The organism is Deltaproteobacteria bacterium HGW-Deltaproteobacteria-18 (assembly GCA_002841885.1).
GTDB lineage: Bacteria > Desulfobacterota > Desulfovibrionia > Desulfovibrionales > Desulfomicrobiaceae > Desulfomicrobium.
Genome location: PHBE01000011.1, coordinates 114935 through 161178, shown reverse-complemented (window position 1 = coordinate 161178; position 46244 = coordinate 114935). Strand labels below are relative to the sequence as shown.

Below are 46244 nucleotides of genomic sequence, written 5' to 3'. Positions count from 1 at the left end.
TGCCGAACAGATGCCCCTGGTAAAAATGGCGATGTAAGAATGGCGGAGATTCCACCTAAAAATCAGGCGAATCTGTTCAAATAAACTGAGCCACTTCTAGAGTGACCTGCTGATGACCTGCTGGGAAACTTCAGACCTCTCAATTCTTGAGGGTGACCTGCCGGAAAACTTCGGACCACTCAATTCTTGAGGGTTTCCCCATGGTTCAGGTTTTTTCCATGCTGTCGTCAGAAGTTTTCGAGCATCATGTTGTTCAGGCTTGAGTATGGGCAGATGGATTTGTAATGTCTGCTCCATTCTTCAGTCAAATCTCTTGCTTTGGTTCGACACCGGAATCATCCCATTCACTGGCGCTTATTTCGTATACGGCGATCCTTTGATCCAGCGTGGCAGAATTTTGAAGTCAGGATTCACAATGCTTTTTGTCCGATCATACAGGGGCGTTTTTATCGCTGCGAGATTCAGGATAGTATGGATGAGATTGTCTGTCTGGTAGGGACGCTTAGTATTCAATTCAATAATTCTAGTATCACGCATCCATTGTTCATAATTCTGCGATATTTTCAAGACAAATGGTATTTCGTAAACGTTTCGGCTTGTTGAAGATCCTGCGTGGCCGAACCGCTGTTCAGTGTCAAAAACTTCCTCTCCATGATCAGAAAGGTATAAAATCGCCCATGATTCGTAGCTACGTTCTTCAAGTAGTGCAAATATACTGCTAACAACAAAATCAGTGTATAGCATTGATGAGTCATAGTCGTTTATGATCTGAGAAACCTGATCATGCCCGAGATAATTCTTGAATGACGAAGTTTCAGGGGGAGTCTCTGTGAACCTAAAATTAGTTCTATGGATGGGGATGCGTTCCTTGTATGATGTGTGACTTCCGAGAAGGTTGATCACTATCAATTTTTTTGGTGCAGGATCGTCTATGACATCGAGTACATGTGGAATGATATATTCATCGTAGTGGTGGGCAGGCGTAAGATTTTGTTTGAGTGACCATAACGAATCTGCACGCTGAGCCAGTATCGGTACTATGCCAGACCCTGGCGATTGTTTGGAAAATTGAGCGCTGATCCAGAATGTTTTAAAATCTGCGGCCTTAAAAATATCAAAAATCGTAGTTGTGTATTCTGTATTGTTCAAGTCTGCCATAGTTAGCATCATTCCAATTGACTTTTGCGTAGTCGGAGCTGATGAAATCACATCATTAAAAACATATAGATTTTGTATATGTTCCATGTCTGGAGTTGTTTGTCGCGGATATCCGTACAAATGCATATTTTTTCTAGTTGCTGATTCTCCTATGATTAGAACAATAGTTAGGTTGTCTGAATACATGGATTCTGCTGGATAATTATAACATTTTTTTTAATGTATTCGCAATTCGTAATTCTTTTTCAGCAGTGAGAAACTTTTTTATAATTTTTGTGGGAAAGTAAGGGTCAAATGGTGTTCTAAAATCGCGTAATGCAGAAAATGGAATATATAGTAAGGATATAATAATCATTGAAATTATTTTGTCTTTTCTATTCAATATATAGTTGTCTGATTTTATAATTAATTTTCTTGTAATTATATAATAAATAAAAATATATATTGATAGTATTGATATGACTTCATAGTTTAAAAATGATTTAATGTATTCTATGGATTCGTCTAAGTTTGTTGCTAAAAATGCAGTTGCGCTTTCGGTGTTAAATTCATTTCCGTATAATATGACGTGTCCTGTATGTATTGTGCCAAATAAAATACAAATGAAATAAACAGCATAGAAAATATATTTTCTATGCGATCCAAATAGTATTAACAATATTGTTATTATGCAAAAAGCTGGAATTAAGTGAACTGTTAATGTTAATTCTATTTTATTTTTTATATATATTAAATTTATTATGTATATATAAATTGTAAATGAATACAGGTAGGCGAAGGTGTAAAATATTTGATAAAAAACATTACATATTTTAATATTTAATTTTATTTCAGTGATTTTGTTTTCGTAACTATTTTTCATGCCGTATCTCGCAATATTATAATACAATAAATTTTTTTCATTAATACAATTGTGCATGTTTTTTATAAATAATTATTTTGTTTATTATTCATATAAATTAAATAAATAATTTTTCTCAGTTTTTTTCTATAATATAGTTAATTATACCTATAATTATTATTAACTATATGTATGTTATCTAGTATTTGTTTCGTTTTTTTTGATTGAAGGTGCATTTATTGATTTTAATATAGCTAAAAAATTGTCGCAGATTGTGTGGCAGATGTGTTTTTGCGCAGCATAGTTAAGTGCTTCAAAAATTATTAGACGTGGGCTGTGGAGGCTTTGTTTTGAAAAAAATGTTTTTTTTCGGCGCAGCATTCCATTGATCCATGCTCAGTAATCTTGGAATAAAAGCATAGAATTTGATGGAAATTTGAGATGAGGCAATGGATTTGATCGGCGTTGATTACTTTCGATTGAAATATTGCAATAGATAGAATCTTAAAAATCGGCTTTCGACGCCGTTACGCAGGAGAGTTGGGTATTCATATCAAATTTACAATTATCGCCACCGGGAATAAAGGGTAGAAAATTCTGGATTCACAGTTCGGACATGTTCACAAATACGGAGGATGCATGGACGTTGGCATCAAGAAAAGACATGGGGTCAAGTCTCGTTTTGACTTTTCTTAATGCCCATCGAATAGACATATTCTCCTTCAAATCGGAATCTGGGCCAAATCTTAAAATTGAACCATCATATAAAGGCAATGACACTAGATCTTCCCTTGAAAAAAGCGACTTTCATTGACCAGCAATCGTAGTCACAATTTTTTCCGTACCGTCGCTATAATATAAGTTGCGCTCACGGCAACTACCTCTTTTGTAACACATAATCCACGTTAGAACTGCCAAACAACACGTACATAATGCCAATAAAAAAGCCACCCGCAACCGGATGGCTTCTCCTCGATTCGTCAGACACAACGCGCAAACCCACACCAGAACCCACAGAAAGAAAAAAGGGTCCCAGTCTTTCGACTGGAACCCTTGTTCTCTAATGGCAGGGCCGATGGGACTCGAACCCACGGCCTCCGGCGTGACAGGGCGGCGATCTGCTCCAGGGCCTGGGACGCGGACTGCGTCGTGCCGACGATATCCACGCCGCCGAGGTCGGACAGCAGAGAGGACAGTGCGTCCAGGGGGGGCAGGCGGATCGTCGTCCACGAGAAGGCCGCGGATGGAAGGCGTGTCGTGTGTTGTCCGGAAACCCGGGTGGAACGTGCCACAGGCAAGGCGCCTTTACGGTCGAAATCTTCAGCCGGCGACCAGACCGCGCATGGACACGGAACCCAAGGTGACCCGTTCGTTGAAGAAGGTCACGGGCTCGCCGGGGTCCATGGCCCCGAGCACGGACAAAAGTGGAAGATAATGCTCCTCCGTGGGGATGGCCTGGCGCGCGTGGGGCAGGTCGCCGTAATCGACCAGCGCCTGGTGGTTCCCCTCCCCGATCAGCCGGGCCATGGCCGCGTCGGACTCCACGGCCCAATCGAACCCTTCATCCTGCCAGGCCATGGTTCCCAGATTGTGGACCATGTTTCCGCTGCCAACGAGGAGCACGCCGTCCTGGCGCAGGGAGGCCAGCTCACGGCCCAGCTCGTAGTGGAAATCCGGCGGGGCCCCGGCATCCAGGCTCAGCTGCACCACGGGGACGTCGGCCCGGGGGTACATGCGGCACAGCACGGACCAGGCGCCGTGGTCCAGGCCCCAGGAGCGGTCGTGGCGGATGCGGGCGTAGCGCGTGGAGTCCATGACGCGCCGCGCCAGGGCCGGGGAGCCGGGGGCCGGGTATTCCACGTGGTTCAGTTCGGCCGGGAAGCCCGAAAAGTCGTGGAGGGTCTCGGGTCGCTGGGCGGCCGTCACGCACGTCCCGTCCGTCTCCCAATGGGCTGAGATGCAGACGATGCCGCGCGGCCGGGGCAGCGTCCTGCCAAGCTGGGCCCAGGTGCGGCTGAATTCGTTGTCCTCGATGGCGTTCATGGGGTTTCCGTGACCGACGAAGAGGAGGGGCATTTTCAGGCGTGACATGTTCGAACCTTTCTATGTTTTGATGTTGGTGAAGACGCGGGTCCAGGCCAGGGTCAGGGCGATGGAGAAGAGGGCGGCGACGATGCCGAGCGCCACGTCGTACATGGGCGGAGCGGCCAGGGCCAGGCGGATGAACAGCGTTGACAGGGCGTAGCCGGAGTTGCGGAAGACCGCATGGAAGGAGGGCCTGAAGCATTGAGAGATGAGCACCACAAGGATGTCGGTGAATATGAGCAGGTTGTAGAAGACCGGAAAGAAATCGATGTGGGGGAGGCCCGCGATCTTGTTGTACAGGTTGCCAAGACCCAGAACGAAGAAGGTGATGAGGATCAAAAGGGCGATGCCTTTTTTCGCGGCCACGAACCGAAACAGGTCGTGGGGCAGGCCCATGTCCTGTTTTTTTCCAGGCTGGATGCGATAATAGACGCCAAGCAGGGCGAAAATGGCCAATGCGCCGAATCCATAGCCAAGAATGTGGAAGACGGGAGTCAGTTCCGTGCCGACGGTGATGGGCTCTGCAAAGTAGGACAATTCCTTGAAGGCGTCGCGCAGCAGAATGAGCGACAGAATCTCGAACTGTTTGCCCACGGATTTGGAAAAGGAGCAAGGCAGGGTGAAGATGAGGCTGATGACTTCAAGGATCAGTACCAATGTGAACGCCAGGTTCACCGCGTGGAAATGGTTGGTGGGCGTGTGCGCGGCCAAGGAGGCAGGGAGCAGGCCCTGCCGGTTCAGTTCTATGCTGACGAGCGCGCCCAGGAATACGACGATCAATCCCAGTGCAAAACGTCGGTGCATGCGCTCATGCTCCCAGAAATGGTGCAGGGGGTCGAACATGTAGGTCAAGCGCTCGAACAGAAAATCCATGGGCGGTCTCCGGTTTTTTTTCTATAAATATCTGGATGTTATTGAAACAGCTTCGCCAAGATAAGATTTGCGTACTTCATCGCTGACCACTTCCAGGCTGCCGAAGAAAGCATGGTGCAGGACTTCCATCCCGCAAAGCTCGAAGATGCCAGTGTCCGTGGTCAGAGACATGGCTTCGTGCATTCCCTGGGACGTGTAGAACGGGCTGGGCAGCCCTGTCGTGTTGAAAATGAGGACCTTTTTTCCGTTCAAAAGTCCTTTCACGGTGTCCCCTTGCGGGCAATAGGCAAACCCCTGGCAAAAGACCCGGTCGACATAACCTTTGAGCATGGCCGGCATTCCGGTCCACCATATCGGGTAGACAAAGGTGAGCAAGTCGGCCCATTCGATGAATTCCTGTTCCTGTCTGACGTCCGGTGGGGCCATCGCCGCCGGGTTGTCCACATCCATTTTGGACAACACTGGATTGAATGCTAATCCGTATAAATCCCGGCAACATGTATCGTGCCCCAGCGCTTCGGAAACAGCCTGCACCGAATCGGCAATGGCGCGGTTGAAGCTTGTGGCACTGGGGTGGCAGAAAATGATCAGGTGGTTCATGGCATCCCCTTGTTGGTGCGTGCATTACGTGAAATCGGTCCGGACTGCCTTCCCGGGATTCCCGGAAAAGGAATGCGGGATTATGGCGCACCATACGACAAGGGTGAAAATCTTGAAAGCGATATTTGTCCAGCAAGGAGTATTCGACACAAAAATAATTGCAGGTCAGGTTTGCCGCAAAAGGTCCAGAACCTGATCGGGGTTTGGGATACGTCGTGTTTGCTGTTTGGAATATATAAGCGTGTCGCCGAGCAGGACTTCGAAGTCGCCTCTGCTCCCGCGCGTGAGGGATACGGTGGCTCCTGCATCGGCGCGCAATCTGTCCGCAAGACTTGCGGCGCGTTTTTCATAGCCCAGTCATAGGGCGCAGTAGACGATTTGTATCTGCATTGTGTTGTGCCCCTGCATTATTGCGTTCATTTTTGAAAGAATTCCGTTTCCTTGAGTTCGCCGCCTTCAAATGTCAGGACGAAATAGCCTCCGCCTGCCTCATAGGTCAGCTGTGTGATGTAAAGCAGACGTTCTCCGCCGCTGCGGCTTGTCCTTGTGACCTCACCGATGCGGTCTTCCCACCGAGGATCGCCGCATTTTTGGCGTACCTTGGTGATGATGGTCCCGGGCGTCATGAGGTCGCCCTGGCAACGCATGTCTGCGGACTGGACCGGATTGGCGAGAAATAAAAGCAGGGCAAGAAAAAAAAAGTGCTTTCTCATTGGGCTGTCTCCGATTAATTGAGTACGTAGGTCTTCTAGGCCTCAATAGAATCACGAGTAAAGAGGATATTATGAACCATCGAGTCGAGAAAGACTCTCTTGGAGAACGCAAAGTTCCGGTGAATGCCTATTATGGTGTGCAGACCGTGCGTGCCATGGAGAATTTTCAGGTTACGGGAATTCCCATCTCCCACTATCCGTTGCACATTGAGGCTCTGGCGTGCATCAAACAGGCTGCGGCCCTGGCCAATCTGGAGCTCGGCCTGCTCGATGCGGACATTGCTGATGCCATCCTGGGCGCCTGCCGGGAAGTGCGCGAAGGGAAGCTGAACGATCATTTTGTGGTCGACGTCATCCAGGGCGGGGCCGGAACTTCGGTCAACATGAACATGAACGAGGTTGTCGCCAACCGGGCGCTGGAGCTGATGGGACGCGCCAAGGGTGAATACGGGTTCTGTCATCCCAACAACCACGTCAATCTGTCCCAGTCCACCAACGACGTATACCCCACGTCTCTTCGGATCACGGCCATTTGGAAGATCCGGGAGCTGGTGAGCGCAATGAAGGATTTGGTCGATGCCCTGACCTGCAAGGGCGAGGAGTTCGCTGACGTGCTCAAAATGGGCCGAACCCAGCTGCAGGACGCCGTGCCCATGACTCTTGGGCAGGAGTTCACGGCCTGGGCCGTGACCGTGGGCGAGGACATCGATCGCGTTCAGGAGTGCCGCAAGCTCCTCATGGAGATCAACATGGGCGCGACGGCCATCGGTACGGGCATCAACACCGTTCCGGCCTACGCGGCCTTCGTATGCGAGAAGCTGGCCCACATCACGGGTCTGCCCCTGACGAAGTCGCCCAATCTGGTGGAGGCTACGTCGGACACGGGGGCATTTGTGCAGCTGTCGGGCGTCTTCAAGCGGGTGGCAGTGAAACTTTCAAAGATATGCAACGATCTTCGCCTGCTTTCCTCCGGGCCTTACGCAGGGCTCGGCGAGATCAACCTGCCGCCTCGTCAGCCGGGTTCGTCCATCATGCCCGGCAAGGTCAATCCGGTCATCCCGGAAATGGTCAACCAGGTCTGCTTCCAGGCCATCGGCAACGACCTGACCGTGACCATTGCCGCAGAACATGGACAACTCGAACTCAATGTCTTCGAGCCCATAATTGCTTTCAACCTGTTCCAAACCATGGACATGCTTTTGCGGGCCATGCGGATCCTGAAGGACCGCTGCATTGTCGGGATCACCGCCAATCGGGAGCGATGCGCTCAGTTGGTCCGCGCTTCGGCCGGGATCGTGACGGTCCTGGTGCCCTATCTTGGCTACGATGAGGCGGCCTCAATCGCCAAGGAGGCCGCGACCAGCGGGAAAGCGGTGTATGACCTCGTGCTGGAAAAGGGCCTTATGTCCAAGGACGAACTCGAGGACGCCTTGGATCCGATGAAGATGACCCACCCGCGCATGGTGCGCTCCAAGAGGGGTTAGGCTTCCTCCTGCCAGATTGCGCCGATGAGCCTGACCGCATTTGTGATGAGGCGGTCATCGTCGCGTCTGGCGAGCCAAGCCAGGCTCAGGGGCACCTGAATTTCGCCCGGCTCCCATATCACCCCTGCCCCCTGCCTCGCCACATCCTCCGCGTCGTTCCTGCGCAGGAGCGTCACGCCTATCCCGCCAAGAGCCAGCTCCTTGACGATGTTCTCGTCAACCGCCTCGGTCACTGTGTTGGGCCGCACCCCTGCCTCATTCATGCGTTCTTGGCAGAGGAGATGGAAGGGGCACTGGCAGGTGGTCCAGACCCAGGGCATGGCCGCGATGCGCTTCCAGTCCAGTGTGGCCGGATCGTCGGCCATATGCTTTGGTACGACTATGCTGACCGGGGTGGTCGCCAGCTGACGCATGCCAATATCTGGTCCGAGCCTGGAGCCGAAGGCGAACCCCATGTCCATCTCGCCACGCTTGAGCATTGCTTCGGTGGTCAGGGTCTGGCTGATGCAGAAGGTCAGGGTTACCTGCGGCATGGCTGAGGTGACGGTACGGATGACGCGGTTCAGGCGCAGGAAGGTCGGGTCGGTGTTGAGGCCGATATTCAGGTTGCCGCAGACCTCTGCCCGCAGACCGATGGCCGCGCGTCCCATTTCCCTGGCTTTGTCGAGCACCTCTTCGGCGTGGGGCAGCAGCGCCTCGCCGGCGCGGGTCAGGCGCATGCCCTTGGCCTGGCGGGTGAAGAGGCCCACGCCCAGCTCCTCCTCCAGATTTCTGATCTGGGTGGAGAGGGCGGACTGGCTTAGGTGCAGCCCTTCCGACGCGCGCGTAAGGTTGCCGGTGCGGGCCACGGCTTGAAAGGCAGTGAGTTGGTGAAATTCCATTCTTGCTCCGTTCGAAAATATCGAATGCTGCCTTCGCAAATCACTATTGGATTTGTCAAACTCCGCCCGGTAGTCCAACGGGCACACAAGGAGTACCTATGCGCTCGCGAAAACTCGGTCCAGTTCTACTGACTGGCTTCATCATCGGACCCATCCTGGGATCAGGCATCATTATTCTCCCCCCCCTGGTTTTCGGGCTGCTTGGGAACTGGGCCCTGCCTGCTTGGGTAGTCATTACCCTTGTTGGAGCGCTATTTGCGTCGGTATTCGGGAGCCTCAGCATCATTTTTCCCGGCGACAACGGTGTAAGCCAATGTGTGGCCAGTGCTTTCGGAACAAGGGCCAAGACTCTGACATCGTTTTTTCTTATGGGCGCGGTCTGCGTCGGGCCTGTGGCCGTGGCGCTGACTGCGGCCAGTTATCTTGGCCTCGGCGACCATGTGCCTGACGGGTTGGTGGCATCGGGGTTGGTAGGAGTCATCTGGCTGCTGCTTCTGCGCCGTATCAGTGCTCTTGGCAGCGCGGCCTTCGTCCTTTCCTCCGGCGCGGCCCTGCTGCTGCTGGTGGGCGGCGTGGGCTGTCTGCTTTCGGTGCCGACGGTGCCTATGCCGTCGGAACCCTTGGAGCCGGTACGATTCGGTTATGGTCTTTTATTGCTGTTTTGGACCGTAGTGGGATGGGAAATTATCGGAAACTATTCCGCAGAGATACGAAATCCGGAGCGCACCATCCCGCAGTCCGTGGCCATGAGCGTTTCGGTCATCGCCGCTGTGACGCTGATCGTAGCTGCCGCCATGCAGAGCGTGGGCGGCAGGAGTATGACAGACATCCTTGAACCGATATTCGGCACGGGTAGCGTCGTGCTCCTGTCCGTGCTGGCCGTGGCGCTGTGCCTTGTCACGGAACTGGCCTTCACCGGTGCCGTGTCGCGGCTCGTGTCGGCCCTGGCCGTCGAGGGAACGCTGCCCGCTTTTCTGGGTCGCCGAAATGGAGGGGGTGCACCAGCTGCCGCCGCCACGGTCCTCTCGACGATCCATCTCGGCGTTCTGGCGCTGAACCTGGCCGGAGTGCTCAGCGTTGAAAAGCTGGTGGCTGTGGCCAACGCCTTTTTTCTAGCCAACGCCATCATGGCCCTGTTGGCCGGGGCGCGTATTCTCCCCTCCAGGCTCATGCGGGTCCTGTCCGCGATTCTGGCCATGGTTTTGGGGGGGATGCTGGCCATGTCCTCCTGGCCGATCCTGCTTGTCTTGGGTGCCATGACCGCTTGGGGGTTGGGCCGGCGCGCTACGATCGCACCTCGCGGAGACAGGGTGCTCGACGCACCCTGAACCACGTATCCTGCCGGGAGGATTGGCCGATTTGCCGGCCTTGACGAACGAGGCGGAAACGGCCAGTTTGCGCCAATGTTCCGGATCTTTTTGCGCGAGCTGCCGCAATATCTGCAGGCAGCGCCCTTCCCCCATCTGACGACGGTCAAGGTTTCCATTCTTGCCGTGGTTTCAGGCTGCGAAGCCTGGTTCATCCTGAACCAGGCCGAGGCGTCCAAAACCGCCTGGATCTGGTTGGTACTGACAGCCCTTTTTGCCTGGGGTGTGGTCTTGTGCCAAGCTGACGCCTTTTCGCGTTACCGCGAGTTCAAGCGTCTGCGCAGGCTTCTGGTCCGTTACGGTTTCCGGCCCCGCGTTTTTCAGCTTGTTGCCTCCTCACGCTGCCAGCGTGACGCCGCGCTGCTGGCAGCCCGTCAGGCTGGTTGTCGGGCCCAGGCGCGCCGCGTCTTCCGCGAGTTGGGCTACCGCTGGTACCACATCCTGCCAGATGCCATCGTCGCCAACCCCCTGTATTTTTTTCATCCCAGATTTCTGCGCTCCACCTTTGTGCCGGGCAAACGCGGCTAGCTCTTCCTCGAAAATTATAAAGGAGCCGCGGGGCTCCTTCATGATCTGACGACTACCAGTTTTCGGCCAGCACCTCGAAGTGGGCCTGTGGATGGTCACAGGCCGGACAGTGCTCGGCGGCCTTCTTGCCTTCATGCGTGTAACCGCAGTTGCGGCAGCGCCAGGTGATTTTCTCGTCCTTGGCAAAGACCCGTCCGTCCTCGATGTTTCTGGCCAGAGCACGGTAGCGTCGCTCGTGTTCTTTTTCGGCCACGGAGATGGCCTGCATGACCTGGGCGACCTCCGGGAAGCCCTCTTCCCTGGCGACCTTGGCGAAATCGGGATACATGTGCCCCCACTCGTGCTTCTCACCTTCTGCGGCATCCAGGAGGTTTTCGAGGGTCGTCCCGATGCGTCCGGCAGGGAAGGTCGCGGTGATCTCGGTTTCGCCGCCTTCAAGGAGCTTGAAGAGGGATTTGGCGTGAGCCTTCTCCTGGTCCGCCGTCTCGGTGAAAATGTCCGAGATCTGGACATACCCGTCCTTGCGGGCCTGCTTGGCGAAGAACGTGTAGCGGTTGCGGGCCTGGGATTCGCCGGCAAAGGCAGTCAGGATATTTTTCTCGGTCTGAGTGCCTTTCAGAGATTTCGACATAAATCCTCCATGGTTGAAATGTGTCCTGCGTCTAGCAGGTAAAAAATTGCCTGTCGATTCAATAGTAATAATTATTGATAATCTACAATCAGAGAATTTTCATTGGTCTTTGACCTCCCTTGTCGGACTGGCTCTGGTCTTGACGCTGGTGCGATCGTGTTTATTTAGTTGCCATCGTAACGATTGGAGGTATGCCGTATGGTTATCGATTTCAGTACATATTATGATTTACCGCGCAACATGGATAGTTTTTTCGAAGAATTGTGGCGGCCGAGTACATTGAGCCAGAGGCGCATTTCCTATCCGCCTGTCAACATCAGCGAGGGCGAGGAAGAAATAGTCGTCTCGTCGGAAATCCCTGGAATGGATACGGACGATATTGAGCTGACCTTGAACGAAAAGAGCCTGGTCATCCGGGGCACAAAAAAGAACGAGGTCGGTAATTACTACAGGCAGGAGCGTCCGACCGGAAGTTTCCAGCGGATCATCAATCTCAATGTTCCCGTGCGTGCGGAGGCGATCAAGGCTTCCATGAAAGACGGTGTGCTTCGAGTGGTTCTGCCCAAGGCCAAGGAAAGCCATCCGCTGACCATCGCCATCGATGCCCAGTAAGTGTTGCCAGGAGGAGATGAACCCATGACTAACGATATGGAAAAAAAGACGGCCCCGACCCTGCCCAGGTTCCGCCCCAACACCGACGTGCTGGAGCGTGAGGACGGATTCCACATCTTCGTGGACATGCCCGGTGTGGGCAAGGAAGGTCTGTCCATTGACTTGCGGGATAACGAACTGGAGATCCGCGGAAAGGCGGTCTACCCGCGAGAGGAAAACGCCAAGGCCCTGCATGTGGAATTCGGGGACGGAGAATACGTACGCACTTTCACCATTTCAGATGGTGTGGACCGGGAAGGTATCCGTGCCAGCCTGAAGAAGGGTCTGCTTGAACTCTACTTGCCCAAGGCGGCCCGCTTCAAGCCTCGCCGCATTGAGATCCAGGCCGGATAAGACTCACTGGGGCCGAACGCCTGGTGCTTTGGGCGTTTTTAAGGCCGCATGAAACAGATAAAAGCGCGTCCGGACATCTTGAGTCAGGGCGCGCTTTTTCATGGCCCGAATTGCCTCAATTCCTGGTGGGCAGTTCACACCCTGCATCCCTCGTCGAACCGGGGCCGACCAGGGGACGGAAGCATCTTTTCGTGCCTCCGCATATGGGGCAGCGCCATTCTTCCGGCAGGTCTTCAAACTTCACCCCTGCCGGGATCTTTCCCTTCCTGTCACCCTTGTCCGGATTGTACATGTAGCCGCAATTGACTGTCTGGCACTGGTAAATCTCTTCAGGGGCCGCCATTGTCCGCTCCTGGTTTGATTGTTGATAAGACAAGTATGATAAGGCCGCAGGAGTGGACGTCAAATTCGAGGGAGAGGTTCTGTGCGACGGCTTGACGGTTCGGCCCGCAGGCAGTCTCTCGAAACTCCATCGCTGACCTCGTAGAGGTGAATCATTGCTTCTTCGAACACAGCTTGGCGCTCCGTACGGTGGGCAATGATTCACCAAACGATGCCAAAGCTCAGTCAGGCAGTCGAGAGCCTGCCTGCGGGCCGAACCGCCAAGCCTCGTGTGGTTTGTTGATATCAGAGGTCCGTGTTGGCCTTGGTCTGGGACACGTCATGGCCAGCGCTCCAGCCCAGTTGGCTGAAAAGATCGAGGAGTTCCTGGGCAGGGGGGCAGGTCAGGGTCATGGGATTGTTGTCTTGGGGGTGGCGGAAGGTGAGTTCCACGCTGGCCAGCAAGAGGCGGTGCACTCCGAAATGTTCGCGGAAGAAGCGGTTCTGGCGACCGTCGCCGCGCAGTACGTCGCCGATGAGAGGGTGACGGATGTGGGCGAAGTGGCGGCGGATCTGGTGGGTGCGGCCGGTTTTGGGGCAGACCCGGACCAGACTGTAGCGGGCGGTTGGGTTGGGGCCGATCGGGTGCGGGATTTCCGCCGTGGCTAGGCGCGTGAATTCGGTCTGGGCCTCTTGCAGGTTGCCGGAATCGGATTTGATCGGATCGTCGATGAGACCTTGAAGAGGCGTGAAGCCTCTCGTCACGGCAAGATAGGCCTTGCCCACTTCCTGCCCCGCAAACTGGAGGGCCAGGAGATGGGCGGTCTGTGACGAGAAGGCCATGATCATGACGCCCGAGGTGGGGCGATCCAGACGGTGCACCGGGTACAGACGCTGTCCGAGCTGGTCGCGCAGCGTCTGGAGCAGGACGGGTTCGCGTCCGGCATGAGAGTTGCGGTGCACCAGCAATCCTGCGGGTTTGTGCACGGCGACGAGATGCTCATCCCGATAAAGAACTGGAATTTCGGCGAGTTCAGCGCCTGGCATTGTTTTCGGTCAGTTCGCCGCGCAGGTTTCTGGGCATGCGCTCCCGGATTTCCTCCGGGGTCAGGCCCAGGCTGAAGAGATAGATCATCTTGGTCAGGGCCGCTTCGGCCGTCATGTCCGCACCCGAGACCACGCCTGCGCGGGCAAGAGCCGAGCCGGCCTGGTAGCCGCTCTGATCCACGGTGCCGCGCAGGCATTGCGTACAGTTGACGATGACCACGCCGCGCGCACAGGCCTCGGCCAGAACGTCCATCAACTCGGCGTCGTTGGAGGGGCCGTTGCCCAGCCCGTAGGTCTCAAGCACGAGACCCTGCAACGGCGAGCGCAGCACATTGGCCACAAGTTCGGCCGAGATGCCCGGGAAAAGCCTGAGCGCTCCGACCTTGGCATCGGACAGCGGGTGCACGGTCAGTCCGTTCACGGGACGTTTCGGGAGAATCAGCTCGGGATGGGGGCGGATGGTCACGCCGATATGTCCAAGGTCAGGGTAGTTGGGGGAATCGAAGGCCTGGAAGCCGGCGGCGTCGACCTTGGTCGAGCGGCAGCCGCGCAGAAGGCGGTTGCCAAAGCACAGGCAGACCTCGGGCACCGGGGCCAGGGCGATGACCATGAGCGCCGTGACCAGGTTGTCGCGGCCGTCGCTTCTGACCTTGCACAGCGGAATCTGGGATCCGGTCAGGACCACGGGCTTGGCCAGGCCTTCAAGCATGAACGGCAGGGCGGAAGCCGTATAGGCCATGGTGTCCGTGCCGTGAATGACGATGAACCCGTCAAATTCATGGTATTTTTCGGCGATGTCGCGGGCGATGGCCAGCCAGTGCCTGGGGCCCATGTTGGAAGAATCGAGCAGGGGTGCGTACTCGCAAATGACGTAGGCGGGCATTTCCGGGCTCGAAAAATCGGGCATGGACGCCATGACTCGCGCCAGGTACCCCGCTTCCGGCGCGTATCCCTGGGGAGTCGGCTTCATGCCGATGGTTCCCCCCGTGTAGAGGATGCAGACCTTTTTCTTCACGTGGCACTCCAGGCGGTGAGTTTCCAATGTATGAATTCCATGATCTCCTCGTGCTCGTTCCTGCCCGCACCCCGGATCGTCATGGGGTCGCCAAAGCAGAAGCGGGCCGGTATCTCCGGCCGGATGCAGCCATAGTCCTTGCTCAGCTTGCCAAGACCCCAGGCATCGGTCTTGAGGGCCAGGGGCACGACCGGCACCCCCGCCTTCTTGGCCAGCTTGATGCCGATGGAATTGAAGGCCTTGCGGTCAAGATTCAAGGTGCGCGTCGTCTGGGGAAAGACGATGACGGAAATGCCGCGCGCGAGACGTTCCTGTCCCTGCTCCATGACGGTCTTGAAGTCGTCCCTGGCATTGACGCGATCGACGGCGACGGGCTCGACGGCGTTCACTATCCGCTGGAAGATTGGATAGGTCGTCAGGCTGCGTTTGATCACAAAGGCGATGGGCCGGTGGGTGGCCAGAATGCCCGGCATGCAGAAGGTCTCCAGGGTGGACATGTGGTTGGCCACGACCACGCAGGGGCCGGGCAGATCCGTTACGGCGGAGGCGTTTTCGATGTGAAAGCGCAGGCCGCTGGCTTCGGCCCTGCGGATGACGGTCAGGCTGTCCGCGGCCCATTTTTCCATGGAATAGCCGCCTCCCCTGGTTCGCCAAGCAGCTTCGCAGACGATGGACAATATCCGCGCGTAAAAGGCCGCACTGGGAAAAAGCCGTGAGAACGGGTCGATCTGAATTTCGGGGGTATGATACGGATCGCTGAGAGGTTCGATGTTCATGCAAAATCTACCGGGCTGGGGTTTTAGGGGCCGCCGCACGCCTGCCCCCTTCGTGTTTCGTGCCCGCGCACATTAGCTCAAGAGGTCCCCGGCTTCCAGATGTTTTTCAAAGGCTCTCTCCCGGCGGTCGGGATTTTACAAGGCCTGGGTCAGTTTGTTCAGGATGGATGCGAGCTGCTCCGTTTCCTCCGGGGTCAGGGCGGCCTGGATCTCACGGGTCAGGTGCAGGTGATGGGCATGGTGCTCAAGGTAGAGCTCCTGTCCGGTCTCGGTCAGGGCCACGAGGATCGAGCGGCGGTCCGTATCGTGGGGGATGCGGGTCACCAGTCCCTGCTTTTCCAGACGGTCGATGCCTACGGTCAGGGTCCCGGTGGTCACGCCCATCTTGGCCGCCAGCTCCTTCATGCGCAGCGGGGACTGCTGCCCCAGGATTTCAAGTGTGTGCATCTGCGGCAAGGTGATGGGCGTGTCCCGGACCACGGCCTGCTCCCATGAAGAGAGTTTTTCGTAGAATTCGATGATAAGATCGCTGATTTGCTCAAGATCATGCATGGTCGGCCTCCGCACAGACTTGCTTCCCGCTTTCCGCCGGACACGGGCAGGAGTGGACTTCCACGGTGATGTGGTCCAGATGTTCAACCTCGGCCAGGAGATTCTTGTAGAATTCGGGCGGACGCGGAGCCGCGTCTTCGACGGTGATCTGGGCCGCCAGCCGGCGCGGTCCCACGTTCCAGACATAGAGGTCGCGGACCCGGATGTTTCCTTCCTGCTCGATGCGGCGCAGGATGTCCGCATGCAGATCCTTGTCCGCGCGATGATCGAGGAGTATCCGGGCGGTTTCGCGCAACAGGCCGATGGCCCAGCGCCCGATGACCAACGCCCCGACAATGCCCATGACCGGATCGAGCCAGTTCAGGCCGTAATATTTCCCGCCCAAGAGGGCGAAAATGGCCAGGATCGAGGTCAGGGCGTCGGCCAGAACATGCATGTAGGCGGCTTTGAGGTTGTGATCGTGGCTGTGGACATGATTCTCGTCGCGAAGCCACCATGCGCTGACCAGGTTGATGGCCAAACCCAGGAGCGCCACCAGCGTTGCCGGTCCAAAGGAGATGGGTACGGGTGAGAGCAACCGCGTGAAGGATTCTCCCGCCATGTAAAGGGCCACGAGAATGAGGCCAACCGCCGAGGCGAATCCGGCCAGGGCGTTGACCTTGCCCGCGCCAAAGACCAAGTCGGGATTGTCGGCGTTTCTGCGGGCCCAGACATAGGCGAACCAGGCCACGGCCATGGCCCCGGCATGGCTGGCCATGTGCCAGCCGTCGGCCAGGAGCGCCATGGAGCCAAAAATCCAGCCGGAAAAGATTTCCACGGCCATTGTGACCACGGTCAGCCAGAAGACGAACCGGGTCCCGCGTTCGCCGTGATCGGAGTCGTGGTGATGGTCATGGCCGTAGGAACAGGAATGGTTGTGCATGAGAGGGCTCGTTGTTGTTTGTTTGTCAAGTTGTTTGATGCACGAGCAATTATGGCAATATTATTTGAGAGTCAAACTTAAATTTCAGGTTTTTCAAAACCACCGGCAGAGGGCTTTACATGCTTGATACGCATGCCAGACGGCTTTTTCAGCCGATTTTTGACCTACTGGCAAAGGCTTTGGCCCGCAGGGGCATCGGCCCGCTGGCAGTGACCCTTGCGGCTGCGCTTCTGGGCGGATTGGCCGCCGGAGTCTTGACTTTGGGCTGGACAGTCCTGTTTCTGCTCTTGCTGTGGCTTTCGGGGCTTCTGGATGCGGTGGACGGAACCCTGGCCCGGCAGAACGGCCTTGCGAGCAGGGCCGGGGCCATGCTGGACATTGTCTGCGACCGGGTCGTGGAGGTGCTGGTCATCCTGGCTTTCGGGTTGCGATTTCCCGAGGCCCGGCTTGAACTTCTGGTGCTTTGCGCGGCCATCATCCTGTCTCTTACGGTGTTCCTGACGGCGGCAGCGGCCCTGCCCACGTCAGCCAGCAAGAGTTTTCACTATCAGGCCGGATTGGCCGAACGCAGCGAGGGATTCCTGTTTTTTTCCCTCATGGCCGTGTGGCCGTCAGGAGTCCGTGGAGTGGCGATGGCCTTTGCCTTGGTGGTATTGTTTACGGCAGGCCAGCGCCTGCGGGCGGCGCTTGGGTTTTTCAGGGATTGACAATTGTCCCGGGCTTTGAAAGTCCCGGAAACAAACAATTTTGGAGGCAACAGTGCAGGACAAAGACGGAATCTTCTATTACCCATACCCCGAAAACAAGCGCATACGCATGTTCGTGCGGGAGCAGGACGGCAATATCGAGTTCCGGCTCAGCAATGTCGATCATCCGGAGATATGGGAACGGCACGGCTGGCTGGACCTGGACCTCATCCGTCGCGGTGCCAAGATGTTCGAGGAACGCGGGGTCAAGGCCGACCCGACGAAAATCTACGACCTGGAAACCGCGCGTTTCCTGCTCAAGGAAGCCAGGAAAAAATAACGCAGGCCCGGGGGATGCATGACCATGAAAGGTTTGGTGCAGGTCGCGGGGATCGGCAATTTGGACGAAGGGCGCATGCTGCTGGAGTGCGGTGTGGACCTGCTCGGCTTTCCCCTGCGTCTGCCGGTGCATGCGACGGATACCTCGGAGGACGAGGCCCGGGCCATCATCGAAAAGCTTGGGGCGTCCCGTTGCGTACTCATCACGTATGAAGTGGACCCGGACCGCCTGGTGGAGTTTTGCCGATTTTTGAACGTGACCACTGTCCAACTCCATGCCGACGTTTCCGCGGATGTTCTGGCACGGATCAAGGCACTTCTGCCCCTGCGCATCTTCAAGAGCTATGTCGTGGGTCGTGAGTCCATGGGGCCAGGGCGGTTCGCTCAGGTCTACTCACCTGTTTGCGATGCCTTCATCACCGATACTTTCGATCCTTCAACCGGTGCCAGCGGAGCTACGGGCCTGGTCCACGACTGGGGCGTGAGCGCAACGCTGGTCCGTCACAGTCCGCGCCCGGTCATTCTGGCCGGCGGCCTGAATCCGGTCAATGTGCGTGAGGCCATAAGGGCCGTGCGTCCGGCCGCAGTCGATGTGCACACGGGCGTTGAGGCGCGGGACGGCTCCAAGGACCCGGAACTGGTCCGGACCTTCGTGCGCGAAGCCCGCGCCGGATTTTCCGAAGTGGCAGATTCCTGACCGCATTCTGCCGAATGTTGTCAGATCAAGGCCCAGGCCCGGCGGGACTCCCGCCGGGCCTGGGCCTGTTTGCGTGGGGATTCAGGGCAGGGGTTCGGTGGTGTAGGCGACGTTTGCCGCTTCGGATGAATAAAGGGGCAATTCCTTGCCCTGGCGGACATCCTCCACGAAGTCCGGATTGAGCAGGATGGACTTGCCGGACAGGACAATGTCCGCCTCGGTGAGCGCCTCCTGCGCTGTCCCGCGGTCGTGGATCTTGCCGCAGATCATGAGCGGCTTGGTGGTCCGGGAGCGTGTCAGGCCGGACATGGTCTGCTCCGTGCCAAAAGCTTTGGCCTTGAAGTCGTAGGTCGAGAGAGACAGGGAGTCTATGGGTTCGGAGTCGATGAGGTCGATGAGCTCTTCCCATTCACGGGCGTCCCTGAACAGGGACACTTCCATGTCCGCAATGCCCCAGTTGGAGACGCGAAATGTGAGCAGCGTGTCCTTGGGCAGAACTTCGTGCACGGCGCGGATGATCTCCCGGGCAAAGCGAAAACGGTTGGCCATTGTGCCGCCGTATTCGTCAGTGCGGTGGTTTGAATAGCTGGAGAGGAACTGGTTGATCAGGTATCCGTGGGCGCCATGGATCTCCACCCCGTCAAATCCGGCGGCAACGGCTCCTCGGGCTGTCTCAACGAATCCGTTTACGACATGCGCGATGTCAAAACGGCTCATGGCGTCGGGTACGGGGTAGGGCTCGCCGGTGAGCGGATTGACCTGTCTGGGCGTGACGGGGCTGGGCGCGATGGAACGGGCGGCGGGGTTGATTTCCGGCCAGGCCATGCGTCCGCAGTGAAACATCTGCATGATGGAGACGGCCCCATGTGCGCGTATGGCCTCGGTCACGGGTTTCCAGGCTTCGATCTGGGGCTGGGTCAGTATTCTGGCCTGGCCTGGATAGCCCTGGGCGCTCTCATAGTCCGTGACGATGGCCTCGGTGAAAACCAGTGCCGCGCCGTTCTGGGCCCGGCGCACCAGAAAATCCAGAACATCCCGGCGCGGAATGGCTTCCTTGCCTGCGGACATGCGGGTCATGGGAGCCACGCCAAGACGGTTCCTCAATGTGTACGCGCCGAGAGTGAAGGGTGCGAAGAGATCGGCAGTCATAGGCAACTCCTGTTCGTTAAAGGTATTCATGCCGGTGGCTTGGCGGTTGACAGCCTGTCTTGACAAGGACGGCAGAGGCTTACTTCAGGTCGAAAAGAATGCCGCCTGTTCCGTCCGGCACAGGCACCGGCGGCTCCGGTGCATGGTAGATCTTGCGGATTTTCTCGCCCAGCACGCGCAGGTCCTCCAGGGAACGCTTGGAATCGCCCACCTTGCCCAGCAGGCGCGCGAGGAGCTGATCCTTGCGCGGGCCATCCTCGATGGATTTTAAGGCCTCGATATAATCAGACATCAGTCCGTACTGCATGGCCTGGGCCTGCACGATGTTGTTCAGTCGGTCCGAGAGGCCGCCCATGGTGCGGCGATAGGTCTCCAGTTCCGTGCGTTCGATGACGGCCCGCATGTCATGCAGGATGATCTGGTAGCTTTCCAGCAGGCCCGAGTTGCGGTTTTTCCTGCATCCTCCTGTCACGACAACCTCCACGGTTTCTCCCGACAGCGTTTTCAGCCTGGTCGGGTGGTCGGTTATGCTGCCAGCCTGGATAATCGTGGTCATGATGGTCTTTCGCTCGGCTTCGTCCGTGAAATGGTCCACGACGTTGCCCTTCAGCGCGTGTTCGCGGCTTTCGTATCCAAAAAGCGAGATGGCGGCCTGATTTATGTCCACGAAGCTGCCGTCCGGCATGGCCACGAAGATCGGGTCGGTGGAATACTGGAAGATGCGCCGGTATTTCTGTTCGTTGACGCGCAGCTTTTCCTCGTCGTTCTTGCGGTCAGTGATGTCCTTGATGAAATGATAGATTTGCTGAATCCTGCCCAGACCCTGCTCCTTGTAGATCACTTCACCCTCGTCGCGGACCCAGCGGATGTCGCCGTTGGCGTGCACGATGCGATATTCGATGCGGTCGATCTCCTTTTCGATCAGACCTGCATAGAAGGCTTGAACCTTTGCGCTGTCTTCAGGGAAAACCAGATCGATGGGATGAAAGATGTTCCCGACAAACTGGTCGGCAGGAAGTCCGTAGAGCCCCTCCGTTGCGCTGTTGGCCGACTCTATGCGTGAATGTTCGCGGTCGAAGGCCATTATCACTTCAGGAATGGAATCAAGGATACGTTTGAGCTTCTGGCTGGTCTTTGTCTTCTGGGTGATGTCGGTCAGGGAGCAGAGCAGCGCCGGCTGGCCCTGATAGCTGATCTTCCTGGCCTGCATTTCCACAAACGACTCGGCCCCGTTTGCATCCAGCAGGGTGAATTCCATCGCTTTCTGGGAACAGCTCGGTTCGTTCGGAATCCCGTTCAGGTATTTCTCGACCCGATCGTGATGTTTGGGAATGACGAAGTCGCAAAAGGGCCGGTCACGCAGAGTCTCGCGGCCGGCGTTGCAGATCGCGGCAAAGCAGAGGTTGGCATGGGAAATCCTGCCGTTCCGCAATATTACAGCTCCCTGGCTCAGGGCGTCGAGCAGCTGGATATGTTCAGGGTTCATGAGGTGCATATGTTCATTCCTGGCCGGGGAATTCCCCGGCCGATTACTTGGAGGTGATGTCGATCATGTCCAGCCTGGTCAGGCTGGTCCGGGCGCGCGTGCCGGGCGCGTTCAGCAGATGCCAGGCCGTGTATTGCTCGGCGTAGAGTGTTCCTGCCGACATTCCGTCCACTGGTACGATGACGTTCAAGCCGCGCATGGAAGCGCCAGTGGCAGTATGCAGGACCGCGCCTTCGGCAGTTGTGCCGACGATGATGACGTTCTCCACACCCAGATTTTCCAGGATCGCTTCCAATTCGGTCTTGAAGAACTTGTCCACAGAGGACTGAACTATGGGCTCTTCCGGCAGGGGCCTGGCCTCGGGAAGAATGGTTTCAGGCGTGCCTTTGCTGGTCAGGCTGTGCACTACAGGCATTCCTGCGGCCCTGGCCTTGGCCAGGAAGGCCCCGATGCGGGGTGCGGACTCCACACAGCGAGGCCGTGCCTGTGTGTTGCAGGTCCGTTCTTCAATATCGAGTACAAGAAAAGCCGTATTCGCCGGGTTGACAGTCACTGCCTTGAGTTCCACGGGCGGTGGAGGCGTTACCGTGTTCCAGTCTTCAACAATGGTCTCCGCCCGGGCGGGCGTTATGCATATGAAGACAAGCGCTGTCAAAACGAAAACAAGTCTTGAGTTTTTCATGACTGCCTCCTCGCGGGATTTCATGGATTGCTGATCGGGATGCACATGTTGTCCGGTGTCTTTGCCCCTGCCTTTCGAATATTATACACGGCCCGGCCTTCGGCAATGACCACGTCCGGATTATTCGCGGAGAAAATCTGCACGGTGGCGTTGCCGACCCGGTTGCCAAGCAGCTTGACCTCGCCGATGGCGATGAGATCCGCCGGATCGGCCGGGCGCAGGTAGTCCACGCGCATGTCGATGGTCGCCACCCGGTCGCGCACCGAGCAGGCCGCCCACACAGCCGAGCCGCCGCAGGTGTCCACGAGCATGGAGATGAGACCGCCGTGCAGTGCCGGTCGTCTTGGGTCGCCAATGAATTCAGGGCGATAGGGCAAACGCAGACGGGCGTAGCCGGGGCGGATTTCCTCTACCAGGAGGCCCAGAAAACGGTCGTAGGGAATTTCCTGCTCGATGACGTGACGAATATCCATGTCGCACCCCGGGTTTGATTTGATGTGATGCATTTTCATGGGCAAGACCGGGGGGCTCGTCAAGGGGCGGCTCCAAATATGGGGATTTGGCAGGCTTGTGTTCAGGTTCAGGCCAAGGTAAAGCCGCCGTTCATCCTCGGGGCATTCCCCGAGTTCAACGCATAACTCCACAAGGACATTGATGTGTCGTCCTTTGAAATAAAGGGTAAAGTCGCACCTTGCACGCTTTTCAGACCGCTGACGGTCGATTTGGCGGCGTTGGGCACCGACGTTGAAGCGCGTCTGGGGCAGACTCCCGAGTTTTTCCGCAACATGGCGGTCATAGTGGACCTTTCCGCCCTGGGCGAGATGCGCAACGGGCTTGATTTGAACGGTCTGGTACGCCTGCTGCGGGATCAGGGCATGATGCCCGTGGGCATCCAGGGTGGTAACGAGTATCATGAGCGGCTGGCTCCCAACCTGCATCTGGGTGTCTTTCCGGAGAGCAGGCCCGCCCTGGAGCGGGCTTCCACTGGCGGGGCAAGCGCTCCCTTTGCCGATACTGCGGCCATGGTCGTGGACAAGCCCGTTCGTTCCGGACAGCAGGTCTATGCCAAGGGCCGAGATCTTGTGGTGCTCGCTCCCGTGGGGCAGGGCGCCGAAGTCATTGCCGACGGCAATATCCACATCTATGCGCCGTTGCGCGGACGGGCCCTGGCCGGGGTCATGGGTTTCGAGGGGGCGCGGATCTTTTGCAAGGAGCTGCGGGCAGAACTGATCTCTGTCGCCGGGCTGTACCGGGTCAGCGAGGATTTGCCAGAAAACCTGCATGGCGTTTCGGCTCAGATCCGTCTGAGCGGACGCCAGCTTTTGATTGAATCTCTTTGACAGGACCAGGAGGGACTGTGGGTAAAATTATCGTTGTTACTTCGGGCAAGGGCGGGGTCGGCAAGACCACTTCCAGCGCTTCCCTGGCCACGGGCCTGGCCCGGCGAGGCATGCAGGTCGCTGTGCTTGATTTTGACGTGGGCCTGCGCAACCTTGATCTGATAATGGGCTGCGAGCGCCGGGTGGTCTACGATTTCGTCAACGTCATCCAGGGCGATGCCACGTTGCACCAGGCCATGATCCGCGACAAGCGGGTCGAAAATCTTTTCATACTCCCCGCGTCACAGACCAAGGACAAGGACGCCCTGCGCATGGAAGGCGTGGAGAAGGTGCTGGACGAGCTCTCGGCCCGTTTCGACTTCGTCATCTGCGACTCGCCGGCGGGCATAGAACACGGGGCGCTCATGGCCATGCATTTCGCCGACGAAGCAGTGGTCGTGACCAATCCGGAGGTGTCTTCGGTGCGTGACTCCGACCGGGTGCTGGGCCTGCTGCAGAGCAAGACCAGAAAGGCCAAGAATGGCGGGAATATACGGGAGCATCTGTTGCTTACCCGTTATGATCCCGAGCGGGTCGAACGGGGCGAGATGCTCAGCGTGGCTGACGTTGAGGAGATTCTGGCCATCCCGCTGCTGGGGGTGATCCCGGAGTCCAAGTCCGTGCTGGCCGCCTCCAATTCCGGCGAGCCGGTCATTCTCGACGACGGAAGCGACGCGGGCCAGGCCTATGAGGATGCGGTGTCACGTTTGATGGGAGAGGATCTGCCGCACCGTTTTCTGACTTCTCGCAAGAAGGGTTTTTTCGCCCGGATTTTTGGAGGCTGACATGGGTATCTTCAGTTATTTCCGCACCAAGAAAAACACGGCAGAGGTGGCCAAGAACCGGCTGCAGATCATCGTGGCCCATGAGCGGGCCCAAAACGGGGGGTACGAGTTCCTGCCCCGGCTGCGCCAGGAGCTCATGCAGGTGGTGCAGAAATATGTTCATGTGGAACTTGAAGACATCCGGGTGGACGTGAACCGGGACGGCGACTGTGAAGTCCTGGAATTCAACGTGACCCTCCCGGACAACAAACGCTGATCAGACATTTGTCCAGTGCCGGGGCCGCGTCACGCCGCCCCGGCTTTTTTAGGGGAACAGCGACTCCCGACCGGACATTCCGCATCGCGTTGACAGCTGCACGGCGGGCGTTCTAAGCGTTTCTCATCAAATCACCCCAACCCACCTGCATCATGACATCCGAACGAACCTCAAGGCCCGACATCTGCATCCGAGAAATGGAACTCGACGATCTCGCGCCGGTATATCATCTCGGCGAGCGCCTGTTCACCTGTGATCTCTACCCCTTTCTGTACCGCACCTGGGACGAGTGGGAGGTGGTCGGTCATTACAATACGGACCCTGAGTTCAGTCTGGTGGCCGAGGTGGATGACGCTCTGGCCGGATTCATCATCGGCACGCTCATCAGCAAGGCGTCCTGGACCTACGGCTATATCGTCTGGCTGGGGGTGGACAGGGCCTTTCATTCCACGGGCGTGGCCCATAAGCTTTACGATAAGCTGGTGGAGCGTATGGTCGAGGCCGGTGCGCGCTATCTCATCGCCGACACCGACCCAAGCAATGCCGCGGCGCTCAAGTTTTTCAGCCGGAAGGGATTCAAGAGCGAGCGAGCGCATGTGGTGTTGTCTCTGAATTTGAGTCGCACCGAGCGCTACCGGGCCATCCTCGACAAGCACGGCAACGGCCATGGCGAAGGTGAGCTCAAAAAGTCCAAACGCCCCATTGTGAAGATCAAGAAGGGAAAAGAAAAACCCCTCTGCGGCACCACGGCCCTGGCTCCCGAAGCCTGAGCAGGAAACCGCCTGGGAGTGTCCGTGACGGCCGTGTCAGTCCGAGTAAGTCCATTCCAGTCTAGCCCGGCCCGCTTCTAGTACAGCTTTTGGCACCGTGGGCAATGCGTCGAAGTTCTTCCCGCGATCTGCGCTGCTTTTAGCGCCATGCCGCAGGCCGGGCAGGGCTTGCCTTTCTTGCCGTAGACCGCAAAACTGTCCTGGAAGATGCCGCTTTTGCCGTAGGCGTTGCGGTAGTCGCTGATGGTGCTGCCTCCGGCGGCGATGGCCTCAAGCAGGATGCGGCGCAGTTCGGTGCAGAGCAGGACCAGCTTTGCGCGCGGTATGTGCGCGGCAACGCTGGCCGGATGGATGCGGGCCGCAAAAAGGGATTCATCGGCGTAGATGTTGCCGATTCCGGCCAGGACGGTCTGATTGAGAAGCAGGCTCTTCACTCCGGCACGGCGCACACCAAGGCGCACCGCCAGTTCCTCGGCGGAACTCTCCAGGGGTTCGGGGCCGAGGCTGCTGTAAAAGCTCCAGGCCTCAAAATCCTGCGGGCCAAATATCCCGAAAAATCCGAAGCGCCGCGTATCCTCGAAGATCAGGCGGTCATGACCTTCAAGGCCGCAGACAAGATGTGTGTGTTTGGGCAGTTCCCGATCCGGGTGCGCGACCCAGACCCGTCCGGTCATTTTGAGGTGAAAGGCCAGGCACTCGTCATTGTCCAGATGGGCGAGAAGAAGCTTGGCCCGGCGCGAGACATGGGTGATGGTTCTGCCCGGCAGGGAATCGGGGTTCCCGGCCCGCAGCACGCTTGGCGTCAGAAGATGGACCTTGCAGATGCGACGCCCCTGGACCAGAGCGTGCAGTCCGCGGGCGATGGTTTCGACTTCGGGCAGTTCAGGCATCAGTCTTGAGGGGCGGTCAGGGGGATGGTCAGGTTTACGGTCTGTCCGGCACGCTTGACGGTGAGTTCCAGCGGTTTGTTTTGACGGGAGGCGGCCATGGCCGCGAAGTGCAGGTCCATGGCCTCGGTCAGGGGGCGCCCTGCGGCCGCGATCAGTACATCGCCGACCATCAGCCCGGCCGAATCGGCCTTTGAGCCGGGTTCCACACTCTCAATGCGCATGGCTTTTTCTTCGAAAAGGATGTTCATGCCGAGGCGGCTTTTGTGCTGGGCCGCGCAGTGGAAATAGACCTGCTCCGCGGGCATGGGGCGCTGGGACGCATCGGTTTGGGCCCTGAAATCCTCCCCGTCGCGCACGGGCATGACAGAGAGACATGTCGCATTGGGGTCCAGGGTTCGCAGCCGGTACTCAATGCCCCAGCTGTGCTCCACATGTCCGCTTCCGGCCAGGATCAGCATGGGCCGGGCCAGCCGTTCCTTCCAGGCCAGGGCCTGCTCGGCCATCATGGAATCCCACAACGCCTGCACGAGGTAGAATTTTTCGGCCATGCTCCTCATGGAGGGAGCCTGGCGGGGCATGGCTTTGGATGCCTTGGTTCCCTCGGCTTGCGCGTCCTTGGGCGCGGCGTCCGGCGTGCTGGCCGTACGCATGCTCTGATGCAGTCCTACCTGCATCTCAAGGGCCGCCTTCTGAGCCGGGCTGGCAGGGATGATCCTGCGCGGCAGGGCGTTCCTGTCGGTCTCGCTCAAGGCCTCGTTGCCTTTGTCCCGGAATGTGACCAGCGTTTGTCTCGGGACGTTCAGGCCGATTACGGGGAGGTCGAATTTCTCGGCCAATTCGAAAATGGGTTTATAGAGAGCGTAGGAGTAGCCCCAGGTTTTATCCCAGTCCACCTTTTCGCCCAGATCGGCGGCAGTGATGCGCCGGGAGTTGAATTCGTCCAGCACAGTCTGCTTCGTGACCGGCAGCATTTCAAGACCGATGGAAAAGCGTTGTCCGCTTTGCGCCAGAGTTTCGATGAGGCGCGCCTGGACGGTGTGGTCGCAGGGATTGGTGTGGCTTTCTCCAATGAGAATGAAGTCGGCGTGGCTGGTCCGTCTCACGACTTCGGCGTCGGTCAGGGGCTCGGCTTCGGCCGAGAGAAAAGATCCCGGCGGCGGGGATACCCATGGGGGAGTCACCGCCGCCGGCTTTGCGCATCCGGCAAGCATTGCCAGAAGCACGGGGAGGATGAGGCGGCTCATCAATCCCAATTGCGCTTGTCCTCGATGAACCGGATCTGCGGAGGCAGGGTGCCGGGGGTGAGGATCTTCAGGGCCGGCCGGATCTTGATCTTCTCGCGGAACATGTGCAGCAGCTCCTCTTCCCGCTTGAAGCCGGAGGTCTCGATCAGCAGCGTCATCTCGTCGATGCCGCCTGGGTTGGTGACCTCGATCTGCCATCTCTTGATCTCCTCGAAGCTCGAGATGACCTGTTCGACCTGGTGCGGGTACACGAACATGCCCTTGATGCGGGCGGTCGTGTCCACGCGGCCGACAATGGTGCCGAGGCGCGGGGAAGTGCGGCCGCAGGGGCAGGACGCGCGGTCGATGTAGGAAAGATCGCCCGTGGCCAGACGGATCAGCGGGTAGGTCTTGTTGAAGGCCGTGACCACGATCTCGCCCACTTCGCCGTCCTTGAGCGGAATGCCCGTGTCGGGGTGGCAGATCTCCACGTAGGCGCGGTTGGCGATGTGCAGGCCGTTCTTGTGGAAGCATTCGTAGCCGATGCAGCCCACGTCGGCGGTGCCGTAGCCCTGACGCATGATCAGGTCGAACTTCTTTTCAAGGGTGGAACGCAGCTTCTCGGAGAATTTTTCGCCTGTGACGAAGGCCACTTCCAGGTACAGGTCCTTGCGCAGGTTGAGCCCCTTTTCCTCGCCCTTCTGGGCCAGGTGCATGAGGTAGCTCGGCGTGCCTACGTAGCCGGTGACGCGCAGCTTTTTCATGATGTCGAGCTGGCTTCCGGTGTTGCCGGGGCCCGTGGGCACCACGGCGCAGCTCAGCTGCCTGAGGGGTTCCTCAAACATGAGGCCGGCCGGGGTCATGTGATAGTTGAAGGTGTTCTGGACCAGATCGCCGGAGCGAAAGCCCGCGGCGTAGAAGCTCTCGGTCCAGCCCCAGTAGTCGTCCCCTCTGTCCTCGGGGTCGAAGATGGGACCGGGGGACAGGAAGACGCGGCGCAGCTCGCCAAGGTCCTTGGTCAAGAGGCCACCCAGGCGCGGGCCCATGGACTGCAGGAAGATGAGTTCCTTTTTCTTGAGGATCGGGACATGTTTGAGGTCGATGAGGTCGCGGAATTTTTCCACGGAAAACTGTGCGCGGTCAAAACGCTTTTTCACGTCCTCGGAATATCTATACGCATAAGAGAGCAGCTCTTTGAGCTGGATCTGGTAGTATTTCTGGCGTTCCGTGGCATCCAGAACTTCGCGTCGGCTGAAAATGCCTTCAGTGCGATCCTTGCGGGTCATCAGCACTCCTCCTTGCGGTGGCAGGGTCCGGCCGTGGGGTCGGGGTTAAAGGATGAAAAAAAGTCTTATACAGGAACAAAAAAAGGATTTGCAAGTGGGTACCTGCAAATCCTTGAAATAGAAGACGAATTAATGAATGATCAATCTTCGGTCAAAGGCTCCTGCGGCATGTCTTCCGGCTGTGACCCTTGTGGTTCAACGGTTTCGGCCGTGTCAAGCTGGGCAAAGGTGCGGGCGAAGACCAAAAAGCCGGTATGGGCAACCATGCGGTCTTCGGGGCGCAGGCGTTCGGGTACGGGCTTGTAGTGGCGCAGAAAGATCTCCACCACCTCGATCTGTCGGAAGGGCCCTTCCTGCAGGGATTTCAGGAGATCCTGGACCTGATTTGTGGTCGGCAGCAGGAAGCCGACAGGCGCGCCGGGAACGACCGCGTTTGGAATATGATGGATATAGTCGCAGGGTTCGCGCACATCCAGAAAGAGGGCGTCGGCGGCGTGAGGCTGGAAGCCCTCGGCGATGTCGTGATGAAACTGTTCCACGCGGTGAGAGAGGCCGATGCGTTCCAGGTTCTGGCGGCAAAGGGTGTAGAATTCTTCGCGGCGTTCGTAGGTGTAGACCTTGCCCGTGTCGCCGACCAGCCAGGCCAGAGCCGTGGTCAGACCGCCGGAACCGCAGCCGGCCTCGACGATGCGGCAACCGGGGCCAATGCCCAGCTTCATGACGATGTAGCCGATTTCCTTGGGGTAAATGATCTGGGTGCGGCGTTTTACCGACTTGACCAGATCGTAGAGGGTGGGGCGCATGACGGTGAAGGGATAGCCCTTGTGCGTCATGACCTGCTGTCCCCAGCCTGCGGCACGGACTTCGTCAAGGTGCAGAAGTCCTTCATTTGTATGCATTACCTGCCCTTCCTGGGCAGTAACAAAATATCGCTTGTCGTTTGCGTTGAGCAGCATTACCAGCTGTCCCGGTTCGAGCATGTGGCCTCCTGTAAAGTGCGTAGGCGGGAGTAGCCATGGCATAATGGTATGTCAAGCAGCGCGCCTGGTTCTGAATATGGTTTTTCTTGCTATAGCGCCGTTGGCCGGGTAGAGAACATCCTTGATACTCGGCGTGCTGTGCATCCGGCAAAGTCCGGTCATTGTCCTGTTTCCATCGCCACGCGCATCGGGTTCACAAATTTTTTCCGGTTTTCTGATACGCAAATTTTTCATTTTTTCCCGGCTCGGCCGGAAACTTTTTTCATTTGAGGATACGTATGGGCGAGAAGCAAAAGCGCAAGATGTTCATCAGCGTGCTGCCTGGTGAACAGGTGGAAGTGGCCATCATGGAAGATGGCGTGGTGTGCGAATATTATGTCGAGATGCTCCATCAGAGCAAGACCAAGGGCAACATCTACAAGGGCAAGATCCACAACGTCGATCAGGCCCTGCAGGCCGCCTTCATCAATTACGGGTCGGAAAAGAACGGATTCCTGCAGGTCGACGAAGTTCATCCCGAATACTATCAGGGCGACGTACCCAGCCGTGGCAAGTATCCGCCCCTGCAGAAGGTGTTGAAGCCCGGCCAGGAAGTGCTGGTGCAGGTGGTCAAGGAACCTACCGGCTCCAAGGGTGCATTTCTGACCACATATCTGTCCATCCCCGGCCGCTATTTTGTGCTCACCCCCGGCCGCGAGCAGCTCGGCATTTCCCGCAAGATCGAAGACGAGAAGGAACGCGATCGTCTCAAAGAGGTCGTCGAGGAGCTCAAGCTCGACGAAGGCCTCGGAGTCATCGTGCGCACGGTCAGCGAAGCTCAGAGCAAGAGCAGCCTGTCCCGCGACCTGCAGTTTCTGAAGCGCTTGTGGAAGGACATCCGCAAGAAAGGCATCTCCTCCGAGTCCCCGGCAGTTATCTATGAGGAAAAGGATCTGGCCTTTCGGGCCATCCGCGACTACCTCACCCCCGACATCGCCGAGTGTTGGGTGGATGACGAAGAGACCGCAAGGCAGATCACGGATTTCGCCGCCCTTATCTTTCCCCGCCGCAAGACGTTCATCAAGGTCCATTCCGAGACCGAGCGGACCCTTTACGAGCGTTTTCGCATCGAGGCGCAGCTGCAGAAGATTTTCAGCCGCAACGTCAATCTGCCCAGCGGCGGACAGCTGGTCATCGATCACACCGAGGCCCTGACCGCCATCGACATCAACTCCGGAAAGATCGGCGGAGAAAAGAATTTCAAGGAGATGGCCCTGCGGACCAACATCGAGGCCGCGCAGGAGATCCCCAACCAGCTCATGCTGCGCGACATAGGCGGCCAGATAGTGGTCGACTTCATCGAGATGAAGGACGGAAAGCACATCCGCGAGGTGGAAAAGGTTCTGCGCCAGGCCCTCAAGGTCGATCGTGCGCGCACGGACATAGGCCGTATCTCCAAATTCGGTCTGCTCGAGATCGTCCGCCAGCGTCTTGGCACCTCGGCCCTCTCGGGGAGTCTGGAACCTTGTCCGCACTGCTCCGGAGCCGGCACCCGCCGCAACCTGGAATGGCGCTCCATGCAGGCCCTCAAGGATATCTACCGTGAACTGCGCAAGGACAAGAGCTCCGAGCCGTTCACCTACATGACGGACGCGGATCTCATGCAGTACCTTGTCAACCGCAAGCGGGAAAAGCTCATGGAGTTTGAGCAGACATTTGGTCGCAAGATCTTCGTCATGCCCACGGAAACGCCCAACTGCGCATTTTGCTAGGTCCCTTCATGAAGATTCTGGTTCACATCTGCTGTGGGCCTTGCGCCATCACGCCTGTCCGGGCCTTGCTTGAGGCCGGGATGGGTGTGACGGGTTTATATTACAATCCAAATATTCACCCTCTGCAGGAATACCTGCGTCGCCGGGAAGGCGTGGTCCAGATGGCCGAACGTCTGGAGATCCCGGTCATCTTCAAGGATGATGAGTACGACCCCAAAGACTATTTCAGAGCCGTGACCTATCGCGAGCCGAACCGCTGTCTGCCCTGCTATTCCCTGCGGCTGGAGCGGACCCTGTCCATCGCCCGGCGCGGCGGCTTCGATGCGTTTACCTCCACGCTTCTTTACAGCAAGTTCCAGAAGCACGAACAGATCCGGTCCCTGGGCCATGATCTGGCCGAGGGGTCGGGAGTGGAATTTCATTATCAGGACTTTCGTTCCGGATGGTCGGAGGGCATTGCCCTGTCGAAGGACTGGGGGATGTACCGGCAGCAGTACTGCGGGTGTCTTTACAGCGAATTCGAGCGTTACTCCTCGGAACTGGGCAAGCGCGTCTAGCTCATGCTGCTTTACGTCCACGTGCCCTTTTGCGTGCGCAAATGCAGTTACTGCGCTTTCCATTCCGGTCCGTTTTCCAGGGAGGCCGCAGAGCTTTACCTGCGTCAGGTACTGCAGGAAATGGAGGGCTGGGGGCGTAGCCTCGGCCGGGTCAGGCTTGAGTCGGTGTATTTCGGAGGCGGGACTCCGTCGCTTCTGGAGCCCGGCCAGATCGAGGCCCTGCTGCTGGCGGCCGATACCTGTTTTGACCTTGATGGCGACGCCGAAATTACGCTGGAGGCCAACCCGGATTCGGTGCTTCGGCCCGGATTTCTGGGCAGTGTGCGCAGTCTCGGAGTGAACAGGATCAGCCTCGGGGTGCAGAGCCTGCAGGATGACCTGCTGGCGATGCTCGGGCGTCCCCACGACAGCGCGCAGGCGCGTCTGGCCGTGCACGCCGCGAGGGCCGCCGGCTTCTCGAATCTGAGCATTGACCTGATCTGGGGGGTGCCTGGCCAGACCCTTGATCGCTGGATGGATGATCTGGTCGGGGCCGTGGAGTTGGCGCCTGAACATCTTTCCTGCTATGGGCTGAGTCTGGAAGAGGGTACGGCTCTGACCCGAAAGGTCGAGCAGGGGGCGTTGGTCCTGCCGGACGAAGAGGCTGGAGCCCGGATGTACCTGGAAGGGTCGGAATTTCTGGAATCGAGCGGATATGCTCATTACGAAATTTCAAACCATGCCCGTCCGGGCCGTGAGAGCCGCCACAATCAGGGCTATTGGGCGGGAATGGAGTATCTGGGACTTGGCCCGGCCGCGGTTTCTACCATCAAGGGCCGCAGGTGGTCGAATCCCTCAGCTCTCGACGAGTACGCCAAGGTTGTGGCCAAGGGCGAAGCGCGAGAAGAGATGGAGGTTTTGTCGGCGCAGACGCGCTGGCAGGAAATGGTCATGCTGACTCTGCGCACGGGCGACGGGCTTGACCTGGAAAAATTTAAGGCAACGACCGGAACGGAATTTCCGTGGCGCCACCCGGCTGTCGAGCAATTGCGCTCCAGCGGGTTGGTTCGCCTCCGGGCCGGTCATCTTCAACTGACACGTAAGGGCATGCTGGTCAGCAATTCCGTCATCGAAATGGTGCTTGGAATTCTGGATCGCATGCACGCAGAAACTGTGTAGGACACTTATGACAGACACCACTGATTTTGGTGATGCCCCACGCGAGGGCTCCCAAACCGAGAATTTCGAAGTAAAGGCATTTTCCATGGCCGACCTGCCGCAGACCCTGCAGGCTGCCGCGACCCGCCTGAAGTGGGCCGAACTCATGCCGGTGCAGGTGCAAACCATTCCGCACATGCTTGGCGGACAGGACGTCATGGTCCAGTCCCAGACCGGCAGCGGGAAGACAGGGGCCTTTTTGCTGCCCATTCTGGACCGCATCGACACGGGCATTGGCGCGCCGCAGGCCCTGGTTCTGGTTCCCACCCGTGAATTGGCCGTGCAGGTCACCCGCGATGCCGAGGAACTGGGCCGGGAGATAGGCATTAAGCCCCTCTCCATCTACGGAGGCGTGGGCTACAAGGGCCAGATCCAGGGGCTCGAAGACGGGGCGCAGCTCATTATCGGCACGCCCGGCCGCATCCTCGATCACCTGCTCAAGGGAAACCTCAATCTGGACCGGCTGAAGATTCTGGTCTTCGATGAAGCCGACCGCATGCTGTCCATGGGTTTTTATCCGGACATGAAGCAGCTCCAGCGTTACCTGCCGCGCGGGCTGCAGTCGACCATGTTTTCGGCAACCTATCCGGGGCACGTGAAGCGTCTGGCCCAGCAGTTCCTGAAGGATCCGCTCTTCGTATCCCTGAGCCAGTCCCAAGTGCACGTTAGCGATGTCCTGCATGTGGTCTACAAGGTTCCGGCCATGCAGAAGAGCCGCATCCTGGTCAAGATCATCGAGCAGGAGAATCCGGCCTCGGCCATAATCTTCTGTAACACCAAGGCGGACGTGCATTTCGTCTCCACGGTGCTCAGGCGGTTCGGGTACGATGTGGGCGAAATCAGCGCCGACTTGACCCAGGCTGCGCGGGAAGAGGTGCTCGAGAAGCTGCGCCTGAACAAGCTCAAGTTCCTGGTGGCCACGGACGTGGCCGCGCGAGGCATCGACATCCACGAACTCTCCCACGTCTTCCAGTACCAGCCGCCCCAGGACCACGAGGCCTATGTGCACCGCACCGGACGCACGGGGCGGGCCGGGGCCGCAGGGGTCGCCATTTCCTTTGTGTCGGGCATGGAAGAGATCGAGCTTGAGCAGATCGCCAAGAAATTCTCCATCCCGATGATCGAACAGCCCCTACCCGCCGACGAGGAACTCGAAGCGCTCATCTCTCAGCGTGCCGTGTTCCTGCTTGAAGCCCGTCTGCGCAAGGCTGACAATATTCAAAAGGAACGCATGCAGCGCTTCATGCGTACCGTGGGCGAGCTTGCAGCCAATGAGGAATCCCGGGCGCTTCTGGCCATGCTGGTGGACGAATTCTACCAGGATACCTTTCACGCCCCGCTGGAACAGCCCTCGGAAAAGCTGGTCGACATGGTGCGTCCCGCCAGACCCCAATCCCGGCCTGTCCAGCCTGCAGCGCCCAGAGCACCGAGATTGCCTGCTCCCCGGCCGGAATTCCGGGACGAAAACATTCAGGCCGAGCCGCTCGGGGATGAAGCCGCCTTGCCGGCCGAAGCCGTAAGGCCCGAAGGCGAGAAGCGCCGGCGCAAACGTTCCCGCAAAAAGCCGGCTGGTGCGCCTGAAGCAGCCTTGCGTGATCAGGTCCGTACCGAAAAATCATTGGAGGCGTCCGGCGCTGGGCAGACTTCAACCAAGCCTGTGGCGGCATCTGAACCTGCAGAGTCCAGCGCACCGGCAGCGGCCCCCGCTCCTGAAGCAGTCCCTGCACCGACGGCTGCTCCCGAGCCTGTCGCCGCGCCCGTGGTCTCCTCGCCGGAGGTTCGCCCGGAAAGGAGCCCGGCTCCCCGGACTCCCCGGCCGCCGAAGCCCGTCGAGCAGGCTGCGCCCGCTCGGGTCGAGCCCAGGGATGAGGTCCCGGAAGGCGAGTCCCGGACGCCTGCAGCGCCCGCTGAGGGTGTGGCCGGAGAGGAGCAGCCGACGGCCGCGCCCAAGAAGCGTCGTCGCCGTCGTCCCCGCAAGTCCACAGGGGCAAAGCCCGAGGGCGGCAATGAAGCCGTGGCAGACGCGGGCACGTCCGCCGGGACTTCCGCTGCTGCGCCAAGCGCGGCTCCCGCTCCGGCAGCCCCCGCGCAGGCGCAACGTCAGCCGCGTGCAGAGTCCAGGCCCAAACCTGCGGAGGCTCCCGCTGAAGGTAGCGCATCGGGAAGCAGGGAGCCTCGTCCCCGCAAGAAACCGTCCGAGACCAAGGCCGAGCCGCCAAGGCCCAAGAAAAAGATATTCCTTGAATGAACGAAGCCCCGGCCAAGTGCCGGGGCTTTCTTTTGTCGGAGTGCACGGTCGGCGTGACAGGATGCCTGCGAGCGGCCGCCCCGCGAGGCTTTGGGTTGGGTGTCGACGAGAATCTCAAATTCGCGTAATTGACTTATGATGTTGTCTGCGATGACCAAGCGGACATTGCCGCATTTGCGGCCGAAGAATCCGGATTATTAGAGATGGTTCATGCATGGGCGGGAGGGATCATGTCAGAAGAGCGACGCAAACGATGCCGGGTCAGCCTTGAATTTCCGCTGACAATAGCCTTTGAGGGCAAGAGGGTTCGGGGCAAGGTTCACGATTTAAGCCTGAAGGGCCTCGCCTGTTCAACGGAGGAGTGGATTCTGCCGGGCAAGGAATGCGACATCACTCTGGAGCTTGAGTCCGGATTGCGCATGCACATCCATGGGCGGATCATCCGTGCCGGACAGGACGGGGCCATTGACTTCATCCGCATGGATGAGGCGAGCTTTGGCCATCTGCGCAATCTGGTCCGGCTTTACGCAGAAGACGCGGATGTGGTCGACGAGGAGTTGCGACGTCCTGCGTTCAAACCGGAAGAGGAGCCTTTTCCAGAGTGAGCAGGGTCTTTTTCAGTTCGATTCCGGGACCGAATCCGCCAAGTCCCAGATTTCCCGCCAGCACACGATGGCAGGGATAAAGCAGGGGCCACGGGTTTCTGGCCATGACCCCGCCAACGGCTCGCGCCGCCCGGGGTGAGCCGCAGCGGGCGGCCAACTGCCCGTAGGTAGTGAAGCTTCCCCGGGGCGTATGCAGGCGCAGGTTGTCCAGGACCTTCAGGGTGAACGGGCTCAGGTTGCGCCTGTCCAGGGGCAATTCCGGCCATTCATCGGCGTCGAGGCTCGCGAATTTGGCCACTATCCGTTCCAATGCACGTCCATGAGGTGATCTGGGCGGGGTGGCGACCTTGAGTTCCGCACTCAGGTCTGTTTGGGCCAGAAGGCCGTTCTTCCAGACGAAAGTGACTGAGAACCACTGGTTTACAAAGGTCTCTGAAAAATCATCCATGTTTTTTCCGCTTCTTTAGGGGTTCATCCATTCCGGGCGTTTTAGCCCCAGAGCCTTGCCTTGCCATGTGTCCGTATCATGCAGGAGCTGGCTGACCGCGTTCAGGTACGCGGTTTTTTTGTCAGCCCATGACGGGGCTATCAGTTCGTCTTGCTCGGGATCGCTGTTGATGCGGTGCACGACGATATCCTGCCGCAGCAGGGCGATTCCGCGCACGAGCCAGGTCTGGGATTCTTCCTGCGAGAGCAGCTCGATCTTTCCGGCCCGCCAGGCTGATTCCAGCGGCGTGTCCCGGCAGATGTACAGATTATGTATTTTAATGCCGGACACGGGCAGGCTGTTGACAAAGAGAATGGTTTGTTCGAAGTCCGCCAAATTCTCGCCCGGCAAACCGGTGATGACATGGGCGCAGACCTTGATCCCCCGCTCGGCGGCTTTTCGGGTCCAGGTTGCAAAGCACGCTGCGTCATGCCTGCGGTTGATGCGAATCAGAGTGCTGTCTTGGGCAGACTGAAGCCCCAGGTCCAGCCAGATTTCCTCGAAGGGCGCATTCTGCAGGATGTCCAGTTTTTCCTCGTCGAGGCAGTCCGGCCGGGTGCCGATGGCCAAACCGACGAGATCCGGCACCTCCGCCAGTTCCTGCAGCAGCGTTCGCAATCGCGCGACGGGGCCGTGGGTGTTGGAGAATGACTGGAGATATCCCAGAAATCGGGTGCCCGTGTCGCGGTCCCTGGACAACTCCCGGTACGCGAAATACTGGTCGCGCAGGGACATGCCGGTTTCGGCAAGGCCGGTTCCGGTCCCTTTCTGATTGCAGAACGCGCAGCCGCTCCAGGCCAGGGTGCCATCCCGGTTTGGGCACGAACTGCCGGCGTCCAGCGGTATTTTGCGGATTCGCTGCCCGAAGCGTTGTTTGAAATAGAGCGAGAGGCGATAGAATCTGTAAGGTGACATGCTTGGTATGATTGAGGTTTGTGCATGGCCGCAGCGCGGGTTGCCTGCGCGTTGAAATTCGGATAGACAGTGCGGCTCATTACACATCTTTTTTGGGATCGTTCCATCCGTGTCCCGCTGTGGTCCGTGCTCTGGAACGGGCGACGCTTTTCCAGCCTACCGCGCTGAACATGATAAAAGAGGAACTATATGTCCAGGATTTTGGATAAGATTTTGGGGTTCTTTTCGAACGATCTGGCGATCGATCTCGGCACCGCGAACACCTGCGTTTACGTCAAGGGCAAGGGGATCGTCCTGCGGGAGCCTTCCGTGGTCGCCGTCAAGCGCGACAATAGGGGCAACAACAAGGTTTTGGCCGTTGGCAGCGAAGCCAAGCGGATGCTCGGCCGCACCCCCGGCAACATCGTGGCCATTCGTCCCATGAAGGACGGGGTCATCGCCGATTTCGAAGTCACGGAAGCTATGCTGCGCCACTTCATATCCAAGGTGCACAACAGCCGTCGGCTGGTCCGGCCACGCATTGTCATCTGCGTGCCCACCGGAATCACCCAGGTCGAAAAGCGTGCCGTCCGCGAATCCGCCCAGAGCGCCGGGGCGCGTGAGGTCTTTCTGATCGAGGAGCCCATGGCTGCGGCCATCGGAGCGGATCTGCCCATCACCGAGCCGACCTCGAACATGGTCGTCGATATCGGCCATTTCCCTGGCGGGCATCGTCTATTCCAAGTCCGTGCGCATCGGCGGCGACAAGATGGACGAGGCGATTCTTCAGCACGTCAAGCGCAAATACAACATGCTCATCGGCGAGAGTTCCGCCGAGGATATCAAGATGACCATTGGCTCCGCGTACCCCCTGGATCCGGAGTTGGTCATGGACGTCAAGGGCCGCGACCTGGTTTCCGGCATTCCCCAGAACATTACCATCACCTCGGAAGAGGTCCGCAAGGCCATTTCCGAACCCGTCGACTCCATCGTGCAGGCGGTGCGCATAGCTCTGGAGCAGACTCCGCCGGAACTGGCGGCGGACATCGTCGACCGGGGCATCGTGCTGACCGGCGGCGGCGCTCTCTTGAAGGGTCTCGACAGCCTGCTCCGCGAGGAAACCTCACTGCCCATCACCGTGGTCGATGATCCGCTGTCCACCGTGGCACTGGGCTCCGGCAAGGTCTTGGACAATCTGGACGTCCTGCGCGAGGTAACCATCGAGTAGAGTGATGTCCCCTCGCTTCAAACGTCTGGTCCTGTTTTTCTTCCTTCCCCTGTTCCTCTATTTTTCCATGTACACATGGAACTGGAAGACGGGTTACCTCGATCGCCTGGCCGCTTTGACCGGGCTGGAGTTGACCGGATGGGTCCTGGCCCCGGGGAGATGGCTGCAGAACAACGTCGATGAATTCTGGTCGCGCTACGTCTATCTGGTCGGCGTTCGCCAGGAGAACGAGGACCTGGTCCTGCGGGTGCGGGAGCTCGAACAGGAGCTGACCCGCGTTTCCGAAAAGGCCAAGTCCGCAGATCGCCTGACTTCCCTTTTGCGTTTCAGCCCCGAGGCCTCCTGGGAAATGCGGGGGGGGCGGGTCATCGGACAAAAACTCGGTCCCAACGCCATTCTGGAAACCATACTTGTCGATGTGGGCATGCGTCACGGCGTGGGAGTCAATGATCCGGTCATCTCGCCCAAGGGCGTTGTCGGAAGAATCGCCAAGCCGGGACTTCATTTTTCTTCCGTGGTGCTGCTGTCCGATCCTTCCAGCCGGATTCCGGTCATCACCAGCGAGGGGCGTGTCCCGGCCATCGTGCAGGGACAGGGGGCCGGTGCGTTTCTTGAAGTGAAGTTCATCCCCCGCAACGATCCGGTCAGCCCCGGCGAGATATTGCTCAGTTCCGGGCTGGGCGGTGTTTTTCCCAAGGGCATCCCCGTGGCCCGGGTGGTGGAAGTGACTCCGGCGGATGTATCCCTTTTTCAGCGGGTTTACGCTGAGCCCCTTCTTGCCCTGCGCTATTACGAGGAACTGCTGGTCCTGAGCCGGACGGATGGATTCGACGCAGGCCAGCCCTTCATGGCGCCAGAGACCAATGCGTCCTCTCACGAAGCTCCCAAGGCGAAAGAAAAGAGTTCTGAAGAAAAGCCCGTTGCAAAGCCCTCTGCAGCCGCCCCGTCTGTGACACCTCCTCCCGTTTCGGAGCCCTCCACCGTAACACGGCACCCGGTGCGCAAGAAGCCGTGAGACTCTCAGCCGCGCATTCCCCGACTTCACGAAAGGGTCAAATTCCCGCAGTCATCTGGTGGACAGACTTTCTGATCATCGCCCTTTGGGCGCAGGAACTGTCCGGCGGACTCGACTTTCTCTCTCCAGGCGTGCTTATCTGCCTGCAGTCCGGGCAGTGGTGGACCGCGCTCTGGATGGGTGCGCTGTGGGTCCTTGTCCAGGAAGGGGGCGGGAATCTGGTTTTTGGCGTCAGCATTCTTTTTTATGCCGGAATGTTGGTGTTTTTCATGCTTTCGAAATGGCTCCTTGAGCCGGAGAATCCTCTTTTCATCATTCTGTTTTCCCTTTTGCTGGCCTGCTGGTCATGGGTGGTGCTGAGCGGGGCAATCAGTTTTCAGGAATTGCCCCCCCGGATCTATTCGCCCTGGTCCTGGGTTGCCAGGCAGTGGGTCGCGTATGTGTTTTTCTGGGGTGCAGCCCTGTTCATTTACAGATGCGGAGGCAGAAGTGGGCGCGTTTAATTCACCGGAACGGCCTCAGATATTTTCCGGTCCACCGCTGCTGCTCGTGCTCCTGGTGATCCTTTTTTGCATTTTCGGTATCCGGCTTTGGTATCTGCAAATCTACAAGAGCGAGTTCTATCAGGGGCGCGCCCAGGAGAACAGAACCAGGCAGAGCACCATGTTTTCCCCAAGAGGCATTATTCGGGACCGCACCGGAGTGCTGCTGGCGGAAAACAATCCCGCCTACGCCCTGGCGCTGGTGCGCGAGGACTGCCCGGACATTCCCAAGACTCTGGACCAGATCAGTCGCTGGACCGGGCAGCCCCGGGACGAACTGCAAAAGGCCTTTGAGATCGGCCGCAAGCGGGTCAAGCATTTCGATGAGCAGGTCATCGTGCCCAACATACCGTTCGAGCTGGTGGCCTTGGTCGAGGCACATCGGGAGGACTGGCCCGGGCTTGTCATCGCGGTGCGACCCAAGCGTTCGTATGCTCACGGGGAAACCCTGGCTCATGTGCTGGGATATGTGGCCCGGGCCAATGAAGAAGAGCTCAACAACGACCCGGATCTGCAGTTGGGTGACAACGTGGGCAAGCAGGGCGTGGAGTTGATGCTCGAACGCCGGTTGCGCGGGACCAAGGGGCTGCAGGAATTTGAAGTCGATGCCTCCGGGCGGGTGCTGTCCTCAAGGATTGTTTCCTCTCCGGTCATGGGCGAAGATCTGAACTTGAGCATCTCCCTGCCCTTGCAGGAGGTCGCGATCAAGGCTCTGGACGGCCGGGCCGGTTCGGTCGTGGCCATGGATGCCGACACGGGTGAGGTGCTGGCATTGGTCAGCCTGCCCAGCTACGACCCCAACGAGTTTGTCGTGGGCATCAGCCACGCCAAATGGAAGGAGCTGCTCGAAGATCCGTTGCATCCTCTGCAGAACCGTCCGGTACAAAGCGCCTATCCGCCAGGCTCGATATTCAAGCTCGCGGTGGGGGGGCTAGGGCTTGAGAGCAGAACGTTCAAGCCTTCCACGACCGTGTTTTGTCCCGGCAGCTACAAGCTCGGCCAACGCGTCTTTCGATGCTGGAACAAAGGCGGCCATGGGACTGTCGATTTCAAGAAGTCGCTGCGCGAGTCCTGCGATGTCTATTATTATCATCTGGGTGAAAAACTTGGTGTGGAAGCGATAAGCGACTTTGCGACCCAGTGCGGATTTGGCGTCAAGACAGGCATTGAACTCCCTCATGAGCGAACGGGCAACATGCCCACACCGGAATGGAAGCTGAACCGCTTCGGTGAGAAATGGCAGGGCGGCGAGACCTTGAACTTCGCCATTGGTCAGGGATACACGCTGACCACCCCGTTGCAGATTGCCCGGTTTGTCGCGGCGTTGGCCGGCGACGGGAAAATTCTGCGGCCGACGCTCCTTCTGTCAAAGGAGCCTGAGGTTACGGGAGACCTGCCCATGAGTCCCGCGACCAGGAAACTGGTTCTCGATGCTATGGTGGCCACGGTGGAGGAGGACAGGGGCACTGCCCGGGTTCTTCGTCGCCCCGGTCTGAGGATCGGTGGCAAGACCGGCACGGCCCAAGTTGTGAAACTGCAGGAAAAATACGAAAAGAAAACGACCCAGGAGATTCCTTACAAATACAGGGATCACGCTTGGATGGCCTGTTTTGGTGAAAAGGACGGGAAGCGTTTTGTGGTCGTATCCATGGTGGAACATGGCGGACATGGGGGCTCCGATGCGGGGCCAGTGGCCGGGGCAGTGCTCGATGTGCTTCTGGACGTGCAGCCAGGCGACTGACCAGGAAGGGTAATGTTCGACAGACGACTCATATTTCATATCAACTGGGGCCTCTTGATCCTGACCGCGATACTTTTTTTCGTCGGGGTCATGAACCTGTATTCTGCCAGCACCCTGCGCCTTGCTTCCGGCCTTGAAATCGATACGTATTTCAACAAACAGCTCATTTGGGGCGGGGCCGGGCTGAGTGTGATGACTGCGCTGGTGCTGGTTGACTATCGGCATCTTAAATCCATTTCGTGGCCGTATTTCATTCTCTGTCTGATTCTTCTGCTGGGGGTCAGCGTTGCCGGAAAAACCATTTACGGAGCCAAGAGATGGCTTGATCTCGGTTTTTTCAATCTCCAGCCCACGGAACTGACAAAGATCGCGGTTTTGATTCTTGGCGCCAGGCTGATGGCCCGCATGGAGGGCAAACTGGGCTGGATCAACCTGGGCAAGGCGCTCCTGGTCGGGCTGGTGCCGGCAGTCCTGGTTGTCAAGCAGCCGGACCTCGGATCGGCTTTGAACATCCTGCTCATTCTGGGCGGCATGATCCTTTTCAAAGGCGTCACCAGCGCGGTTTTCAAGGTGCTGATTGTCGTTTTGCCGATCATGGTCCCGTTTGGCTGGTTTTTTCTGCATGACTATCAGAAGCAGCGCATCATGACTTTTCTTGACCCAGGAAACGATCCGCTCGGGGCCGGCTACCACATCATTCAGTCCCAGATCGCAATTGGATCCGGAGGGTTCTGGGGTAAGGGCTTCCTGGAAGGCACTCAGAGTCAGCTGCGTTTTCTCCCGGAAAAGCATACGGATTTTGCTTTTGCCGTTTACGGCGAAGAATGGGGCTTCTTTGGGTCCATTATCTTGCTCATTCTCTTCTGCTCCTTTCTCTATCAGATTTACATTGTCACCATGGAAGCCAAGGATGACTTCGGGAGCTATCTCGCGGCCGGGGTCTTTTTTTACTTCTTTTGGCAAATTCTCATCAATATCGGCATGGTGCTCGGAATCATGCCCGTCGTCGGGATTCCGCTGCCTTTCATCAGCTACGGGGGCAGTGCGTCCGTGGTCAATTTTTGCATGGTCGGGCTCGTTCTTAATGTGGCCATGCGTCGTTTCGTTTTTAAAAAGGGCTGACCTCCGGTTTTTTCATTTCGAGTGGCCGGAATTTTTATGGCCGTGGATCCGAAATAAGGTGTGTACGCAGATTGCGCGGCACTTTTTTTTCCGAAAAGAAATGCGCGAGCTAGACACGTGAAATTCCGAACAAACTCCGAAAACCCATGCCATGCCAATCATTTTACTGATGCTTTGTCCAAAAAGATTTTGACACGAAAATGGGAATCAGATAGAGGCCCTGTGACTTTGAACAAAAATTCACATACTTTTTAGGGGGCGGCATGATTGATCTAGATTACACTTTTTTTGTTCAGCTCGTGAACTTTATGGTCATCCTGACGGTCTTGAATTTGATCTTGTATCGACCCATCCGGGGGATCATCAAGAAGCGGGCCGAGGTCATGAGTCAAAAGCTGGGTTCCATCGAGGATTTCGCCGCCAAGGCGGAGGCCAAGCTTGAGAGCTACAAGGTTGCTTTGAGCGGAGCCCGGGTCGAAGCTCAGCAGCTGCGCGTAGCTCTGAAAGCTGAAGGCCTTGCAGTTGAGTCTTCCGTTTTGGCCGAGGCCGGAGCCAAAGCCGCCGAAAAGGTCGCCGCCGCCCGAAAGGAGATCGACGGTCAGAAGCAGACAGCCCTCAAGGCTCTGCGCCAAGAAGTCGCCGCCTATGCCAAGAACGTCGCCAGCAAGGTGCTGAGCAAGGCTTGATAGGTACGGGATTTTCTTATGTGTCATAGATTTACTTTTTCATATAAGGAGGGCGGAATTTTGAAAAAGTTCAAGACTGTCGGATTGGTGACGGCAGCACTGGTTCTCTGCGCGGCGATAGCTTTCGCCAGCGAGGGAGAAGGCGGAGGGGCCAACAAGCTGCTCGACCTTCTCTATCGCGTAATCAATTTCGGCATTGTCGCGTTCTTGATCTATAAGTTCGCGGGCAAGCGTATCGCGGACATGTTGTCCGGGCGCACCAAGCAGATCGAGACGGACCTTGCCGATCTCGACGAGCGTAAGGAAGATGCCGAAAAGCGTTTGCTCGAAGTTGAGGCGAGTATCGCGAATCTTGAAGCGGAAAAAGCCAAGATTCTGGATGATGCAAAGGCTCAGGGTGAAGCCATGCGTCAGGCGATTATCGACAAAGCGGAGGCCCAGGCTGTTCAGATCAGGGCTCAGGCTGAAGTTTCGGCGGCCCAGGAAGCCAAGTTGGCTATCGACGCCATCCGTGAAGAACTGGCCGAAAAGATTACCATTGCCGCTGAAGATCTTGTCAAGAAGCAGCTCAAGAAGAAAGATCACGAAGATTTGGTCAACGAATATCTTAAAAAGGTGGTGCTCAATTGACTGGGAATATCGTAGCAAGACGGTACGCCAAGGCTTTGTTCGCCGTTGCGCAGACGCAGTCCGAAAAGGGTGCGATGGCGCAATATGGCGACGACCTGGCCAAGCTGGCTGGACTCCTGGAGAATGCGCCTGAGCTCACGAAGATCTTCCGCAACCCAATTTTTGGTGTGGAAGAAAAGAGAGGGGTAATCACCAAAATTCTGGACAAGGTCGCACCCTGCGCCATGGTCCGGAATTTTTGTCTGCTGCTCGCGGACAAGAACAGATTGTCTTTTCTCCCCGAGATCAACGCATCCTATGGAACGCTTTTGGATTCAGCCCAGGGTGTTCTTCGCGGCAAGCTGGTGACGGCTGTAAAGCTTTCCGATGTTGTGCAGAAGAACGTTGTCGATAAATTGCAACGCGAGTCGGGCCAGAAAGTGGTCCTTGATTACGAAGTGGATCAGGAGATTATTGGCGGGCTTATGCTCAAGATCGGTGACAAGATCCTTGACGCCAGTATTCGCGCTCAGCTGCAAATTTTGAAAGAAAATATCAAAAGGGGTGAGTAGAGGCTATGCAGATTAAAGCAGAAGAAATTAGCCAGATCATCGAAGGCCAGATCAAGAATTACGAGAAAAAGGTTGAGATGAGCGAAACTGGCGTGGTCTTGTCAGTGGGTGACGGTATCGCCCGCGTTTACGGTTGCGAAAACGCGATGGCAATGGAACTCCTCGAGTTCCCAGGTAACGTCATGGGAATGGTCCTTAACCTTGAAGAAGATTCCGTTGGTGTCGCCCTTCTCGGCGAAACGGAACACATCAAGGAAGGCGACATCGTTAAACGTACGGGCCGCATTTTCCAGGTTCCCGTCGGCGATGCGGTCATGGGCCGTGTCATCGACCCCCTGGGCAATCCCATCGACGGTTTGGGACCGATCCAGACGGATATGTTCCGTAACGTTGAAATCAAGGCCCCCGGCATCATCGCCCGTAAGTCCGTACATGAGCCCATGTACACCGGTCTGAAGGCCATCGACGCCATGACTCCGATCGGCCGCGGCCAGCGCGAACTGATCATTGGCGACCGTCAGGTCGGTAAGACCGCAGTCGGCGTTGATGCCATCATTGCCCAGAAGAACAGTGACATTCACTGTTTCTATGTCGCCATCGGCCAGAAACGTTCCACTGTCGCCCAGGTGGTTGAAGCCCTTCGCCAGAACGGCGCTTTGGAATACACCACCGTCATTTCCTCCACCGCTTCCGAGCCTGCTCCGCTGCAGTTCATCGCTGCCTACTGCGGTTGCACCATGGCGGAATTCTACCGTGACAACGGCAAGCACGCACTGATCGTATATGACGATCTTTCCAAGCAGGCTGTCGCCTACCGGCAGATGTCGCTGCTTCTGCGCCGCCCTCCGGGACGCGAAGCCTTCCCCGGCGACGTTTTCTATCTCCACTCCAGACTTCTGGAGCGTTCCTGCAAGGTCAACGACAAGCTGGGTGCCGGTTCCCTGACCGCCCTGCCTGTTATTGAAACCCAGGCCGGCGACGTTTCGGCATACATTCCGACCAACGTTATCTCCATCACCGACGGCCAGGTCTATCTTGAGCCCAACCTGTTCATGGCCGGCATCCGTCCCGCCATCAACGTCGGTCTGTCCGTATCCCGAGTCGGCGGCGCCGCTCAGATCAAGGCCATGAAGAAGGTTGCAGGCACACTGCGTCTCGATCTCGCCCAGTATCGCGAACTTGCCGCTTTCGCGCAGTTCGGTTCCGATTTGGACAAGGCCACCAAGACCAAGCTGACTCGAGGCGAGCGTCTGGTCGAGCTGCTCAAGCAGCCCCAGTACAAGCCTATGGTCGTCGAAGAGCAGGTTGCCGTTCTTTACGCCGGCACCCGTGGCTTCCTTGATGACGTAGCCGTTACAGACGCCATCCGCTTCGGTGAAGAACTGGTTGAGTTCATGCGCAACCAGAAATCCGACATCCTGGCTGAAATTGTTCAGACCAAGGATCTTGGCAGTGAAACCGAAAAGAAGCTGGCTGATGCGATCAATGAGTTCAAAGCCGGTTTTAAAGCCTAGGATCGTTTAAGGAGTCGTAAATGGCATCACTCAGGGACATTCAGAATAAAATCGTCGGTGTAAAGAAGA

Annotated in this window: 50 protein-coding genes and 1 pseudogene (1 of these 51 cut by a window edge); 27 read left to right on the top strand and 24 right to left on the bottom strand. The window is 57.6% G+C overall.

Going from position 1 to position 46244, the window contains the following annotated elements:
* Positions 1-354: 354 nt before the first annotated feature.
* The 6 genes from CVU60_11860 to CVU60_11835 all read right to left on the bottom strand — a co-directional run bounded on the left by CVU60_11860 (position 355) and on the right by CVU60_11835 (position 6270).
* A complete protein-coding gene (locus CVU60_11860; protein ID PKN41422.1) occupies positions 355-1344 on the bottom strand; it encodes a hypothetical protein in 990 nt (329 codons plus the stop codon).
* Between the two features lie 1975 nt (positions 1345-3319).
* Positions 3320-4081 carry a 4,5-DOPA dioxygenase extradiol gene (locus CVU60_11855; GenBank protein ID PKN41427.1) on the bottom strand — a complete coding sequence of 254 codons (762 nt, stop codon included), beginning with the start codon at positions 4079-4081 and terminating at the stop codon, positions 3320-3322.
* Between the two features lie 21 nt (positions 4082-4102).
* The gene (locus CVU60_11850; GenBank protein PKN41421.1) at positions 4103-4957 is read right to left on the bottom strand and encodes a hypothetical protein; all 855 of its coding nucleotides are present in this window, start codon (positions 4955-4957) and stop codon (positions 4103-4105) included.
* Positions 4958-4978: 21 nt separating this feature from the next.
* Entirely contained in the window at positions 4979-5557 is a 579-nt protein-coding gene (locus tag CVU60_11845; GenBank protein ID PKN41420.1) for an NAD(P)H dehydrogenase, read from the bottom strand.
* A 165-nt stretch (positions 5558-5722) separates the two neighbouring features.
* Positions 5723-5914, bottom strand: a complete 192-nt coding sequence (locus CVU60_11840) for a hypothetical protein (GenBank protein ID PKN41419.1) — start codon at positions 5912-5914, stop codon at positions 5723-5725.
* A gap of 59 nt (positions 5915-5973) precedes the next feature.
* Positions 5974-6270: a hypothetical protein gene (locus CVU60_11835; GenBank protein PKN41418.1), complete on the bottom strand. Its 297-nt coding sequence runs from the start codon at positions 6268-6270 to the stop codon at positions 5974-5976.
* A 71-nt stretch (positions 6271-6341) separates the two neighbouring features.
* Here CVU60_11835 and aspA point away from each other — a divergent pair, with 71 nt between their 5' ends.
* Positions 6342-7754, top strand: coding sequence for an aspartate ammonia-lyase (aspA, locus tag CVU60_11830; protein PKN41417.1), 1413 nt, complete (start codon positions 6342-6344; stop codon positions 7752-7754).
* Here the strand turns inward: aspA and CVU60_11825 are convergent.
* The gene (locus tag CVU60_11825; GenBank protein PKN41416.1) at positions 7751-8635 is read right to left on the bottom strand and encodes a LysR family transcriptional regulator; all 885 of its coding nucleotides are present in this window, start codon (positions 8633-8635) and stop codon (positions 7751-7753) included. The genes aspA and CVU60_11825 overlap by 4 nt on opposite strands.
* 98 nt (positions 8636-8733) lie before the next feature.
* Here CVU60_11825 and CVU60_11820 point away from each other — a divergent pair, with 98 nt between their 5' ends.
* Positions 8734-9963, top strand: coding sequence for an amino acid permease (locus CVU60_11820; protein PKN41415.1), 1230 nt, complete (start codon positions 8734-8736; stop codon positions 9961-9963).
* A gap of 75 nt (positions 9964-10038) precedes the next feature.
* A complete protein-coding gene (locus CVU60_11815) occupies positions 10039-10530 on the top strand; it encodes a hypothetical protein (GenBank protein PKN41414.1) in 492 nt (163 codons plus the stop codon).
* A gap of 52 nt (positions 10531-10582) precedes the next feature.
* On the opposite strand, the gene CVU60_11810 is transcribed toward CVU60_11815, so the two are convergent.
* On the bottom strand, positions 10583-11161 hold the full coding sequence (locus CVU60_11810; protein ID PKN41413.1) for a rubrerythrin family protein: 579 nt from the start codon (positions 11159-11161) through the stop codon (positions 10583-10585).
* Between the two features lie 198 nt (positions 11162-11359).
* Here CVU60_11810 and CVU60_11805 point away from each other — a divergent pair, with 198 nt between their 5' ends.
* Together CVU60_11805 and CVU60_11800 are read left to right on the top strand one after the other, a co-directional pair.
* Positions 11360-11773, top strand: coding sequence for a molecular chaperone Hsp20 (locus tag CVU60_11805; protein PKN41412.1), 414 nt, complete (start codon positions 11360-11362; stop codon positions 11771-11773).
* 24 nt (positions 11774-11797) lie between these two features.
* Positions 11798-12166, top strand: coding sequence for a molecular chaperone Hsp20 (locus CVU60_11800; protein PKN41411.1), 369 nt, complete (start codon positions 11798-11800; stop codon positions 12164-12166).
* 115 nt (positions 12167-12281) lie between these two features.
* On the opposite strand, the gene CVU60_11795 is transcribed toward CVU60_11800, so the two are convergent.
* The 6 genes from CVU60_11795 to CVU60_11770 form a co-directional block, all read right to left on the bottom strand.
* Positions 12282-12509 carry a rubredoxin gene (locus CVU60_11795; protein ID PKN41410.1) on the bottom strand — a complete coding sequence of 76 codons (228 nt, stop codon included), beginning with the start codon at positions 12507-12509 and terminating at the stop codon, positions 12282-12284.
* Positions 12510-12793: 284 nt separating this feature from the next.
* On the bottom strand, positions 12794-13534 hold the full coding sequence (locus CVU60_11790) for a pseudouridylate synthase (GenBank protein ID PKN41409.1): 741 nt from the start codon (positions 13532-13534) through the stop codon (positions 12794-12796).
* On the bottom strand, positions 13521-14576 hold the full coding sequence (locus CVU60_11785; protein ID PKN41408.1) for an L-asparaginase 1: 1056 nt from the start codon (positions 14574-14576) through the stop codon (positions 13521-13523). Before CVU60_11785 ends, CVU60_11790 begins: the two co-directional genes overlap by 14 nt.
* Positions 14546-15325: a 1-acyl-sn-glycerol-3-phosphate acyltransferase gene (locus CVU60_11780; protein PKN41407.1), complete on the bottom strand. Its 780-nt coding sequence runs from the start codon at positions 15323-15325 to the stop codon at positions 14546-14548. Before CVU60_11780 ends, CVU60_11785 begins: the two co-directional genes overlap by 31 nt.
* A 135-nt stretch (positions 15326-15460) precedes the next feature.
* The gene (locus CVU60_11775) at positions 15461-15877 is read right to left on the bottom strand and encodes a MarR family transcriptional regulator (protein PKN41406.1); all 417 of its coding nucleotides are present in this window, start codon (positions 15875-15877) and stop codon (positions 15461-15463) included.
* Positions 15870-16799: a cation transporter gene (locus CVU60_11770; protein ID PKN41405.1), complete on the bottom strand. Its 930-nt coding sequence runs from the start codon at positions 16797-16799 to the stop codon at positions 15870-15872. Before CVU60_11770 ends, CVU60_11775 begins: the two co-directional genes overlap by 8 nt.
* Positions 16800-16918: 119 nt before the next feature.
* On the opposite strand from CVU60_11770, the gene CVU60_11765 reads away from it, so the two are divergent.
* The 3 genes from CVU60_11765 to CVU60_11755 are packed head-to-tail and all read left to right on the top strand — an operon-like array spanning position 16919 to position 18521.
* Positions 16919-17506 (top strand): CDP-alcohol phosphatidyltransferase family protein, encoded by a 588-nt coding sequence (locus CVU60_11765; protein PKN41404.1) that lies wholly within the window; start codon positions 16919-16921, stop codon positions 17504-17506.
* A 52-nt stretch (positions 17507-17558) separates the two neighbouring features.
* Complete coding sequence (locus CVU60_11760) at positions 17559-17825, top strand: hypothetical protein (protein ID PKN41403.1); 267 nt, start codon at positions 17559-17561, stop codon at positions 17823-17825.
* Positions 17826-17843: 18 nt separating this feature from the next.
* Entirely contained in the window at positions 17844-18521 is a 678-nt protein-coding gene (locus CVU60_11755; protein PKN41402.1) for a phosphoribosylanthranilate isomerase, read from the top strand.
* 81 nt (positions 18522-18602) lie between these two features.
* Here the strand turns inward: CVU60_11755 and CVU60_11750 are convergent, their stop codons facing one another.
* The 4 genes from CVU60_11750 to CVU60_11735 form a co-directional block, all read right to left on the bottom strand.
* The gene (locus CVU60_11750) at positions 18603-19670 is read right to left on the bottom strand and encodes an NADH-dependent flavin oxidoreductase (protein ID PKN41401.1); all 1068 of its coding nucleotides are present in this window, start codon (positions 19668-19670) and stop codon (positions 18603-18605) included.
* A gap of 79 nt (positions 19671-19749) precedes the next feature.
* Entirely contained in the window at positions 19750-21165 is a 1416-nt protein-coding gene (locus tag CVU60_11745; GenBank protein PKN41400.1) for a hypothetical protein, read from the bottom strand.
* A gap of 34 nt (positions 21166-21199) precedes the next feature.
* Positions 21200-21838 carry an isochorismatase gene (locus CVU60_11740; GenBank protein PKN41399.1) on the bottom strand — a complete coding sequence of 213 codons (639 nt, stop codon included), beginning with the start codon at positions 21836-21838 and terminating at the stop codon, positions 21200-21202.
* A 20-nt stretch (positions 21839-21858) separates the two neighbouring features.
* A complete protein-coding gene (locus CVU60_11735) occupies positions 21859-22311 on the bottom strand; it encodes a PaaI family thioesterase (GenBank protein ID PKN41426.1) in 453 nt (150 codons plus the stop codon).
* Positions 22312-22488: 177 nt separating this feature from the next.
* Between CVU60_11735 and minC the strand changes: the two genes are divergently transcribed.
* From minC to CVU60_11715, 4 genes are all read left to right on the top strand, one after another.
* Positions 22489-23178: a septum site-determining protein MinC gene (minC, locus tag CVU60_11730; GenBank protein ID PKN41398.1), complete on the top strand. Its 690-nt coding sequence runs from the start codon at positions 22489-22491 to the stop codon at positions 23176-23178.
* Between the two features lie 17 nt (positions 23179-23195).
* Positions 23196-24002 carry a septum site-determining protein MinD gene (gene minD / locus CVU60_11725; protein PKN41397.1) on the top strand — a complete coding sequence of 269 codons (807 nt, stop codon included), beginning with the start codon at positions 23196-23198 and terminating at the stop codon, positions 24000-24002.
* Between the two features lies 1 nt (position 24003).
* Positions 24004-24258 (top strand): cell division topological specificity factor MinE, encoded by a 255-nt coding sequence (locus CVU60_11720; GenBank protein ID PKN41396.1) that lies wholly within the window; start codon positions 24004-24006, stop codon positions 24256-24258.
* 152 nt (positions 24259-24410) lie between these two features.
* Positions 24411-25028 carry an N-acetyltransferase gene (locus tag CVU60_11715; GenBank protein PKN41395.1) on the top strand — a complete coding sequence of 206 codons (618 nt, stop codon included), beginning with the start codon at positions 24411-24413 and terminating at the stop codon, positions 25026-25028.
* Between the two features lie 77 nt (positions 25029-25105).
* Here the strand turns inward: CVU60_11715 and CVU60_11710 are convergent, their stop codons facing one another.
* From CVU60_11710 to CVU60_11695, 4 genes are all read right to left on the bottom strand, one after another.
* Complete coding sequence (locus CVU60_11710; GenBank protein PKN41394.1) at positions 25106-25918, bottom strand: DNA-formamidopyrimidine glycosylase; 813 nt, start codon at positions 25916-25918, stop codon at positions 25106-25108.
* Positions 25918-27162: an iron-regulated protein gene (locus CVU60_11705; protein PKN41393.1), complete on the bottom strand. Its 1245-nt coding sequence runs from the start codon at positions 27160-27162 to the stop codon at positions 25918-25920. Before CVU60_11705 ends, CVU60_11710 begins: the two co-directional genes overlap by 1 nt.
* The gene (locus CVU60_11700; GenBank protein ID PKN41392.1) at positions 27162-28427 is read right to left on the bottom strand and encodes a phenylacetate--CoA ligase; all 1266 of its coding nucleotides are present in this window, start codon (positions 28425-28427) and stop codon (positions 27162-27164) included. The genes CVU60_11705 and CVU60_11700 overlap by 1 nt, the downstream gene beginning before the upstream one ends.
* Positions 28428-28567: 140 nt before the next feature.
* The gene (locus CVU60_11695) at positions 28568-29407 is read right to left on the bottom strand and encodes a tRNA (adenine-N1)-methyltransferase (protein PKN41391.1); all 840 of its coding nucleotides are present in this window, start codon (positions 29405-29407) and stop codon (positions 28568-28570) included.
* A 272-nt stretch (positions 29408-29679) separates the two neighbouring features.
* On the opposite strand from CVU60_11695, the gene CVU60_11690 reads away from it, so the two are divergent.
* From CVU60_11690 to CVU60_11670, 5 genes are all read left to right on the top strand, one after another.
* Positions 29680-31158: a ribonuclease gene (locus CVU60_11690; protein PKN41425.1), complete on the top strand. Its 1479-nt coding sequence runs from the start codon at positions 29680-29682 to the stop codon at positions 31156-31158.
* A gap of 8 nt (positions 31159-31166) precedes the next feature.
* A complete protein-coding gene (locus CVU60_11685) occupies positions 31167-31715 on the top strand; it encodes a hypothetical protein (protein ID PKN41390.1) in 549 nt (182 codons plus the stop codon).
* A 3-nt stretch (positions 31716-31718) separates the two neighbouring features.
* Positions 31719-32873 (top strand): coproporphyrinogen III oxidase, encoded by a 1155-nt coding sequence (locus CVU60_11680; protein PKN41389.1) that lies wholly within the window; start codon positions 31719-31721, stop codon positions 32871-32873.
* Between the two features lie 7 nt (positions 32874-32880).
* On the top strand, positions 32881-35160 hold the full coding sequence (locus tag CVU60_11675; protein PKN41388.1) for a DEAD/DEAH box helicase: 2280 nt from the start codon (positions 32881-32883) through the stop codon (positions 35158-35160).
* Positions 35161-35363: 203 nt separating this feature from the next.
* Entirely contained in the window at positions 35364-35765 is a 402-nt protein-coding gene (locus CVU60_11670; protein ID PKN41387.1) for a PilZ domain-containing protein, read from the top strand.
* On the opposite strand, the gene CVU60_11665 is transcribed toward CVU60_11670, so the two are convergent.
* Positions 35734-36213 carry a cysteine methyltransferase gene (locus CVU60_11665; GenBank protein PKN41386.1) on the bottom strand — a complete coding sequence of 160 codons (480 nt, stop codon included), beginning with the start codon at positions 36211-36213 and terminating at the stop codon, positions 35734-35736. The two genes, CVU60_11670 and CVU60_11665, sit on opposite strands and share 32 nt — an antisense overlap.
* 15 nt (positions 36214-36228) lie before the next feature.
* Entirely contained in the window at positions 36229-37167 is a 939-nt protein-coding gene (locus tag CVU60_11660; GenBank protein ID PKN41385.1) for a TIGR01212 family radical SAM protein, read from the bottom strand.
* A 189-nt stretch (positions 37168-37356) separates the two neighbouring features.
* Here CVU60_11660 and CVU60_11655 point away from each other — a divergent pair.
* The 10 genes and pseudogenes from CVU60_11655 to atpG all read left to right on the top strand — a co-directional run.
* Positions 37357-38374 (top strand): annotated as a pseudogene (locus tag CVU60_11655) (rod shape-determining protein).
* 4 nt (positions 38375-38378) lie between these two features.
* The gene (locus tag CVU60_11650; GenBank protein PKN41384.1) at positions 38379-39389 is read left to right on the top strand and encodes a Rod shape-determining protein MreC; all 1011 of its coding nucleotides are present in this window, start codon (positions 38379-38381) and stop codon (positions 39387-39389) included.
* Entirely contained in the window at positions 39386-39892 is a 507-nt protein-coding gene (locus tag CVU60_11645; protein PKN41383.1) for a hypothetical protein, read from the top strand. The genes CVU60_11650 and CVU60_11645 overlap by 4 nt, the downstream gene beginning before the upstream one ends.
* Entirely contained in the window at positions 39879-41672 is a 1794-nt protein-coding gene (gene mrdA, locus CVU60_11640; protein ID PKN41382.1) for a penicillin-binding protein 2, read from the top strand. The genes CVU60_11645 and mrdA overlap by 14 nt, the downstream gene beginning before the upstream one ends.
* 12 nt (positions 41673-41684) lie before the next feature.
* Positions 41685-42794 (top strand): rod shape-determining protein RodA, encoded by a 1110-nt coding sequence (locus CVU60_11635; GenBank protein ID PKN41381.1) that lies wholly within the window; start codon positions 41685-41687, stop codon positions 42792-42794.
* 263 nt (positions 42795-43057) lie between these two features.
* Positions 43058-43480, top strand: coding sequence for a hypothetical protein (locus CVU60_11630; GenBank protein PKN41380.1), 423 nt, complete (start codon positions 43058-43060; stop codon positions 43478-43480).
* 60 nt (positions 43481-43540) lie between these two features.
* On the top strand, positions 43541-44110 hold the full coding sequence (locus CVU60_11625) for a F0F1 ATP synthase subunit B (GenBank protein ID PKN41379.1): 570 nt from the start codon (positions 43541-43543) through the stop codon (positions 44108-44110).
* Entirely contained in the window at positions 44107-44661 is a 555-nt protein-coding gene (gene atpH / locus CVU60_11620) for an ATP synthase F1 subunit delta (protein ID PKN41378.1), read from the top strand. Before CVU60_11625 ends, atpH begins: the two co-directional genes overlap by 4 nt.
* A gap of 5 nt (positions 44662-44666) precedes the next feature.
* The gene (locus CVU60_11615) at positions 44667-46175 is read left to right on the top strand and encodes a F0F1 ATP synthase subunit alpha (protein ID PKN41377.1); all 1509 of its coding nucleotides are present in this window, start codon (positions 44667-44669) and stop codon (positions 46173-46175) included.
* Positions 46176-46195: 20 nt separating this feature from the next.
* A protein-coding gene (atpG, locus tag CVU60_11610; protein PKN41376.1) for an ATP synthase F1 subunit gamma crosses the window boundary here: on the top strand, positions 46196-46244 show its 5' portion. It continues 824 nt past the right edge of the window; only the first 49 of its 873 coding nucleotides appear in the window; its start codon is at positions 46196-46198; its stop codon lies off the right edge, out of view.

What these genes read in the sequence shown, in the direction of transcription:
- CVU60_11650 (PKN41384.1), top strand. Translation starts at nt 38,379, where the DNA reads ATGTCCCCTCGCTTCAAACGTCTGGTCCTGTTTTTCTTCCTTCCCCTG.
- CVU60_11710 (PKN41394.1), bottom strand. Translation starts at nt 25,918, where the DNA reads ATGCCTGAACTGCCCGAAGTCGAAACCATCGCCCGCGGACTGCACGCT.
- CVU60_11805 (PKN41412.1), top strand. Translation starts at nt 11,360, where the DNA reads ATGGTTATCGATTTCAGTACATATTATGATTTACCGCGCAACATGGAT.
- CVU60_11850 (PKN41421.1), bottom strand. Translation starts at nt 4,957, where the DNA reads ATGGATTTTCTGTTCGAGCGCTTGACCTACATGTTCGACCCCCTGCAC.
- CVU60_11790 (PKN41409.1), bottom strand. Translation starts at nt 13,534, where the DNA reads ATGCCAGGCGCTGAACTCGCCGAAATTCCAGTTCTTTATCGGGATGAG.
- CVU60_11765 (PKN41404.1), top strand. Translation starts at nt 16,919, where the DNA reads ATGCTTGATACGCATGCCAGACGGCTTTTTCAGCCGATTTTTGACCTA.
- CVU60_11665 (PKN41386.1), bottom strand. Translation starts at nt 36,213, where the DNA reads ATGGATGATTTTTCAGAGACCTTTGTAAACCAGTGGTTCTCAGTCACT.
- CVU60_11720 (PKN41396.1), top strand. Translation starts at nt 24,004, where the DNA reads ATGGGTATCTTCAGTTATTTCCGCACCAAGAAAAACACGGCAGAGGTG.
- CVU60_11630 (PKN41380.1), top strand. Translation starts at nt 43,058, where the DNA reads ATGATTGATCTAGATTACACTTTTTTTGTTCAGCTCGTGAACTTTATG.
- CVU60_11845 (PKN41420.1), bottom strand. Translation starts at nt 5,557, where the DNA reads ATGAACCACCTGATCATTTTCTGCCACCCCAGTGCCACAAGCTTCAAC.
- CVU60_11810 (PKN41413.1), bottom strand. Translation starts at nt 11,161, where the DNA reads ATGTCGAAATCTCTGAAAGGCACTCAGACCGAGAAAAATATCCTGACT.
- CVU60_11800 (PKN41411.1), top strand. Translation starts at nt 11,798, where the DNA reads ATGACTAACGATATGGAAAAAAAGACGGCCCCGACCCTGCCCAGGTTC.
- CVU60_11755 (PKN41402.1), top strand. Translation starts at nt 17,844, where the DNA reads ATGACCATGAAAGGTTTGGTGCAGGTCGCGGGGATCGGCAATTTGGAC.
- CVU60_11735 (PKN41426.1), bottom strand. Translation starts at nt 22,311, where the DNA reads ATGGATATTCGTCACGTCATCGAGCAGGAAATTCCCTACGACCGTTTT.
- CVU60_11795 (PKN41410.1), bottom strand. Translation starts at nt 12,509, where the DNA reads ATGGCGGCCCCTGAAGAGATTTACCAGTGCCAGACAGTCAATTGCGGC.
- CVU60_11745 (PKN41400.1), bottom strand. Translation starts at nt 21,165, where the DNA reads ATGCACCTCATGAACCCTGAACATATCCAGCTGCTCGACGCCCTGAGC.
- CVU60_11705 (PKN41393.1), bottom strand. Translation starts at nt 27,162, where the DNA reads ATGAGCCGCCTCATCCTCCCCGTGCTTCTGGCAATGCTTGCCGGATGC.
- CVU60_11815 (PKN41414.1), top strand. Translation starts at nt 10,039, where the DNA reads ATGTTCCGGATCTTTTTGCGCGAGCTGCCGCAATATCTGCAGGCAGCG.
- CVU60_11670 (PKN41387.1), top strand. Translation starts at nt 35,364, where the DNA reads ATGGTTCATGCATGGGCGGGAGGGATCATGTCAGAAGAGCGACGCAAA.
- CVU60_11680 (PKN41389.1), top strand. Translation starts at nt 31,719, where the DNA reads ATGCTGCTTTACGTCCACGTGCCCTTTTGCGTGCGCAAATGCAGTTAC.
- aspA (PKN41417.1), top strand. Translation starts at nt 6,342, where the DNA reads ATGAACCATCGAGTCGAGAAAGACTCTCTTGGAGAACGCAAAGTTCCG.
- CVU60_11860 (PKN41422.1), bottom strand. Translation starts at nt 1,344, where the DNA reads ATGTATTCAGACAACCTAACTATTGTTCTAATCATAGGAGAATCAGCA.
- CVU60_11820 (PKN41415.1), top strand. Translation starts at nt 8,734, where the DNA reads ATGCGCTCGCGAAAACTCGGTCCAGTTCTACTGACTGGCTTCATCATC.
- CVU60_11750 (PKN41401.1), bottom strand. Translation starts at nt 19,670, where the DNA reads ATGACTGCCGATCTCTTCGCACCCTTCACTCTCGGCGCGTACACATTG.
- CVU60_11775 (PKN41406.1), bottom strand. Translation starts at nt 15,877, where the DNA reads ATGCATGATCTTGAGCAAATCAGCGATCTTATCATCGAATTCTACGAA.
- CVU60_11770 (PKN41405.1), bottom strand. Translation starts at nt 16,799, where the DNA reads ATGCACAACCATTCCTGTTCCTACGGCCATGACCATCACCACGACTCC.
- CVU60_11835 (PKN41418.1), bottom strand. Translation starts at nt 6,270, where the DNA reads ATGAGAAAGCACTTTTTTTTTCTTGCCCTGCTTTTATTTCTCGCCAAT.
- CVU60_11740 (PKN41399.1), bottom strand. Translation starts at nt 21,838, where the DNA reads ATGAAAAACTCAAGACTTGTTTTCGTTTTGACAGCGCTTGTCTTCATA.
- CVU60_11780 (PKN41407.1), bottom strand. Translation starts at nt 15,325, where the DNA reads ATGAACATCGAACCTCTCAGCGATCCGTATCATACCCCCGAAATTCAG.
- CVU60_11660 (PKN41385.1), bottom strand. Translation starts at nt 37,167, where the DNA reads ATGTCACCTTACAGATTCTATCGCCTCTCGCTCTATTTCAAACAACGC.
- CVU60_11715 (PKN41395.1), top strand. Translation starts at nt 24,411, where the DNA reads ATGACATCCGAACGAACCTCAAGGCCCGACATCTGCATCCGAGAAATG.
- CVU60_11635 (PKN41381.1), top strand. Translation starts at nt 41,685, where the DNA reads ATGTTCGACAGACGACTCATATTTCATATCAACTGGGGCCTCTTGATC.
- CVU60_11825 (PKN41416.1), bottom strand. Translation starts at nt 8,635, where the DNA reads ATGGAATTTCACCAACTCACTGCCTTTCAAGCCGTGGCCCGCACCGGC.
- CVU60_11700 (PKN41392.1), bottom strand. Translation starts at nt 28,427, where the DNA reads ATGACCCGCAAGGATCGCACTGAAGGCATTTTCAGCCGACGCGAAGTT.
- CVU60_11685 (PKN41390.1), top strand. Translation starts at nt 31,167, where the DNA reads ATGAAGATTCTGGTTCACATCTGCTGTGGGCCTTGCGCCATCACGCCT.
- CVU60_11615 (PKN41377.1), top strand. Translation starts at nt 44,667, where the DNA reads ATGCAGATTAAAGCAGAAGAAATTAGCCAGATCATCGAAGGCCAGATC.
- CVU60_11675 (PKN41388.1), top strand. Translation starts at nt 32,881, where the DNA reads ATGACAGACACCACTGATTTTGGTGATGCCCCACGCGAGGGCTCCCAA.
- CVU60_11695 (PKN41391.1), bottom strand. Translation starts at nt 29,407, where the DNA reads ATGCTCGAACCGGGACAGCTGGTAATGCTGCTCAACGCAAACGACAAG.